At 69.5% G+C, this 57377-nt stretch carries 51 protein-coding genes and 2 pseudogenes; 27 read left to right on the forward strand and 26 right to left on the reverse strand.

The features are described from left to right. Positions 1-105 precede the first annotated feature (105 nt). The 5 genes from ACIBF5_RS13520 to ACIBF5_RS13540 form a co-directional block, all read right to left on the reverse strand. Complete coding sequence (locus ACIBF5_RS13520) at positions 106-1863, reverse strand: ABC transporter substrate-binding protein (RefSeq protein WP_396811303.1); 1758 nt, start codon at positions 1861-1863, stop codon at positions 106-108. 74 nt (positions 1864-1937) lie between these two features. Further along, positions 1938-2933, reverse strand: a complete 996-nt coding sequence (locus ACIBF5_RS13525) for an ABC transporter permease (RefSeq protein ID WP_396811305.1) — start codon at positions 2931-2933, stop codon at positions 1938-1940. Between the two features lie 12 nt (positions 2934-2945). After that, positions 2946-3959: an ABC transporter permease gene (locus tag ACIBF5_RS13530; protein WP_396811307.1), complete on the reverse strand. Its 1014-nt coding sequence runs from the start codon at positions 3957-3959 to the stop codon at positions 2946-2948. Then, positions 3956-4936 (reverse strand): ABC transporter ATP-binding protein, encoded by a 981-nt coding sequence (locus ACIBF5_RS13535; protein ID WP_396811310.1) that lies wholly within the window; start codon positions 4934-4936, stop codon positions 3956-3958. Before ACIBF5_RS13535 ends, ACIBF5_RS13530 begins: the two co-directional genes overlap by 4 nt. Continuing rightward, on the reverse strand, positions 4933-5997 hold the full coding sequence (locus tag ACIBF5_RS13540) for an ABC transporter ATP-binding protein (protein ID WP_396811313.1): 1065 nt from the start codon (positions 5995-5997) through the stop codon (positions 4933-4935). Before ACIBF5_RS13540 ends, ACIBF5_RS13535 begins: the two co-directional genes overlap by 4 nt. Positions 5998-6435: 438 nt before the next feature. Here ACIBF5_RS13540 and ACIBF5_RS13545 point away from each other — a divergent pair, with 438 nt between their 5' ends. The 6 genes and pseudogenes from ACIBF5_RS13545 to ACIBF5_RS13570 all read left to right on the forward strand — a co-directional run. Further along, positions 6436-7872, forward strand: a complete 1437-nt coding sequence (locus ACIBF5_RS13545; protein ID WP_396811315.1) for a TldD/PmbA family protein — start codon at positions 6436-6438, stop codon at positions 7870-7872. A 49-nt stretch (positions 7873-7921) separates the two neighbouring features. Further along, positions 7922-9310, forward strand: coding sequence for a TldD/PmbA family protein (locus tag ACIBF5_RS13550; protein ID WP_396811317.1), 1389 nt, complete (start codon positions 7922-7924; stop codon positions 9308-9310). A gap of 286 nt (positions 9311-9596) precedes the next feature. After that, the gene (locus ACIBF5_RS13555; RefSeq protein ID WP_396811319.1) at positions 9597-10403 is read left to right on the forward strand and encodes a hypothetical protein; all 807 of its coding nucleotides are present in this window, start codon (positions 9597-9599) and stop codon (positions 10401-10403) included. A gap of 9 nt (positions 10404-10412) precedes the next feature. Beyond that, positions 10413-12368 (forward strand): fumarate reductase/succinate dehydrogenase flavoprotein subunit, encoded by a 1956-nt coding sequence (locus tag ACIBF5_RS13560; RefSeq protein WP_396811321.1) that lies wholly within the window; start codon positions 10413-10415, stop codon positions 12366-12368. Next, positions 12368-13120 (forward strand): annotated as a pseudogene (locus ACIBF5_RS13565) (succinate dehydrogenase/fumarate reductase iron-sulfur subunit); the annotation flags it as partial. The gene ACIBF5_RS13560 and the pseudogene ACIBF5_RS13565, both read left to right, overlap by 1 nt. A 48-nt stretch (positions 13121-13168) precedes the next feature. Further along, positions 13169-13411 (forward strand): annotated as a pseudogene (locus ACIBF5_RS13570) (succinate dehydrogenase/fumarate reductase iron-sulfur subunit); the annotation flags it as partial. Positions 13412-13630: 219 nt separating this feature from the next. On the opposite strand, the gene ACIBF5_RS13575 reads toward ACIBF5_RS13570, so the two are convergent. Then, positions 13631-14017 (reverse strand): (deoxy)nucleoside triphosphate pyrophosphohydrolase, encoded by a 387-nt coding sequence (locus tag ACIBF5_RS13575; protein ID WP_396811322.1) that lies wholly within the window; start codon positions 14015-14017, stop codon positions 13631-13633. 253 nt (positions 14018-14270) lie between these two features. On the opposite strand from ACIBF5_RS13575, the gene ACIBF5_RS13580 reads away from it, so the two are divergent. Continuing rightward, the gene (locus ACIBF5_RS13580; RefSeq protein ID WP_396811324.1) at positions 14271-14585 is read left to right on the forward strand and encodes a 4a-hydroxytetrahydrobiopterin dehydratase; all 315 of its coding nucleotides are present in this window, start codon (positions 14271-14273) and stop codon (positions 14583-14585) included. A gap of 15 nt (positions 14586-14600) precedes the next feature. Here ACIBF5_RS13580 and ACIBF5_RS13585 read toward each other — a convergent pair whose 3' ends face one another. Beyond that, entirely contained in the window at positions 14601-15794 is a 1194-nt protein-coding gene (locus ACIBF5_RS13585) for an aromatic acid exporter family protein (RefSeq protein WP_396811326.1), read from the reverse strand. A gap of 106 nt (positions 15795-15900) precedes the next feature. Between ACIBF5_RS13585 and ACIBF5_RS13590 the strand changes: the two genes are divergently transcribed. Further along, on the forward strand, positions 15901-16266 hold the full coding sequence (locus tag ACIBF5_RS13590; protein WP_396811328.1) for a PH domain-containing protein: 366 nt from the start codon (positions 15901-15903) through the stop codon (positions 16264-16266). Positions 16267-16287: 21 nt separating this feature from the next. On the opposite strand, the gene ychF is transcribed toward ACIBF5_RS13590, so the two are convergent. Further along, positions 16288-17373, reverse strand: a complete 1086-nt coding sequence (gene ychF / locus ACIBF5_RS13595; protein ID WP_396811330.1) for a redox-regulated ATPase YchF — start codon at positions 17371-17373, stop codon at positions 16288-16290. A gap of 188 nt (positions 17374-17561) precedes the next feature. On the opposite strand from ychF, the gene ACIBF5_RS13600 reads away from it, so the two are divergent. From ACIBF5_RS13600 to ACIBF5_RS13630, 7 genes are all read left to right on the forward strand, one after another. Next, complete coding sequence (locus ACIBF5_RS13600; RefSeq protein ID WP_396811332.1) at positions 17562-19073, forward strand: AlkA N-terminal domain-containing protein; 1512 nt, start codon at positions 17562-17564, stop codon at positions 19071-19073. Beyond that, on the forward strand, positions 19070-19615 hold the full coding sequence (locus ACIBF5_RS13605) for a methylated-DNA--[protein]-cysteine S-methyltransferase (protein WP_396811334.1): 546 nt from the start codon (positions 19070-19072) through the stop codon (positions 19613-19615). Before ACIBF5_RS13600 ends, ACIBF5_RS13605 begins: the two co-directional genes overlap by 4 nt. Before the next feature lie 73 nt (positions 19616-19688). Further along, complete coding sequence (locus ACIBF5_RS13610; protein WP_396811336.1) at positions 19689-21584, forward strand: ABC transporter ATP-binding protein; 1896 nt, start codon at positions 19689-19691, stop codon at positions 21582-21584. Continuing rightward, on the forward strand, positions 21581-23461 hold the full coding sequence (locus ACIBF5_RS13615; protein ID WP_396811337.1) for an ABC transporter ATP-binding protein: 1881 nt from the start codon (positions 21581-21583) through the stop codon (positions 23459-23461). Before ACIBF5_RS13610 ends, ACIBF5_RS13615 begins: the two co-directional genes overlap by 4 nt. Positions 23462-23633: 172 nt before the next feature. Continuing rightward, on the forward strand, positions 23634-26225 hold the full coding sequence (valS, locus tag ACIBF5_RS13620; RefSeq protein ID WP_396811339.1) for a valine--tRNA ligase: 2592 nt from the start codon (positions 23634-23636) through the stop codon (positions 26223-26225). Positions 26226-26518: 293 nt separating this feature from the next. Further along, complete coding sequence (locus ACIBF5_RS13625; protein WP_396811341.1) at positions 26519-27385, forward strand: helix-turn-helix domain-containing protein; 867 nt, start codon at positions 26519-26521, stop codon at positions 27383-27385. Then, entirely contained in the window at positions 27376-27597 is a 222-nt protein-coding gene (locus ACIBF5_RS13630) for a DUF397 domain-containing protein (protein WP_396811343.1), read from the forward strand. The genes ACIBF5_RS13625 and ACIBF5_RS13630 overlap by 10 nt, the downstream gene beginning before the upstream one ends. Before the next feature lie 103 nt (positions 27598-27700). Here ACIBF5_RS13630 and ACIBF5_RS13635 read toward each other — a convergent pair whose 3' ends face one another. Then, entirely contained in the window at positions 27701-28351 is a 651-nt protein-coding gene (locus ACIBF5_RS13635; RefSeq protein WP_396811344.1) for a hypothetical protein, read from the reverse strand. 93 nt (positions 28352-28444) lie between these two features. Continuing rightward, complete coding sequence (locus ACIBF5_RS13640; protein ID WP_396811346.1) at positions 28445-29323, reverse strand: hypothetical protein; 879 nt, start codon at positions 29321-29323, stop codon at positions 28445-28447. A gap of 79 nt (positions 29324-29402) precedes the next feature. Between ACIBF5_RS13640 and ACIBF5_RS13645 the strand changes: the two genes are divergently transcribed. Further along, positions 29403-30578 (forward strand): DNA recombination protein RmuC, encoded by a 1176-nt coding sequence (locus tag ACIBF5_RS13645; protein WP_396811679.1) that lies wholly within the window; start codon positions 29403-29405, stop codon positions 30576-30578. A gap of 155 nt (positions 30579-30733) precedes the next feature. Further along, entirely contained in the window at positions 30734-33991 is a 3258-nt protein-coding gene (locus ACIBF5_RS13650) for a S8 family serine peptidase (protein WP_396811348.1), read from the forward strand. A gap of 77 nt (positions 33992-34068) precedes the next feature. Here the strand turns inward: ACIBF5_RS13650 and ACIBF5_RS13655 are convergent, their stop codons facing one another. Both ACIBF5_RS13655 and ACIBF5_RS13660 read right to left on the reverse strand, forming a co-directional pair. Continuing rightward, on the reverse strand, positions 34069-34506 hold the full coding sequence (locus tag ACIBF5_RS13655) for a hypothetical protein (RefSeq protein ID WP_396811350.1): 438 nt from the start codon (positions 34504-34506) through the stop codon (positions 34069-34071). A 125-nt stretch (positions 34507-34631) separates the two neighbouring features. Next, positions 34632-35669: a 4-hydroxy-3-methylbut-2-enyl diphosphate reductase gene (locus tag ACIBF5_RS13660; protein ID WP_396811680.1), complete on the reverse strand. Its 1038-nt coding sequence runs from the start codon at positions 35667-35669 to the stop codon at positions 34632-34634. Between the two features lie 160 nt (positions 35670-35829). Here ACIBF5_RS13660 and xseA point away from each other — a divergent pair, with 160 nt between their 5' ends. Beyond that, positions 35830-37050 carry an exodeoxyribonuclease VII large subunit gene (xseA, locus tag ACIBF5_RS13665; RefSeq protein ID WP_396811352.1) on the forward strand — a complete coding sequence of 407 codons (1221 nt, stop codon included), beginning with the start codon at positions 35830-35832 and terminating at the stop codon, positions 37048-37050. A gap of 25 nt (positions 37051-37075) precedes the next feature. Then, on the forward strand, positions 37076-37315 hold the full coding sequence (locus ACIBF5_RS13670; RefSeq protein WP_396811353.1) for an exodeoxyribonuclease VII small subunit: 240 nt from the start codon (positions 37076-37078) through the stop codon (positions 37313-37315). Positions 37316-37471: 156 nt separating this feature from the next. Here the strand turns inward: ACIBF5_RS13670 and ACIBF5_RS13675 are convergent, their stop codons facing one another. Both ACIBF5_RS13675 and ACIBF5_RS13680 read right to left on the reverse strand, forming a co-directional pair. Continuing rightward, positions 37472-38269 (reverse strand): hypothetical protein, encoded by a 798-nt coding sequence (locus ACIBF5_RS13675; RefSeq protein ID WP_396811355.1) that lies wholly within the window; start codon positions 38267-38269, stop codon positions 37472-37474. Between the two features lie 164 nt (positions 38270-38433). Next, positions 38434-39111: a DUF4245 domain-containing protein gene (locus ACIBF5_RS13680; protein WP_396811357.1), complete on the reverse strand. Its 678-nt coding sequence runs from the start codon at positions 39109-39111 to the stop codon at positions 38434-38436. Between the two features lie 158 nt (positions 39112-39269). Here ACIBF5_RS13680 and glpX point away from each other — a divergent pair, with 158 nt between their 5' ends. Together glpX and ACIBF5_RS13690 are read left to right on the forward strand one after the other, a co-directional pair. Then, entirely contained in the window at positions 39270-40301 is a 1032-nt protein-coding gene (glpX, locus tag ACIBF5_RS13685; protein ID WP_396811358.1) for a class II fructose-bisphosphatase, read from the forward strand. Next, positions 40298-41263: a DMT family transporter gene (locus tag ACIBF5_RS13690; RefSeq protein ID WP_396811360.1), complete on the forward strand. Its 966-nt coding sequence runs from the start codon at positions 40298-40300 to the stop codon at positions 41261-41263. Before glpX ends, ACIBF5_RS13690 begins: the two co-directional genes overlap by 4 nt. A 97-nt stretch (positions 41264-41360) precedes the next feature. On the opposite strand, the gene ACIBF5_RS13695 is transcribed toward ACIBF5_RS13690, so the two are convergent. The 6 genes from ACIBF5_RS13695 to ACIBF5_RS13720 all read right to left on the reverse strand — a co-directional run bounded on the left by ACIBF5_RS13695 (position 41361) and on the right by ACIBF5_RS13720 (position 46852). Continuing rightward, positions 41361-42329, reverse strand: a complete 969-nt coding sequence (locus tag ACIBF5_RS13695; protein WP_396811361.1) for an NAD(P)/FAD-dependent oxidoreductase — start codon at positions 42327-42329, stop codon at positions 41361-41363. Between the two features lie 153 nt (positions 42330-42482). Next, positions 42483-43133 (reverse strand): rhomboid family intramembrane serine protease, encoded by a 651-nt coding sequence (locus ACIBF5_RS13700; RefSeq protein ID WP_396811363.1) that lies wholly within the window; start codon positions 43131-43133, stop codon positions 42483-42485. A 145-nt stretch (positions 43134-43278) separates the two neighbouring features. Beyond that, positions 43279-43953: a lytic transglycosylase domain-containing protein gene (locus ACIBF5_RS13705; protein ID WP_396811366.1), complete on the reverse strand. Its 675-nt coding sequence runs from the start codon at positions 43951-43953 to the stop codon at positions 43279-43281. Between the two features lie 291 nt (positions 43954-44244). Then, the gene (locus tag ACIBF5_RS13710) at positions 44245-45657 is read right to left on the reverse strand and encodes a PhoH family protein (protein WP_396811368.1); all 1413 of its coding nucleotides are present in this window, start codon (positions 45655-45657) and stop codon (positions 44245-44247) included. Positions 45658-46137: 480 nt separating this feature from the next. After that, a complete protein-coding gene (locus ACIBF5_RS13715) occupies positions 46138-46476 on the reverse strand; it encodes a hypothetical protein (protein WP_396811370.1) in 339 nt (112 codons plus the stop codon). A 31-nt stretch (positions 46477-46507) separates the two neighbouring features. Next, positions 46508-46852, reverse strand: coding sequence for a hypothetical protein (locus ACIBF5_RS13720; RefSeq protein WP_121157141.1), 345 nt, complete (start codon positions 46850-46852; stop codon positions 46508-46510). Positions 46853-47116: 264 nt separating this feature from the next. On the opposite strand from ACIBF5_RS13720, the gene ACIBF5_RS13725 reads away from it, so the two are divergent. From ACIBF5_RS13725 to otsB, 3 genes are all read left to right on the forward strand, one after another. Further along, on the forward strand, positions 47117-47557 hold the full coding sequence (locus ACIBF5_RS13725) for a helix-turn-helix domain-containing protein (protein WP_396811372.1): 441 nt from the start codon (positions 47117-47119) through the stop codon (positions 47555-47557). Positions 47558-47718: 161 nt separating this feature from the next. Next, positions 47719-48084 carry a hypothetical protein gene (locus tag ACIBF5_RS13730; protein WP_396811374.1) on the forward strand — a complete coding sequence of 122 codons (366 nt, stop codon included), beginning with the start codon at positions 47719-47721 and terminating at the stop codon, positions 48082-48084. Positions 48085-48137: 53 nt separating this feature from the next. Then, the gene (gene otsB, locus ACIBF5_RS13735) at positions 48138-48962 is read left to right on the forward strand and encodes a trehalose-phosphatase (RefSeq protein ID WP_396811375.1); all 825 of its coding nucleotides are present in this window, start codon (positions 48138-48140) and stop codon (positions 48960-48962) included. Positions 48963-49004: 42 nt separating this feature from the next. Here otsB and ACIBF5_RS13740 read toward each other — a convergent pair whose 3' ends face one another. The 5 genes from ACIBF5_RS13740 to ACIBF5_RS13760 all read right to left on the reverse strand — a co-directional run bounded on the left by ACIBF5_RS13740 (position 49005) and on the right by ACIBF5_RS13760 (position 54375). Continuing rightward, positions 49005-50144, reverse strand: coding sequence for a peptidoglycan recognition family protein (locus ACIBF5_RS13740; protein WP_396811378.1), 1140 nt, complete (start codon positions 50142-50144; stop codon positions 49005-49007). A 186-nt stretch (positions 50145-50330) separates the two neighbouring features. Beyond that, positions 50331-51101 carry an isoprenyl transferase gene (locus ACIBF5_RS13745; RefSeq protein WP_121157146.1) on the reverse strand — a complete coding sequence of 257 codons (771 nt, stop codon included), beginning with the start codon at positions 51099-51101 and terminating at the stop codon, positions 50331-50333. A 45-nt stretch (positions 51102-51146) separates the two neighbouring features. After that, positions 51147-52277, reverse strand: a complete 1131-nt coding sequence (locus ACIBF5_RS13750) for an NAD(P)/FAD-dependent oxidoreductase (RefSeq protein ID WP_396811380.1) — start codon at positions 52275-52277, stop codon at positions 51147-51149. Continuing rightward, on the reverse strand, positions 52274-52402 hold the full coding sequence (locus ACIBF5_RS13755; protein ID WP_396811382.1) for a hypothetical protein: 129 nt from the start codon (positions 52400-52402) through the stop codon (positions 52274-52276). The genes ACIBF5_RS13750 and ACIBF5_RS13755 overlap by 4 nt, the downstream gene beginning before the upstream one ends. A 131-nt stretch (positions 52403-52533) precedes the next feature. After that, positions 52534-54375, reverse strand: a complete 1842-nt coding sequence (locus tag ACIBF5_RS13760; protein WP_396811385.1) for a phosphoenolpyruvate carboxykinase (GTP) — start codon at positions 54373-54375, stop codon at positions 52534-52536. A gap of 517 nt (positions 54376-54892) precedes the next feature. Here ACIBF5_RS13760 and ACIBF5_RS13765 point away from each other — a divergent pair. The 3 genes from ACIBF5_RS13765 to ACIBF5_RS13775 all read left to right on the forward strand — a co-directional run bounded on the left by ACIBF5_RS13765 (position 54893) and on the right by ACIBF5_RS13775 (position 56784). After that, the gene (locus tag ACIBF5_RS13765; RefSeq protein ID WP_396811388.1) at positions 54893-55432 is read left to right on the forward strand and encodes a GtrA family protein; all 540 of its coding nucleotides are present in this window, start codon (positions 54893-54895) and stop codon (positions 55430-55432) included. Positions 55433-55502: 70 nt separating this feature from the next. Beyond that, the gene (locus ACIBF5_RS13770) at positions 55503-56183 is read left to right on the forward strand and encodes a GtrA family protein (RefSeq protein WP_396811389.1); all 681 of its coding nucleotides are present in this window, start codon (positions 55503-55505) and stop codon (positions 56181-56183) included. A gap of 19 nt (positions 56184-56202) precedes the next feature. Next, on the forward strand, positions 56203-56784 hold the full coding sequence (locus tag ACIBF5_RS13775; RefSeq protein WP_396811391.1) for a MaoC/PaaZ C-terminal domain-containing protein: 582 nt from the start codon (positions 56203-56205) through the stop codon (positions 56782-56784). Here ACIBF5_RS13775 and ACIBF5_RS13780 read toward each other — a convergent pair. Continuing rightward, positions 56781-57350 (reverse strand): PH domain-containing protein, encoded by a 570-nt coding sequence (locus tag ACIBF5_RS13780; RefSeq protein WP_396811393.1) that lies wholly within the window; start codon positions 57348-57350, stop codon positions 56781-56783. The genes ACIBF5_RS13775 and ACIBF5_RS13780 overlap by 4 nt on opposite strands. Positions 57351-57377 lie beyond the last annotated feature (27 nt).

The following is a 57377-nucleotide window of genomic DNA, read 5'->3' on the forward strand; positions in this document are numbered from 1 at the left end:
GGGCGGCCGGGCTCGAACCCCCACCCCCCCACCCGCCCGGTGTCCGTCTGCTCGGGGGGCCCCCTATCTCCCCTATTTTTTAAACCCGCGCGCCCCTCCTTACATCTACTTCGCGTACGCGTTGTAGAGCACGTGGGTGCCGATCGACTCGGAGAGGAAGACGCCGCCCACCTTCGAACCAATCACGCCGGTGAAGTGCGACTGGAACAGCGGCACCACCGGCACGTACTTCTCGTTGATCAACTGATCGATCTCGGCCCACCTCGGTCCGGCCTCACCGGCCGGCAGCGCGCTCACCGCGTCGATCTTCTGGTTGACCTCGTCGGAGTTGAAGTACGAGATGTTCGAGTTGCCCTTCGGCCCGAGGCTGCGCCCGTCCCAGAGGACCGGGATGGTGGAGGCCGCATTGGGCCAGTCGGCACCCCAGTTGGAGATGTGGATGTCGTACTCGTTGCCGCGGGTGCGGGCGGTCGGGTTGTGCTGCGGGGTCTCCACCGTCTTCACCACCACCTCGAAGCCGGCCTTCTCCAGGCTCTCCTTCACCACCGGGGCGGTGACCTGGCCGAACGCGCTGCTGCGGGCCATGAAGACGAGCTTGACCTTCTTCCCGCCGAGCAGTTCCCGGGCCTTCTCCGGATTGCCGTTCGGGCCGCCGTCCCACGGGTTGGGGTAACTCTTCCAGCCGATGGTGCTCTCCGCGAGCAGGGTGTTGGCGACCCGGCCACCGGCGTCACCGCCCTGGGTCAACACGATGCCCTGTTTGTCGATCGCGTACGCGATGGCCTTGCGGACGTTGATGTCGGTGATCCGCTCGTTGTTGATGGTCAGGTAGTACACGAACGGCGTCGGCGCGGAGATGGTCCGCTCCTTCAGCGCCGGGTTGCCGAGCACCTGGTTGACCAGGGCCTGGGGAGTGCCGTCGGTGCTGATCGCATAGGCGTCGTCACCCGCGTCGGCGATGATCCGTTCGGTCTGCGCGGTGTCGTCCGGTCCGAGCTCCCAGACGAAGCTGTCCGGGTAGTCGTGGCGTAGCGGGTCGGTCTCCGCCTTCCAGTGCGGGTTGCGCTCCAGCACCAGCCGGGTGTCCTTCAGGTACTCCTTGATCTTGTACGGTCCGGAGGAGAAGATCCTGCGGTCGTACTCGGTCCGGGTGTCCTTTGCCTGGGGCACCGGCGCCGAGGTCGGCAGCGAGAGCGCGTACGGCAGGTCGCAGTGGGGCTTGGCGAACGTGAAGACCAGGGTGTACGCGTCCGGTGTGCTCAGGCCGGGCACGGTGGTACTGCCCGAGGTGTACGGACCCTTGTACGTCGCGTTGTAGGCCGGGTCGTCGGCCAGCCACTCCTGGATGTAGGTCGGACCGCCGTCGATCGACTCCTCGAACGACCGGGCGATGCCGTACGCGACGTCGGCCGCCGTGACGTCGGTGCCGTCCTCGTACCTGACCCCCTGCTTGATCTTGTACTCCCAGATCTTGCAGTCGCCGTTGACGTCCTTGCCGGGCGTCTCGGCCAGGTCACCGATGAGGGTGAGCTTGCCCGTGCCGTCCTCCCTGAACTGGGTGAGGGTACGGACCAGCAGTTGTTCGGCGGCCATCGCCGGCACGGTGTAGGTGCGCTGCGGGTCGAGGTGTTCGAAGTCGGCCTGCATGATGGTGCGGATGGTGCCGCCACGGCTGGCTCCGGGAATCGCCGGTGCCGGCCCCTGGGACTCCTTCGGGTCGGTGGCGATCGCGCTGGTCTGCTGCCGGACGGCACCGTCGTCGCGGTCGGGGTCGACCTCCCCGGTGTTCTTCGAGCACGCCGCCAGTGCCGAGGCCAGCACCAGCGCGACCCCGGTCGCGGCGATCACACGTCTTGGTCGCATCAGTTGGTCCTCCCGATCGACTCGGGTGGAGGACCTGCGCCTCCACCACTGATTGACGGAACTTTCCGCACGACTCAGCCCAGCCGTACTCTCGGATCGATCACCGCGTAGAGCGCGTCGACCACCACGTTCGCGACCACGATGAAGACCGCGGCGAGCAGCACCGTCGCCATGACCACCGGCATGTCGAGGTTGATCGCCGCGTTCAGCGACGCCTTGCCCAGTCCGGTGAACCCGAAGATGGTCTCGGTGATCACCGTTCCGCCGAGGTAGGTGCCGAGGTCCAGCCCGGCGATGGTGACGATCGGGGTGATCGCCGCCCGGAGCGCGTGCCGGCCGTACACCTTGGACCGGGGCAACCCCTTCGCGCGTGCGGTGCGGACGAAGTCCTCGGTCAGGGTCTCCAGCATCTGGGCCCGGGAGAGCCGGGCGTACGACGCCGAGTTGAGGAAGCCCAGCGCCAGCCAGGGCAGGATCATCGCGCTCGCCCAGGCGACCGGGTTCTCGGTGATCGGCACGTAGCGCGGGTAGCTGAGCCAGCCGGTCTCGTACACGAAGACGATCAGCAGCAACGGCCCGAGAAGCAGGATCGGCATGGAGGCGCCGACCAGCGAGAACCCCACCGCCAACCGGTCGAAGACGGTGCCCCGGCGCAGTGCCGAGATCATCCCGACTGAGACCCCGATCAGCAGCCAGACCACCGCCGCCCCGGCGACCAGGCTCAGCGTCACCGGCAGCGTCCGTCCGACGATCCGCGACACCGGTTCGTCGTTGCGGAAGGAGAAGCCGAGGCAGGGTCGCGGACAGTCCCGGGCAGCCTCGCCCTCGCCGACCGTACGGCCGACGAAGATCCCCTTCATGAAGGTGCCGTACTGCCGGACCACCGGTACGTCCAGCCCCATCCGGCGTTCGATCATCTCCAGCCGTTCCGGGCTGCACACCTTGCCGTTGCCGCACATCAGCTCGGCCGGGTTGTTCGGTACGGCGAAGAAGAGCCCGAAGGTCAGCACGCTGACGGTGACGAGCGTACCCACGGCCAGCAGCAACTTCTTGACCAGGAAACGGAGCATCGACGCGACCTCCTACCGGTTCGACTTCGGGTCGAGCGCGTCCCGCAACGCGTCGCCGAAGAGGTTGAACGAGAGCACGAGCAGGAAGAGCGTGGTGCCACCGACGACGGTGAAGCTCGGCACCTCCCGGATGAAGTCGACGCTTTCGCTGATGAGGCGACCCAGGTCAGGAGTGGGTTCGAGGATGCCGATACCGAGGAAGGAGAGCGCCGCCTCGGCAGTGATCAACGCCGGTACGTTGAGCGAGAAGGTGACCAGGATCGGTGCCCAGAGGTTCGGCAACAGTTGTCGGAACAGGATGTGTCCCAGCCCCGCACCGGCCGCCCGGGCGGCGTCGACGAACTCGCGTTCCCGCAACGACAGCACCTGTCCCCGGACCAGCCGGGCGGTGTAGGTCCAGTTGAACAGGACGAAGATGACGATCAGCAGGACCGGCCGGAACCAGGGCGCTTCGGCGTCGCGTACGCCGTAGAACTGGTTGACCGCCACCGGGATGAACGCGAAGCAGAAGATGAAGAACGGGAACGCCATGGTCAGGTCGATGAACCAGGTCAGTGCGGCGTCGACCCGGCCGCCGAGGTAGCCGGCGAGCACGCCGATCATCATGCCGAGCCCGATGGTGAGTAGCGCCGCGGTGAACGCCACCAGCAGGGACGTACGCAGCCCGTACACGAGTTGGATGAACACGTCCCGACCGACGTTGGGCTGGATGCCGAGCCAGTGCTCGGCGTCGACGCCGGCGTATCCGAGCGGGAAGCCGTTGCGGTCCAGCCGCTCCGGGAAGCGTTGCTGCGGTCCCTTGCCGTAGAGCCACTCGATCAGCGGCGCGGCGGCGGCTACCAGGACGAAGAAGACCAGTACGGCGCCGCTGGCCATGCCGACCCGGTCGCGTCGCAGCCGGAGCCAGGCGAGCTTCCCCGGTGAGCGGCCGACGATCCCGGTGCCGACGGGCGGCACCGCCCCGGGGGTCAGCCCGCCGGCCGCGTCGACCACCGCCGCCGACGCGGCGACCTGTTGCTCACTCATCCCAGTTCCCCCTTCTCCGGGAAGTGACAGGCGGTCGCCTGGCGGCCACCGTCGCGAGGTACGAGCGCGGGTTCGGTCGTGGCGCACAGCTCCCGGGCCTTCCAGCAGCGGGTCCGGAAGCGGCAGCCCGACGGCGGGTGCAACGGCGTCGGTACGTCACCGCGCAGCCGGATCCGGCCGGTCGGGCCGAGCCGGCCGATGTCCGGGATGGCGGAGAGCAGCGCCCGGGTGTAGGGGTGCTGCGGCCGGTGGTAGATGTCCTCCCGGTCACCCAGCTCGACGATCTTGCCGAGGTACATCACCGCGACCCGCTGGCAGAAGTGTCGGACCACGGCGAGGTCGTGGGCGATGAAGACGAACCCGAGCCCCAGTTCCCGTTGCAGGTCCCGGAGCAGGTTGATCACCTGTGCCTGGATCGAGACGTCCAACGCGGAGACCGGCTCGTCGGCGACGATCAGCTTCGGCCGCAGCGCCAACGCCCGGGCGATCCCGATGCGCTGCCGCTGTCCACCGGAGAACTCGTGCGGGTAACGGTTGTAGTGCTCCGGGCTGAGGCCGACCAGTTCCAGCAGCTCACCCACCCGCTGCTTGACCCCACCCGGCGGCCGGATCCCGTTGACCCGCAACGGCATCGCCACGATCCGGCCGACGGTGTGGCGCGGATTCAGCGACGCGTACGGGTCCTGGAAGATGATCTGGAGATCCGGTCGGATCGGGCGAAGTGCCGCCCGTCGGGCGTGGGTGATGTCCTGCCCCTCGAAGCTGATCCGGCCGCCGCTCGGCTCCAGCAGCCGGACCAGCAGCCGCCCGGTCGTCGTCTTGCCACAGCCGGACTCACCGACCAGGCCGAGCGTCTCGCCGGCGCGTACCTCGAAGTCGAGGCCGTCGACCGCGTGGACCCGCGTCGGGGAGCGCCACCCGCCGCGTACCGGGAAGTGCTTGGTGAGGCCCTCGACCCGCAGCAACGGTTCGCTCATCGGTCCGCTCCGGTCGCCGCGATCTCCTCGGCGTACAGCCGTTTCCGCTCCGGCTCGGGCAGGTGGCAGGCGACCAGGTGACCGCGTTCGGCCACCTGGCGAAGTTCGGGAACCTCGGTGCGGGAGCGGTCACCGCTGCGGCCCGCGTACCGGCAGCGAGGGTGGAAGGCGCAGCCGGGCGGCAGGTTGATCAGGCTGGGTGGGTTGCCCTCGATCGGCACCAGATCGGCGTCCGCGGGTCCGCGCAGCGACGGGACGCTGGCCAGCAGACCCCAGGTGTACGGGTGCTGCGGCCGGCGGAGCACCTGCTCGACGCCGCCGTGCTCGACCGACCGCCCGCCGTACATCACCAGTACCTCGTCGGCCACCTGGCTGACCACGCCGAGGTCATGGGTGATCAGGATGATCGCCGAGTGGAACTCGCGTTGCAGATCCGCGAGCAGGTCGAGGATCTGCGCCTGCACGGTGACGTCGAGCGCGGTGGTCGGCTCGTCGGCGATCAGCAGGTCCGGATCGTTGACCAACGCCATGGCGATCATCGCCCGCTGACGCATCCCCCCGGAGAACTCGTGCGGGTGCTGGTCGACCCGCTTCGCCGGCTGGGGAATGCCGACCCGGTCGAGCAGGTCGATCGCCCGTTGCCGGGCCGCCCGCCGACCGGCTCTCGGATGGTGGACCCGGTACGCCTCGGCGATCTGCCGCCCCACCGAGTAGTACGGGTGCAGCGCGGAGAGCGGGTCCTGGAAGATCATCGCCACGTCCCGCCCGCGCAGCCGCCGGACCTCCTCCTCCGGCCGCCCGACGACCTCCTCCCCGCCCACCCGGATACTGCCGCTGACCGTGCTTCGTCGAGGATCGTGCAGGCCGAGTACGGCCAGGCTGGTCACGCTCTTACCGGAGCCCGACTCGCCGACGATGCCGAGCGTGCGACCACGGTCGACGGTGAAGGAGACGCCGTCCACGGCGCGGACCGTGCCATCCGGGGTGTCGAAGCCAACCCTGAGATCCCGAACCTGGAGATAGGGACCGTCGTCCACGCGCTGTCGGGGTAGTCCGGGCATGACGCGCGACCGCCTCTCTCCACTCCCGCCGGTCCCGGACCCATGTTCGTCACAGCAAGTGAACCTGCTGCGAACCACCGGAAAAAACCCGTGAAGGGTGGTAGAGGGCGAAACTAAGCTACGGGCAGGGGCCTGTCAGCGGGCAATCAGTAACGAATCCGCATCGCGGGCACTCTCCGCACACTCTCCTCATTGAAGCGCGATTGAACCGATAACATAACTGGCGGAGGCGTTGACAACCGTCGCCCGAACCGCCCTCCGGACGACCCGATATCGGGATCGCGGGCCACCGGACGCGCACACTCCGCCCCGCCCGGTGTGGACGGTCCGACCACCCCACAATCACCACTCTGCGTGATCCCACGACCGGCACTGTCACGGACATCCGGTGCTACCGGTACCCCGCCACTGACCGGGATCTCGCATAGGGTCATGGTCATGACCCACTTCGACGTGGCCACGGCCGCGGTGCAGGCGGCGCTCGACGCGGGCGCCCGCTATGCCGACGCGCGGGTGATGCACCGGCGCTACGAGTCGATGTCCGCACGCAACGGCGAGATCGAGGAACTCTCGCAGGACGAGGACGCGGGCATCGGCGTACGGGCACTCGTCGGCTCCAGTTGGGGCTTCTTCGCCGTACCCGAACTCTCCGACGCCGCCGCCCGCGCGGCCGGCACCCGCGCCGCGCGGATCGCCACGGCCAGTGCCCGCGTGCCCGGCCCCGCCGTCGACCTGGTGCCGACCGGCGGGCAGAGCGGCTCCTGGTCCTCGCCCTGCACGGTCGACCCACTCGGCGTCGCCCTCTCTGACAAGGGTGACCTGCTGGTCCACGCGACCAAGCTGTCGCACCAGGCCGGGGCGGACCTGGCCGAGGGGCTCTACCAGATCTGGGACACCAGCAAGTGGTTCGTCTCCAGCGAGGGGCACCGGATCGACCAGCACGTACGCGAGTGCGGCGCGGGGATCTCCGCCACCGTGATCGGCGACGGGGAGACCCAGCGTCGCTCCTACCCCAGCTACCGCGGCCAGTACGGCACCAGCGGCTGGGAACTGGTCAACTCGCTCGACCTCGGCGCGCACGCGGTCCGGATCGCCGAGGAGGCCCGTGAGCTGCTGACCGCGCCGCTCTGCCCGAGCGGGGAGACCACCCTGATCCTCGGTGGTGAGCAGCTCGCGTTGCAGATCCACGAGTCGGTCGGGCACGCCATCGAACTCGACCGAATCCTCGGCTGGGAGGCCGCCTTCGCCGGCACCTCGTGGCTCGACCTCAACCAACTCGGCCGACTCCGCTACGGCTCCGAGCTGATGAACATCACCATCGACCCGACCATCCCGGGCGCGCTGGGCAGCTTCGGTTTCGACGACGAGGGCACCCCCGCGGCGAAACGCGACGCGGTCCGCGAGGGCCGGTGGGTCGGTGTCCTGGCCGGTCGCGACTCCGCCGCCGTCGCCGGTCTCGACTACGCCGGCAGCGTGCGCTCCGACGGCTGGTCGCGGCTGCCGATGGTACGGATGACGAACGTCGGCCTGGAGCCCGGACCGCACACCCTGGACGAGATCATCGACGCCACCGACGACGGTGTCCTGATGGACATCAACCGCTCCTGGTCGATCGACGACAAGCGGCTCAACTTCCAGTTCGGCTGCGAGATCGGCTGGGAGATCAAGAACGGTCGCCGGGGCCGGATGCTCCGCAACCCCACCTACACCGGGATCGGCCCGCAGTTCTGGCGCTCAATGGACATGCTCTCCGGCGAGACCGTCGCCTGGGGGACCCCGAACTGCGGCAAGGGTCAGCCCGGCCAGGTCGGACACACCGGCCACCCGGCCGCCCCGGCCCGGTTCACCAACGTACGGGTGGGGGTGCGCGGATGACCCGCTCCACCACCGTGGCGGCACGCGACGAGCGAAGGGAAACACCTCAATGAGCCGGGAGCTCGATCTCGCCGGTCGGGTGGTGGAACTGGTCCGGGAGATCGCCGGGCCGGACGCCGAGGCGGAAGCCAGTGCCACCCACACCGCCCACTCGCTGACCCGCTTCGCCAACTCGGCGATCCACCAGAACGTCGCCGAGGACACCACCGGCCTGCGGTTACGGCTGCACGTGGACGGTCGTACAGCCGCCGGCTCCAGCACCGTCGTCACGGACGACGGGCTGCGCGGGCTGGTCGAGCGTACGGTCGCCGCCGCCCGGCTCTGCCCACCCGACCCGGCCTGGCCCGGACTGAGCCCCTCGACGACACCCGACGGCACCGGCAACTACGACGAGGCGACCGCGCAGGCCACTCCGGACGAGCGGGCAGACCGGGTACGCGCCTTCGTCGACGCGGCCGGCGGGCTGGAGACGGCCGGCTACTGCCGTACGGTGAACTGGGCCGGCGCCTTCGCGAACAGTGCCGGACAGTCCGTCACCGGCCGCTCGGCCGAGGCGGCCATGGACGGCATCGCCCGAGCCGGCGGGGTCGACGGAGTCGCCCGTCGCAACACCGGACGCCTCTCCGATCTGGACGGTACGGTCCTCGGCGCGCGGGCGGCGGTCAAGGCACGAGCCGGCGCGGCCCCGGTCGAGCTGGCACCGGGACGCTACGAGGTGGTGCTGGAGCCGACCGCGGTGGTCGACATCCTGCAGAACTTCGCGCTCTTCGGCTTCAACGGCAAGGCGTACAACGAGCGACGGTCCTTCGCCGAACTCGGCAGCATGCAGTTCGACCCGACGATCAGCCTGGTCGACGACACGCTCGGCACGCTCGGCCTGCCGTACGACGCCGAGGGCACCCCGAAGCGCCGGGTCGCGCTGGTCGAGAACGGGGTGACCCGTACGGTCACCCACGACCGGCGGACCGCGGCCGAGGCCGGGGTCTCCTCGACCGGGCACGCGCTGCACGGTGGCGCGTCCTGGGGTGCGGTCGCGACCAACCTGTGCCTGCTTCCCGCCGGTGACACCGGTGACGGCTCGGGTCCGAGCGAGGTTTCCGGGCCGATCGTCGACTCGGACACCGCCGCGTTGGTCGCCGGGGTCGAACGTGGACTCCTGGTCACCGACTTCTGGTACACCCGGGTACTGGACCCGAAGTCGCTGGTCATCACCGGTCTGACCCGCAACGGCGTCTGGCTGATCGAGAACGGCGAGGTGACCACGGCGGTGCAGAACTTCCGCTTCACCCAGTCGTACCCGCAGGCGCTCGCGCCCGGCGCGGTGCTCGCTCTGGGCCGGCACGCGTCGCTGCTGCCGGACAGTTGGGACGCCTCCTGGTGGTCGGCGCCGGCCCTGCGGCTGGCGTCGTGGAACTTCACCGGCGGCGCCTCGGGCTGATCTTTCCGGCCGCTCCAGGCTGACGATCATGAGTGAAGTTCTGCACAACCATGCCCGGAATGACGGCTGGGACTTTCGTTACCGGTAGGACACACGCGAGACTCCCTTGCGCATCGTGCGCCCGGCGTGCGGCGTAACGTGTACGCCGAACTGCGCCGGAAGGCATAGGTCCTGGTGTACAGCGTGCGGGTGGCGCGACTTCGAATCACATCGCTGCCCCCGCGCGCTCACCGGAACACCATCCGTGCCCGTCAGCCAGACAGGGCCCTGTCAGGGAGACATAGGAATGACGACGACGGCAACGAGGCCGGGGGGTGCGCGTCCGCGCGCCGCCATCGCGGCGAGGACGTTGCGTACCGACCGTTGGTGGTTCGCGCCGCTGATCACGGCCATCGGACTCGGTGCCTGGGTCACCTACGCCACGGTCCGGGTGTTCATGCACGACCTTTACTGGGTCGCCGACTATCACTATCTGACCCCGTTCTACTCGCCCTGCGTGACCCAGACCTGTCTCCCGGAGGCCGCGCACTTCGGCCGGGTGCTGCCGGGCTGGTGGATCATTCCGGACGCCGCGCTGACCCTGCCGTTCCTGCTGCTCTTCCGGTTGACCTGCTACTACTACCGCAAGGCCTACTACCGGGCCTTCTGGCTCTCCCCGCCGGCCTGCGCGGTCCCGGACGGACACGAGACCTACAGTGGCGAGACGCGATTCCCGCTGATCTTCCAGAACGCACACCGGTACGCGTTCTACGCCGCGGCGGTCATTTCCCTGATCAACACCTGGGACGCGGTGCTCGCCTTCCACAGTCCCGAAGGTTTCGGTTTCGGACTGGGCAACGTGATCCTCTGGATCAACGTCATCGCGCTCTGGGCGTACACGCTGTCGTGCCACTCCTGCCGGCACATCGCCGGCGGTCGGCTCAAGCACTTCTCCAAGCACCCGGTGCGCTACCGCTTCTGGACCTTCGTGTCCAAGCTCAACACCCGGCACATGCAGCTCGCCTGGATCACGCTGGGCACACTGGCGTTCACCGACTTCTACATCATGGCGCTGTCCGCCGAATGGTTCGGCGACCTGCGGTTCATCAACTGAGGGCCTGACATGACTACGCGAATCGAACGGCACCACTACGACGTCGTCGTGATCGGGGCCGGCGGCGCCGGCCTGCGGGCGGCGATCGAGGCCCGGCTGGCGGGCAAGCGCACCGCGATCATCTCGAAGTCGCTCTTCGGCAAGGCCCACACGGTGATGGCCGAGGGTGGCGCGGCGGCGGCCATGGGGAACGTGAACAGCCGGGACAACTGGCAGGTGCACTTCCGCGACACCATGCGCGGCGGCAAGTTCCTGAACAACTTCCGGATGGCCGAGCTGCACGCGAAGGAGTCGCCGCAGCGGATCTGGGAGTTGGAGACGTACGGTGCGCTCTTCGACCGCACCAAGGACGGCAAGATCTCGCAGCGCAACTTCGGCGGCCACGAGTACCCCCGGCTGGCGCACGTCGGTGACCGGACCGGGCTGGAGCTGATCCGTACCCTCCAGCAGAAGATCGTCTCGCTCCAGCAGGAGGACAAGCGGGAGCACGGCGACTACGAGGCCCGGATCAAGGTCTTCGCCGAAACCACCATCAGCGAGCTGTTGCTCGACTCCTCCGGCCCGGACGGGCCTCGGATCGCCGGCGCGTTCGGCTACTACCGGGAGTCCGGCGAGTTCGTCCTCTTCGAGGCGCCGGCCGTGGTGCTGGCGACCGGCGGGGTGGGCAAGTCGTACAAGGTCACCTCGAACTCCTGGGAGTACACCGGGGACGGGCACGCGCTCGCCCTGCGGGCCGGCGCGACTCTGATCAACATGGAGTTCCTCCAGTTCCACCCGACCGGCATGGTCTGGCCGCCGTCGGTGAAGGGCATCCTGGTCACCGAGTCGGTCCGGGGTGACGGTGGCGTACTGAAGAACTCCGACGGCAAGCGCTTCATGTTCGACTACGTCCCCGACGTCTTCCGCAAGCAGTACGCGGAGACCGAGGAGGAGGCGGACCGCTGGTACAGCGACCCGGACAACAACCGGCGCCCGCCGGAGCTGCTTCCTCGCGACGAGGTGGCCCGCGCCATCAACAGTGAGGTGAAGGCGGGTCGTGGCACCCCGGCCGGCGGCGTCTACCTGGACATCGCGAGCCGACTGCCGGCCGAGGAGGTCAAGCGCCGACTGCCGTCGATGTACCACCAGTTCAAGGAGCTGGCCGACGTCGACATCACCAAGCAGCCGATGGAGGTCGGGCCGACCTGTCACTACGTGATGGGCGGGGTTGAGGTCGAACCGGACACCGCCGCGGCTCACGGGCACATCCAGGGGCTCTTCGCCGCGGGTGAGGTCTCCGGCGGCATGCACGGTTCCAACCGACTCGGTGGCAACTCCCTCTCCGACCTGCTGGTCTTCGGCCGGCGGGCGGGCGGGCACGCGGCGGCGTACGCCGACGGCCTGGCCCACCGGCCGAAGGTGGCGGCGACCGACGTGGCGGCGTCGGTGGACCGCGCGCTGGCCCCGCTGGAACGCCCGGACGGCGAGAACCCGTACAAGCTCCAGCAGGACCTCCAGGCGGTGATGGGCGACCTGGTCGGCATCATCCGGCGCAAGGGTGAGCTGGAGGACGCACTGGTCCGCCTGGCCGACCTGCGGGAGCGGGTGGCGAGGGTGGGGGCGACCGGTGGCCGGCGCTACAACCCGGGCTGGCACCTCGCGCTCGACCTGCGCAACATGCTGATCGTCTCGGAGTGCACCGCGAAGGCGGCCCTGGAGCGGGAAGAGTCGCGCGGCGGACACACCCGGGAGGACTTCCCGAAGATGGCGCCGGACTGGCGCATGGTCAACCTGGTCTGCTCGCTCGACGGCGACAAGGTACGGCTGGAGCACAAGCCCCTGCCGAAGATGCGGGCCGAGCTGATTCAGCTCTTCGACCGGACCGAGCTGGCCAAGTACCTGACCGAAGACGAGCTGGCCGACTTCGACGCGCTCAGCGAGGGTGTCGAAACCGGCGGCGTGCACGCGCAGGAGGCGGGCAAGTAATGGGTACGAAGCGCCACTTCAAGGTCTGGCGGGGCGACGACCAGGGCGGTGACCTGCAGGACTACCAGATCGAGGTCAACGAGGGCGAGGTGGTCCTCGACGTGATCCACCGGCTGCAGGCCACCGAGGCACCCGACCTCGCCTGCCGCTGGAACTGCAAGGCCGGCAAGTGCGGCTCCTGCTCGATGGAGATCAACGGCATGCCCCGGCTGGGTTGCATGACGCGGATGTCGACCTTCGAGGAGGCCGAGACGGTCACGGTCACCCCGCTGCGGACGTTCCCGGTCATCCGGGACCTGGTCACCGACGTCTCGTTCAACTACGAGAAGGCCCGGGAGACCCCGGCGTTCGCGCCGCCGGCCGACGTCGCACCCGGTGACTACCGGATGAAGCAGGTCGACGTCGAGCGGTCGCAGGAGTTCCGCAAGTGCATCGAGTGCTTCCTGTGCCAGAACACCTGTCACGTGGTACGTGACCACGAGGAGAACAAGGTCGCGTTCTCCGGCCCGCGGTACTTCATCCGCGCCGCCGAGTTGGACATGCACCCCCTCGACAGCAAAACCGACCGCAAGGAGTACGCACAGGCGTCGCAGGGCCTCGGCTACTGCAACATCACCAAGTGCTGCACCGAGGTTTGCCCCGAGCACATCAAGATCACTGACAACGCGATCATCCCGATGAAGGAACGCGTCGTCGACCGCAGGTACGATCCTCTTGTGTGGCTTGGTAGCAAGATCTTCCGACGGGGTCAGAACGACGGCGACGAGAACGGTGCCCGCACCGATCCGTCCGGCGTCCATGAGGCGCACTCCCACGGTGGTGCGTCAGGTGACGTGGCCGCCGAGGAGCAGGCGCAACGCGGGGTGAACTGGCACCGTCAGGTGCCGCACCCCACCAGTCCGGTGGTGGACGAGCGGGGCAAGATGCCGCTCAGCGAGTTCACCTTCGACCGGCCGGCCGCGCCGTCGCCGTTCGGCGACGACGTGTCCTTTCCGCTTCCGGCTGACCACCTGAACTACGCCCACCCGGACCAGAAAGACTGATCCCGGGGCGTATTCAGCCCGTAGGTGTACTGAAGGCTCGGCGGCAGTGGCCGCCGAGCCTTCGGTGGTATTCCGGGCACAACTCCCATTCGGGCACGATCACCGTTCTAGGCCATTTTCCGGGCCGAGAGCGTCGTCTGCCCCTGTTGTCGCGCCTGACGCCGCATTTCCCCCAGGGCCTCAAAGTGCCTCAGAGGCGTCAGAGTGCGTCAGAGTGCGTCAGAGCAAAGGCCGCAGGGCGGCCACGATCGGCTCGTCTGCGGGCAGCCAGGCCACCGAACCGAGTTCGTCCGCCGTGAGCCAGCGCAGCTCCGCGTGCTCCAGCCGTTGTGGCTGGTCACCACCGACGAGGCAGGCCTGGTAGACCCGAAGCACCGCCCGGCCGTGGGCGAGCGGTACGTCCACCCCGACGCGCTCGCCGACCTCGATCCGGACGGCCAACTCCTCCATACATTCCCGGATGAGCGCGTCGATTTCAGTTTCGCCGGATTCGACTTTGCCGCCCGGAAACTCCCACTTGCCGGCCACCTCCGGCGGCTTGGCCCTGGCGCAACCCAGCACCCGTCCGTCTTCGATGATGGCCGCACCAACAATTACCCTGCTCATTCGCTTTGCGTAATCAGTTGACTCACTGCTGTAACCGGCACTCTCGTCCCCACTCGCCCGTTCGGTCTGCACGGGCATCAACGGTGCCAGATCAATCGGCGGTTCGGGTGCCGTAGCCCGACCGTAGGGCAAAAGAACACGGAACTGTGGACGTGGACACACCAGCCGGCCAACGACAGACTAGGGGGCACCGACTAGGACACGGGATAGCGACGATTTGGCCACAAGCCGGCAACGACGCTCGGGAGGTATCGTGAAGCGTGCTCTATGGCGCAGTCGATCCCAGCGTGACTATCTGACCGACGCGCTCACCCTCTTGCCCGGCTGGATACGGGAGGGGCGACAGCTCAAGCGCACCCTCATCCTCGACGATACCCAGCATGCCGCGCTGACCGAACGCGTCAAGATCGTCGCAGACGCGGTACGCGTACGTCCAGAGCTCCGGCGTCTCGACGGGCACACCCAAATCAAGATCGGCGCGCCGGACGAGGACACGATCACCGAGAACGTGGTCACCCTCGCCGCCCGGATCGAAGACGTCTACCGCTCCGTCACCAGCGCCGACTGACCGCCCGTACCGCCCTCAGGTCGGCGTGGCGGTGGTGCGCGCCGCCTCACGGACAAGCTTGTTGGCGTCCTCCCGATCCACCCCGGTTGCCTGCAACAGGTCGGTGGCAGCGGACCTGACCTGCGCCACCACCGCCGCACCGGAAAGGGCGACCCCATGGTCGTAGCCCTGACTGGCGTCATGCACCGCCCGCAGCACCCGCCTGCGCGCCTCGTCCGGCACCCGGCCGTGCCGAAACTCGTCATGCAACAGCCGGACCGCGTCAGCGAGGCGGTCGACCGCGACCGGCAGGCAGTCCGGAAGGGGTTCCCCGTCCGCGACCAGGCTGACCGCCCGACGGGCCAGGCCGCGACTGCTCCAGACCGCATTGTCCATGTGCTCGGCCCCCTGGGTGAACAATGCCAGCGTCTGACGGCGGTGCCAGCGGGCGGGCGCGAACTGCACCACCTCCTTCGCCCCCTCCACCGCCGCCTTGAGGTTCACCAGGTCCGACTCGATGGCCCCGAAACCGTCCACCGCCCGCCCGATGGCGGCAGGGTCACGGGCCCTCATCGCCTGCGCGGTCAGGCTCAACTGTCGAGCGAGTTCCTCGATCGGGTAGCTCGCGGCGCGTTGCACGATCCGGCGTGGATTGAACGGCAGGAGCAGCAGGACCACCACCAGGCCGACCCCGCCACCGATGAGGGCGTCCACGAACCTCGGATACTCCAGCTCACCCACCGTGGGCGACAGGGCCGCGATCAGCACCGCCGTACCGCCCGCCTGAGCCAACAGCACGCCCCGGCCGCTGATCAGGATCGCCCCGATCACCGCGAGCGTGACGATCACCCCCAACTGCCACGGCCCCCGGCCGGCGATCAGCATCAACCCGTCGCCGACACCGATGCCCACCGCAACCCCCGCGATCAGGGCGACGGTACGGTGCAGCCGCTGCCCGGTCGACGAGGCGATGGTGCCCACGGCGGCAGCGGGAGCGAACACCGGTTGCGGCGTGTTCAGGACCTCGTGCGCGATCCCCCAGGAGAGCGCCGCCGCCACCCCGGCCTGGACGGCGATCATCAGGTTGATCTCGATCTGCCGGACCCGGTCACGCACCTTGGTCCGGCTCGCGTCGGCCCACCTGGCGAGGATCTCGTCGACCCGTCTCGTGGCGGGGTCGGCCGGCAACCCGGGCGGGCGCCGACGACCGGGGTGCCGGAACGAGAACATTTCCGGGGTTACCCCCTGTCCGCCACCCGAACCGTGTCCCCGGCGGAGATCCTGGCGCCATCCTCCCCCGGTGCCGTGGTGGCGCGCCGCTCCTACCCTCGGCCACATGGCCAACAACGTCACGTACGACCGTCGGGAGCAGTTCCAGCAGATCCAGAGCGGCCTACTCGACGGCGAGCGGGTGATCGCGGTCTACGACGCGATCGGCACCGGCACCGGCTTCATCGGTCTGACGGACCGGCGGGTGATCATCCAGGACAAGTCCTTCGTGGGTAAGAAGTTCGCGATCACCAGCATCCCGTACTCGAAGATCACCAGCGTGAGCGTGGTGAGCAACAAGTCCTGGGGCGGGTCGTTCTTCTCCACCGGCGCGATCGCCATCCATGTCGGCACTCACACGTACGAGGTCGAGTTCCGGGGCGACCAGAAGAGTCACCACGTACACAACGTGATCCTGCACTACATCTCGTAGCGCCCCGGCACCCGATTCGACTCAGACGTTGAAACGGAACTCGACCACGTCGCCGTCCTGCATGACGTAGTCCTTGCCCTCCAGCCGGACCCGGCCGGCCGCCTTCGCCGCCGCCATCGAACCGGCGGCAACCAGATCCTCGTACGAGACGATCTCGGCCTTGATGAAGCCGCGCTGGAAGTCCGTGTGGATCACCCCGGCCGCCTCGGGTGCGGTCGCCCCGACCGGGACGGTCCAGGCCCGCGCCTCCTTCGGCCCCGCCGTCAGGTACGTCTGCAACCCGAGGGTACGGAAGCCGACCCGGATCAGCTGGTCCAGCCCCGGCTCCGGCTGGCCGATCGACTCCAGCAGCTCACGGGCCTCCTCCGGCGGTAGGTCGATCAGCTCCGACTCGACCTTGGCGTCCATGAACACCGCCTCGGCGGGTGCCACCAGCTGGCGCAGCTCGTCCAGGAAGTCGGCGTTGCCCAGTTCGGCCTCGTCGACGTTGAAGACGTACAGGAACGGCTTGGTGGTGAGCAGGTGCAGCTCACGCAACTCGGCGACCTCGATCCCGGCGCGGGTGCCGCCCGCGTACAGGGTGACGCCGGTGTTGAGCAGCTCGATCGCCTTCTTGGCGGCCTCGACCACGGCCGCCCGGTCCTTACGGAGCTTGGCTTCCTTCTCCAGCCGGGGCAGCGCCTTCTCCAGCGTCTGCAGGTCGGCCAGGATCAGCTCAGTGTTGATCGTCTCGATGTCGTCGGCCGGCGAGACCTTGCCGTCGACGTGCACCACGTTCGGGTCGGAGAAGGCCCGGACCACCTGGCAGATCGCCGCCGCGTCACGGATGTTGGCGAGGAACGCGTTTCCGCGTCCCTGACCCTTGGATGCCCCCCGGACCAGTCCGGCGATGTCGACGAAGGTCACCGGCGCAGGAATGATCTTCTGTGACCCATGGATCTCGGCGAGCTTGTCCAGCCGCTCGTCCGGCAGCCCGACCACGCCCGTGTTGGGTTCGATGGTGGCGAACGGGTAGTTCGCGGCCAGCACGTCGTTCTTGGTGAGTGCGTTGAAGAGCGTGCTCTTGCCGACGTTGGGCAGGCCGACGATGCCTAGCGAGATAGCCACGACAAACCAGCATACGCAAGCCCGTCGTACCCCCACCCAGCGCGCCCACCGCCTCCCCGCCGGCCCCGCCGCCGAGAACGGTTAGCAAGGGGCCCTTCCTATACAGAAAGCGATAACAAGGGGCCCTTCCTTACGGTGAGGTCCGAATTCCGCCAGTGGGGGAGGCGGGAGAGAGGGAGTATCGGTGGGTGGAGTTGGACTTCGAGCGGTGCTACCGGGCGGTCGACAGCCGTGACCAGCGGTTCGACGGCTGGTTCTACACCGGCGTGCGGACCACCGGGATCTACTGCCGGCCGTCCTGCCCGGCGGTAACCCCAAAACGGGAAAATGTCACGTTCTACCCGTCCGCCGCAGCCGCCCAGCGGGGCGGACTGCGGGCCTGCCGGCGATGCCGGCCGGACGCGGCACCGGGCTCGCCCGAGTGGGACGTCCGGGCGGACGTGGTCGGGCGGGCGATGCGACTGATCGCGGACGGGGTGGTCGACCGGGACGGGGTGCCGGGTCTGGCCGCCCGCCTCGGCTACACCGAACGGCACCTGCACCGGATGCTGACCGCCCAGGTCGGCGCCGGGCCGCTCGCGTTGGCCCGGGCCCAGCGCGCACAGACCGCCCGGATCCTGATCGAGACGACCACACTGGGGCTGGCGGAGATCGCGTTCGCCGCCGGGTTCGGCAGCGTACGGCAGTTCAACGACACCATCCGCGAGGTGTACGCGGCGGTGCCCTCGGTACTGCGGGCGAAGGCCCACCACCAACAGGCCGGGACCGGGGCGGGCACGGTGTCGCTACGGCTCGCGTACCGGGCCCCGCTGCACGTGGACGCCCTGCTCGACTTCCTCTCCCTGCGCGCCCTGCCCTCGGTCGAACGGGTCGGCGACGGGTCGTACACCCGGGCGCTGCGGCTGCCGCACGGGCCGGCGGAGGTGACCCTGACCCCGCGCCTCGGGTACGTCGCGGCGACGCTGCGCCTGAGCGACGTACGCGACCTGGCGCCAGCGGTGGCCCGCTGCCGCCGACTGCTCGACCTGGACGCCGACCCGGAGGCGGTGGACGGCACGCTCGCCGCCGACCCGACGCTCACCGCCACGATCGGCAAGGAACCCGGGGTACGGGTGCCGCGCGCGGTCGACGGCTTCGAGATGGCCGTCCGGGCGATCGTCGGCCAACAGGTCTCGGTGGCCGGGGCCCGGACCGTACTGGGCCGCCTGGTCGCCGCCGTCCCCGGCCCGGCGGCAGCGCTCGACCGACCCGCGGCGGTGCTCGACCAACCGGCGACGATCATCGACGAGCCGTCGGCCAGCGCTCCCGGCGCCGAGTCGCCGCTGCGGGCGTTCCCGTCGCCGGCGGAGCTGCTGGCCCTGCCGGACGGGGCGTACGGCATGCCGGCCGCCCGCCGCGAGACGATCCGTACGGTGGCGCGGGCGGTCGCCGACGGCACGCTGAACCTCGATCCGGGGGCTGACCGGGAGCGGCTCACCGCCCAACTGACCGGGCTGCCCGGGATCGGCCCGTGGACCGCCGCGTACGTGCTGCTGCGCGCGGTCGGCGACCCGGACGTCTTCCTTCCCACCGATCTGGGCGTACGCCACGGCGCGACGGCGCTCGGGCTGCCCGACAGCCCGACAACCCTCGCCGATTACGCCACCCGGTGGCGCCCCTGGCGTTCCTACGCCACGATCCGACTCTGGAGAGCATCATGAACGACCTGTTCAGCGGCACCACCGGCGGCACGACGGAACTGAGCAGTGCCCAGGTGGACACCCCGGCCGGCCCGTTGACGATCCTGGTCAACCGGGACGGGGCGGTCCGCGCCGCCGGCTGGACCAGCGAGGTGGAGACGTTGCTGGCGGTCGTACACCCGAGTTTGCGGGCCCCGGTCCGGCCCCGCGCCGACCTCGGGGCGGTGACCCGCGCGGTCCGGTCCTACCTCGACGGTGAGCTGACCGCGATCGACGCAGTGGCGGTGGAGCAGCACAGCGGCGGCGAGTTCATGACCCACGCCTGGCAGACGTTGCGGCAGGTCAAGCCGGGTGAGCCGGTGACGTACACCGGTTTTGCGGAGCTGTCGGGGCGGCCCAGGGCGGTGCGCGCCGCGGCGGCGGCCTGTGCCCGCAACGCCGCCGCGCTCTTTGTCCCCTGCCACCGGGTGCTGCGCACGGACGGCAGCCTGGGCGGGTTCCGGTGGGGGCTGGACGTGAAGCGGTGGCTACTCGGTCACGAGCGGCCATTGACTGGAAGCTGACTGTTACTGGATCGGCGTTTACCGATACGGTGCAGGGGTGCTTCCGGACCACGCCGACCCGAACCCAGGGGTCGTGACGACTCCGGAGGCTCCCCCACGCCCACCGTTCGGACACAACCTGTGGCGGCTACGCCGCTACGTCCGCCCGTACGCCGGTCAGCTCGGCTGGCTACTGGTCGTCGCCGTCGCCGCCACCGGGGCGAGTCTGGCGGTGCCCCTGGTCATCCGGCAGGTGGTGGACGGTCCGATCGCGGACCGCGAACCCGGTGGCCTGTACCGGCTCGGCATCCTGGCGCTGCTGCTCGGGCTCGCCGAGGCGGTGCTGATCTTCGTCCGACGCTGGGTGCAGTCGTCGACCGCGCTCGCCATCGAATCGTCCATCCGCGACGACATCTACGCCCACCTGCAACGGCTGCACGTGGGTTTCCACGACCGGTGGCAGTCGGGACAGCTCCTTTCCCGGGCCACCACCGACCTGTCGGTGATCCGCCGGTTCCTCTCCTTCGGGCTGCTCTTCCTGATCGTCAACACCGTGACCTACCTCGCCGTGGTGGGGCTCCTGATCCACCTCTACTGGCCCCTCGGACTACTGGTCGCGGCGAGCGCGGTGCCGCTGTTCACAGTCAGCCGGCGGTTCACCCGCTCCTACCTCGCCGCGTCCCGCCGAATGCAGGACGAACAGGGCGACCTCGCCACCCTGATCGAGGAGTCCACCCAGGGGCTGCGCACCATCAAGTCGTTCGGCCGGCGCCCCGAGATGGCACAGCGGTTCGCCGTACGGGCCCGGCAACTGCACGACACCGCCACCGGCAAGGGCCGGCTGATCGCCCGTACGTCAGCCGAGTTCGACCTGGTCCCGAACCTGACCCTGGCGGTGGTCCTGGTCGCCGGGGCACCGGCGGTGGCGTACGGCAGGCTGACCATCGGTGAACTGGTCGCCTTCGTCACGCTGCAACTGATGCTGATCTGGCCGATCGAATCGCTCGGTTGGATCATCGCCAACGGCCAGGAGGCGGTGACCGCGGCCGACCGGATCCAGGAGGTGCTCGACACCGCGCCGACCATCGTGGACCGGCCGCACGCGGTCCCGCTGCGCCGGGGCGCGGTCCACGGCGACCTCCGGTTCGAGCGCGTCGCCTTCGGTTACCCCGGACTCGCCCGACCGGTGCTCCACGAGGTCACCCTCGCGGTGCGGCCGGGCGAGACGATGGCGATCGTCGGCGCCACCGGATCCGGTAAGACCACCCTGCTGTCACTGGTGCCCCGGCTCTACGACGTCAACGCCGGCCACATCACCCTCGACGGGCGGGACATCCGCGATCTCCAGCTCGCCGGGCTGCGCCGGGTGGTCGGTGTGGCGTTCGAGGAGCCGACACTCTTCTCCATGTCGGTGCGGGAGAACCTCACCCTGGGCCGGCCGGACGCGGACGACGACGCGATCCGCGACGCGCTCGCGGTGGCCCAGGCCGACTTTGTGTACGGCCTGCCGTGGGGACTGGAGACCCGGGTCGGCGAACAGGGCCTCTCCCTCTCCGGTGGGCAGCGGCAACGGTTGGCGCTGGCCCGCGCGGTGCTCGGCCAACCAGGTGTGCTGGTGCTCGACGACCCCCTCTCCGCGCTCGACGTACACACCGAGGCGCTGGTGGAGGCGGCACTGGCCCGGGTGCTGCGGGACACCACCGCGCTGCTGGTGGTGCACCGACCTTCCACGGTGGCGCTCGCCGACCGGGTGGCGCTGCTCGCCGACGGCCGGATCACCGCCGTGGGCACCCACTCCGAACTGCTCGCCACCGTCCCCGAATACCGCGCGGTTCTCTCCGCCGCGGAGGCGGCCGACGCCGCCGTCGGGGGCGGGAAACCGGACGCTGCCGCCGGGGGCGGGAAACCGGACGCCGCCGTCGGGGCTGGGAAACCGGACGCTGCCGGCCTCCCCGGAGAGCCGGACTCGTCCGGCCTGATCCGCTCATGACCGCCCGACCCGCGCCCACCTCCGGTACGGACCCGGCCGACGCCCTCACCGGATGGCGGGGCATCGCCACCGACCCGGACGCCGAACGGACCACCGCCGAACGGGGCAGTGCCCGCGCGCTGGCCCTGCTCCGGAGCCGCAGCCGAGCCCTGCTCGGCGGGTTGCTCCGGCCGCACCGTCGACTGATCGGGGTGGCGGTGGTGCTGCTCCTGGTGCAGAACGTGGCCGGGATGGCCGGCCCGTACCTGGTGATGCTCGGCATCGACCGGGCAATCGACCCCCTCCGCGAGGGTGACCCCCGCCCCCTGGTGGCGGTGGCGGTGGCGTTCGGCGCCGCGACCGCCGCCGAGTACGCGGGCAAGCGCGGTTTCCTCACCCTCTCCTCCCGGATCGGCCAGGCCGTCCTGATCGACCTACGCCAGCGGGTGTACGAGCACTTTCTGCGACTTTCGGTCGGCTTCCACGAGCGGTACACCTCGGGTCGGGTGATCGCCCGGCTGACCAGCGATATGGATTCCATCGCCGAACTGGTCGACGGCGGCATCGACGACCTGGTGCTGGCCGCGCTCTCCATCGTCTCCGTCGCCGGCATCCTGCTCTGGCTCGATCCGCCGCTCGCCGCGGTGACCCTGCTCGCGTTCCCGTTCCTGCTGGTGCTCTCCCGCTGGTTCGCCCGCGCCTCCGGGCTCGCCTACCGGCGCACCCGGGAGACGGTGGCGCTGGTGATCGTGCACTTCGTCGAGTCGCTGGGCGGGATCCGGGCGGTGCAGGCGTTCCGCCGCGAGCCCCGCAACCAGCACATCTTCGCCTCGGTGAACGACGAGTACCGGCGGGCGAACCTGCGCGCCTTCCGGCTGATCGCCACCTACTCTCCGAGCATCAAACTGATCGGCAACGTGGCCGTGGCGGTGGTGCTCACGTACGGCGGCTGGCGGGTCCTGCACGGCGCCACCGAGATCGGCGTACTCGCCGCGTTCCTGCTCTACCTGCGGCGCTTCTTCGAACCGATGCAGGAGCTGAGCCAGTTCTACAACTCGCTCCAGTCGGCCACGGCCGCGTTGGAGAAGCTTTCCGGTGTGCTCGACGAGCGACCCGGCGTACCCGAACCGGCGACCCCCACCGGGCTGCCCGCCGGTGGCGGCCGGGGGGCGGTCGAGTTTCACCGGGTCACCTTCAGTTACCGGGAGGAGACACCGGTCCTGACCGAGTTGGACCTGCGGATCCCGGCCGGGCAGATCGTCGCGCTGGTCGGCGCCACCGGTGCGGGCAAGTCGACGGTGGCCAAGCTGGTCGCCCGCTTCTACGACCCGACCAGCGGCACGGTCAGCCTGGACGGGGTCGACCTGCGGCGGGTGCCCGACGCCGAGTTGCGCCAGGCGGTGGTCATGGTGACCCAGGAGAATTACCTGTTCAGCGGCTCGGTCGCGGACAACATCCGGTTCGGTCGGCCAGGTGCCGGACGACCGGAGATCGAGGCGGCGGCGCGGGCGATCGGCGCGCACGACTTCATCGCCGCGCTCCCCGACGGGTACGACACCGACGTGCACCGACGCGGTGGACGGCTCTCCGCCGGGCAACGTCAACTTGTCGCGTTCGCGCGTGCCTTCCTCGCCGACCCGACCGTGCTGATCCTGGACGAGGCGACCTCGTCCCTGGACGTACCGAGTGAGCGGCTGGTGCAGCGGGCGCTGCGGACGATCCTGCGCGACCGGACCGCGCTGGTGATCGCGCACCGGCTCTCCACGGTGGAGATCGCCGACCGGGTGCTGGTCGTCGCCGACGGCCGGATCGTCGAGGACGGCCCGCCCGCCCAACTGGTCGTCGACGGCGGTAGGTACGCCGCCCTGCACCAGCAGTGGCGCGATTCGCTCATCTGAGCGGTGGGACGCCTTCGGCTGAGCGGTGGGACGCCTTCGGCGGCGGGACTTCGGTGATGGGGCTTCGGTGATGGGGCTTCGGTGATGGGGCGACTGCGGTGGCGGGGCCACGCATCCCGAATGTCGGTATTGCCGGTCACGGACGGTATCGAGGGCTCGGTAACATCGGGTCATGACGGATACGGCGAGGAACCCGCGCGCCGGTGTCCCCGAGCGTCCCACCCTGGACGGACTTGAGGAGACCTGGTCGCGCCGCTGGCAGGAGGAGGGCACGTACGCGTTCGACCGGTCCAAGGATCGGGCGAGCGTATACGCGATCGACACCCCGCCGCCGACCGTATCCGGTGAGCTGCACATGGGGCACGTCTTCTCGTACACCCACACCGACACCGTGGCCCGGTTCCAGCGGATGCGCGGCCGGACCGTCTTCTACCCGATGGGCTGGGACGACAACGGCCTGCCCACCGAGCGCCGGGTGCAGAACGTGTACGGCGTGCGCTGTGAGCCGTCCCTGCCGTACGACCCGGACTGGCAGCCGCCGGCCGCCCCGGTCAGCGACGACGCACGGAAGAACCCGATCCCGATCTCCCGGCGCAACTTCGTCGAGTTGTGCACCCTGCTGACGGGTGAGGACGAGCTGGTCTTCGAGGCGCTCTGGCGGCGGCTCGGGCTCTCGGTGGACTGGTCGCTGACGTACACGACGATCGGGACGCACGCCCAGGCGACGTCGCAGCGGGCGTTCCTACGGAACCTGGCGCGGGGCGAGGCGTACCAGGCCGAGGCTCCGACGCTCTGGGACGTCGGGTTCGCCACCGCGGTCGCCCAGGCGGAACTGGAGGACCGGGAGCGACCGGGGGCGTACCACCGGCTCCGGTTCACGGTCGCCACCCCCGGCGTCGCCGGGGACGCCGACGTGGTCGACGGTTTCGTGGAGATCGAGACGACCCGACCGGAGCTGCTGCCGGCGTGTGTGGCGCTGGTCTGCCACCCGGACGACGACCGCTACGCCCATCTCGTCGGCGGCACCGCGCGGACACCGGTCTTCGGTGTCGAGGTGCCGGTGCACGCGCATCCGCTGGCCGAGCCGACCAAGGGCAGCGGCCTCGTCATGGTCTGCACCTTCGGCGACCTGAGCGACGTGACCTGGTGGCGGGACCTGCACCTGGAGACCCGGGTGGTGATCGGCCGGACCGGTCGGCTGCTGCCCGAACCGCCCGCCGGCGTGGACCCGGTGGCGTACGCGCCGCTCGCCGGCAGGACGGTGAACGCGGCCCGCCGCGAACTGGTGGCGATGCTCGCCGCCGGGGGCGACCTGATCGGTGAGCCGAAACCGATCACGCACCCGGTGAAGTTCTACGAGCGGGGCGACAGCCCACTGGAGATCATCTCCAGTCGGCAGTGGTACCTGCGCAACGGCGGCCGGGATCCCGAGCTTCGGGAAAAGCTGCTGGCCCGGGGCACGGACCTCAACTGGGTGCCGGCGCACATGCGGCACCGGTACGAGCACTGGGTGGGCGGCCTGACCGGCGACTGGCTGGTGAGCCGGCAACGCTTCTTCGGGGTGCCGATCCCGGTCTGGTACCGGCTCGACAACGCTGGCGAGCCGGACTACGACCACCCTCTCACGCCGGACGAGTCCGCGCTTCCCATTGACCCATCCAGCGACGTGCCGTCCGGGTTCGACGAGACCCAGCGCGGCCAACCGGGCGGGTTCGCCGCCGACCCGGATGTCATGGACACCTGGGCGACCTCGTCACTCAGCCCGCAGATCGTCGGCGGCTGGGAGACCGATCCGGACCTGTTCTCCCGGGTCTTCCCGATGGACCTGCGCCCCCAGGGGCAGGAGATCATCCGTACCTGGCTCTTCTCCTCGGTGGTCCGCGCGCACCTGGAACACGGCGTGCTGCCGTGGCGGGACGCGGTCCTCTCCGGTTGGATCCTCGATCCGGACCGGAAGAAGATGTCGAAGTCCAAGGGGAACGTGGTCACCCCGATGTCGCTGCTGGAGTCGAGCGGCGCGGACGCCGTGCGCTACTGGGCGGCGAACGGGCGACCCGGCACCGACCTGGCCTTCGACCCGGCGCAGATCAAGGTCGGCCGGCGGCTCGCCACCAAGCTGCTCAACGCCTCCAAGTTCGCGCTCGGGCTGGGCGCCGCGGGTGCGCTGCGGGCCGAGGTCACCGAGCCGCTGGACCGGGCCATGCTCGCCGGGCTGAGCACGGTGGTCGGCACCGCCACCGCCGCTTTCGACGGATACGACCACACCGCCGCCCTCCAGGCCACCGAGTCGTTCTTCTGGACCTTCTGCGACGACTACATCGAGTTGGTGAAGGAACGGGCCTACGGTTCCGGTCCGGGTGCCGACTCGGCCCGGGCGGCGCTCGCCACGGCACTCTCGGCCCAGTTGCGGCTCTTCGCCCCGTTCCTGCCGTACGTGACCGAGGAGGTCTGGTCCTGGTGGCGGTACGGCTCGGTGCACCAGGCGCCCTGGCCGACCACGCACGAGCTGAGTCAGGCGGCCCGGGACGGGGACCCGGAGTTGCTCCGGCTCGCCGGGGCGGCGCTGACCCAGGTGCGCCGGGCCAAGTCGGACCGGAAGCTCTCCATGCGTACCGACGTGCCGCTCGCGGAGGCGCTCGGACCGGCGGAGGTGCTGGAGAAACTGGCGCTGGTCGCTGACGACCTGCGATCCGCCGGCCGGATCGCCAAGCTCGACTTCCTCCCCGACCGCGCCCCCGAACTGGTCATCGCCTCCGCCTTCTGAGTGTAAGGAAGGGCCCCTTGTTATCGCTTTTTGTATAACAAGGGGCCCTTCCTAACGCCCGCAGGCGGGCGCCGCACACCCGCGAGCGGGCGCCCACAAATTGGGGGTCGCGCCATTGATGACATCCGTGATAAACCTTTCGACAAGCTGTTTACGAGTGTCCGCCACTCTTTGAGGCCCGCGTCGGGATAGAGCCCGATGCAACCACCTGATGCTTCCCTCCACGGCCGAGATTCGCCGGGCCGTGGACTTGGAGCAAGTGTTCCCGTGGAGTCTCTTTGGGAAGGTGGACCATGCCCCGCACCACTCGTCAACCGGGACCGCCGACGCTGCGCAGCCAGTGGCTCGGCGAGCAACTTCGTGAGCTTCGCCTGCAAGAGGGCATGACCCTGGAGCACGCGGCCGGCTATCTGGGCATCGACCGTTCGGGCCTGGCCCGGTTCGAGCGGGCCGAGTGGCCGTTCAAGCGTGACCACGTGCTCGGCCTGCTCGACTGTTATCAGGTGTATGACCCGGAGGTGCGGGCACGGCTGCTCCGTCAGCAGGAGGAGGCGTGGCGGATCGACATCTTCGACACCGAGCTGACCGGCTCCATCTACGACGAGACCGCCGTCAGCCTCACCTGGTTGGAGCGCCGCGCCGAACTGATCGGCACCTATACGCCCATGGTCATTCCCGGTCTGCTACAGACTCCGGCCTACATCAAGGCGATAGTCCGGCAGTTCAGGGCACCCGCCAACGCCGTCGAACCCTGGGTCGAGAGGCGGATGGCCCGACAGCAGGTGCTCAGCGGGCCGACGCCGCCCCGCTATTCGGCGATCGTGGAGGAGGTGGTTCTGCGCCACCAGGTCGGTGGCCGATCGACGATGCGGGATCAGCTCGCTCATCTGATCGAGGTCGGTCGCCGTCCGAACATCGAGGTCCGGGTGCTGCCGCCCACGGTGACACGTCCGGACGGAAGCTGGGGCCAGTTCATCGCGATCCGACTGCCCGAGCCGTACGGCTCGGTGGGCTACCAGGAAAACCTCGGCGGGCGGTTCTACTTTGAGTCGTCGGCCGGCAAACGATTCATCGAGGCATACGACCGACTACGGGCCGTCGCGCTGCCCGCGACCGAGTCGGCCGAGCTGATCACGACGATCATGAAGGAGTGGGCATGAGCGGGATCGAGGCCGCCTGGCACATCAGCTCGAAGAGCGACAACGCGGGCAACAACTGTGTCGAGGCGGGGCCGCTCGCGGACGGGTCGGGGCGGATCGCCGTACGGCACAGCAAGGAGCCAAACGGACAGGTGATCCTCTACACCCGCGCCGAGTGGGACGCCTTCATCGGCGGCGCGAAGGACGGCGAGTTCGACTTCGACCCGAGTTGACGTCGGGGTCGGCCACGTCACCGCACCGCGGAAGCTTCCGGGAACCGCCGGTCAGCACGCCGCTGACCGGCGGTTCCGGCCAGCACTACAGCGACACCACGGGTCAGTACGGCCAGTCGCCGCGCAGGAACCGCAGCCCGAGCAGGAAGGTGATCACGGCGGGTCCGAGGAGCAGGGTGATCGCCTGCAAGCGGTACGCGATCCGGTGCCGGGTCAGCTCCACCGCGTTCAGGAAAACGATCACTCCGGCCAGCATCATGAACCCGCCCCACCAGTCGGTCTGGCCGAATTCGATCCGTCCGTTGCGCAACAGCAGGAAGGTGATCCCGAGCGCTGCCCCGCCGAGCGCGAGCATCGCCACCGTGCGGTGCGCGGCGCGGGCGAGCGGGTGTGCCGGGTGCCAGCCGTACGTGCCGGCGACCGCCAGCGACGGCAAGATGATCATGAACGGCCATCCCCGGCCCATCACGCCGAGCATCAGCAACGCGCCGACCGCGAAGACCAGCCCGCCGACACAGGCCACCAGATATCCGGCGAAGGCCCGGCCGCCACCCCGGGCCAGCAACGGTCCTCCGGTCGCGCCGATCAGGGCGCCGGGGACCAGGATGAATCCGGCCCACCAGTGAAACCGGTCGATTGACTGCGCGGTCACGGTGACCACGGCCACCGCCAGCGCGGCTGCCGCAAGGCTGCCAAGCCAACTGGTGGCCGATCCGGGCCGGGATGGCGTCACGGTGTGGGTGTCTGCGCTCACCCTGCCGACTCTGCCTGGTCCGGGGCGCTCCGACCATCCCGCCAGCCCTACCATCGCCGGGCGGGCTAGCCCGAACCACCCGGGAGGGTGGGGCTAGAAGTCGCCGCCACCGAAGTCGCCGCCGCCCCAGTCGCCGCCACCGAAGTCGCCGCCACCGCCCCAGTCGCTGGAGTCGGCACCACCGAAGCCGGAGTCCGCCGAGTAGTCGGCGGCGCTGTAGTCGCCACCACCGTCGTAACCGACATCGGTGTAATCGGCGTCGCCCGCACCGCCGTCGCCGGCCGCACCACCGTCACCGTCCGCGCCGACGTCACCGGAGTCGGTCCCGTCGGCGAAGCCCTCCTGGTAACCGGCGTCGTAGCCGTACCCCGGGTCGGCGAAGGCGGGCGAGAAGAGCGCGTCCGCGATCAACATGCCGCCGACCACGCCGGCGCCGGCCGCCAGGCCGGTCTTCCACCAGGGGGTCGAATACCAACCGGAGGGAACCGGTCGGCCCTGGTAGCGACCGCCCGGGTAGTAGTAGGGCGTACCGGCGCCCGGCTGCGGCCCGGCCCGGAACACCTGTCCCTGGACGTTGACCTCGCGCTCCCGGGTGAGCGACCCGGCGCCCCGGGAGGCGGCCAGCGGCGGCAGCTCGGGGCCGGGGTCGATGCCGAGCGCGACCCGGGCGGCGCGGACGTACGCCAATCCCTCCAGCGCGGTCTCCCGAGCCAGTTCGTACTGCTTGGCAGAGCGGGCCTGCTCCAGTTGACCACCGGCCGCGTTGTAGCGCTCCCCGGCGTCACTGAGCGCCTGCCGGACCGCCGGCTCGTCGCCCCGCAGACCCAGCACCTGACCGCCCAGCCGCTCGTACCACCGCACCGCGTCAGCCCGTGCGTCGGCCAGCTCACGCGCCTGCCGGGCGGTGGTCTCCCGCCGCCACCAGGTGACGCCACCGACCAGCAGAACCAGCAGAACCAAGACCCATACCATGCGTACGACGGTAGCTCCGCCAGCCAACCGGTCCGCCTTACCGGCGATCCAGGTCACACCGGTGTCGTACGCGTTTGGCATGCTCAGCGGCGTGGGAGTCTCGACGGTGCTCGTGGTGCTCGTCTGTCTCGGCGCCGGTGGTGCGCTCGGCTGGCTCGCCGCCCGCGCCCGCTCGGCCGCCGAGATCGCCCGGCTGGACGCGACCCTGCGGGCCACCCGGGACGGCGAGGGACGGCTGGAGCAGTCGATGCGGGCGCTCTCCTACGAGGCGACCGCGCAGTCCCAGGAGGCGGTGGCCCGGGCGGTGGCTCCGCTACACGAGACCCTGCGCCGGTACGAGCAACGGGTGGCGGAGTTGGAGCGCGACCGGGTGGACGCGTACGCCGAACTGCGCGAGCAGGTGCGGTCGATGGGCGCGGTCTCCGGCGAGCTGCGTACGGAGACGAAACAGCTCGTCGCGGCGCTGCGCGCACCGCAGGTCCGGGGCCGGTGGGGTGAGCACCAGTTGCGCCGGATCGTCGAGGCCGCCGGGCTGCTGGAGCACTGCGACTTCGCCGAGCAGGTCACCGCCGCCACGGACCAGCAGGTGGTCCGCCCCGACCTGGTGGTCCGGCTGCACGGCGGCCGGTCGGTGGTGGTGGACGCGAAGGCGCCGTTCGAGGCGTACCTGACCGCGATGGAGGCACGGGACGAGCGCGGGCGGGACGCGCACCTGGACAACCACGCCCGGCACCTGCGCGCCCACGTGGATGCCCTGTCGGCCAAGGCGTACTGGTCGGCGTTCGCGCAGACACCGGAGTTCGTGGTGCTCTTCGTCCCGGCCGACCCGTTCCTGGATGTCGCGCTGCAGCGGGACCCGACTCTGATGGAGCACGCCTTCACCCGCAACATCGTGCTCGCCACCCCGGCCACCCTGGTCGCCCTGCTCCGTACGGTGGCGTATGCCTGGCGTCAGGAGGCTCTCGCCCGCAACGCGGTGGCCGTGCACACGCTGGCCCGGGAACTCTACGGACGTCTGTCCACTCTGGGTGAACACGTGGCGAAGCTCGGCAGTTCGCTGGGTGGGGCGGTGACCGCTTACAACCGCGCCGTGGGCTCCCTGGAGTCTCGGGTGCTGGTGAGCGCACGCAAGCTGGCAGACCTTGGCGTCTCTGGTGAGGAGCTGGCCGCACCGGCTCAGGTCGAGCTGACCACCCGACAACTCCAGGCTCCGGAGCTGACCGATACCGACCAGTCTGGATCTTACACAGAGTAGCCGAATACTAGCATAGAAATATATGAATTCCATTCGGTCAATATCACGGGCTGGTCACAACGGACTCCGGGGTAGTGACAGGGATCGACCAGACGCGAAAGATGCGCTCACACGTGCCCTGTTTCTCAGGGCCCTGTTCTCTGGAGGAAGAGAACGTGAGCAAACCCCGTACCTGGAGTCGGCGCACCTCCGCCGGCCTCCTCGCGTCAGTCGTGGCGGCGGGCGCCATGACACTGACGGGTGGTGTCACGACCGCCAGCGCCAACCCGTCGACCGAAGCCGACGTTCTCAAGGGGACCCCCACGGACACGTTGGGTTCCCACGATCACGAGCTGCTCGCCGCAGCCAAGGCCAACCGTGAACAGTCCGTCACGGTGATCGTGGCGACGGAGGAAGGCAAGGCCAAGGAGGTCGCGGCGGAGCTGAAGAAGCTCGGCGGCGTCATCGGCAAGCAGGTGGACGCGGTCGGCTACGTCCGCGCCCGCGTGCCCACCAGCGCCGTGCTGGAGGCCGCCAAGCTGCCCGGCGTCGCCGCGATGGACCTGGACGAGGTGATTCAGCAGCCGAAGCCGGAGCCGGTGAAGGCAGGCGCCACGGCTGCGGTCACCGCGAGCGGGCCGGGGGCGGACACGCCCGCCGTCAACCCGTACATGCCGACCAGCGAGACCGGCGCGGTCGCCTTCAAGCAGGCGCACCCCGAGTGGGACGGGCGGGGGGTGACGATCGGCATCATGGACTCCGGCGTCGACCTGGACAACCCGGCACTCCAGACCACCACCACCGGCGAACGCAAGATCGTCGACTGGTTCACCGCCACCGACCCGCTGTTCGACAGTGACGGCACCTGGCGGGCCATGCTCACCGACGTCACCGGCCCGGCCTTCAACTACGGCGGCACGAGCTGGACCGCCCCGGCGGGCACCTACAAGATCAACCGGTTCTCGGAGTCGATCACCGCGGGCAGCGCCCCCGACGGCGACGTCAACCGCGACGGCGACAGAACCGACGCCTTCGGCGTCCTCTACGACCCGGTGAGCCACGACATCCGGGTCGACGCCAACCAGAACCGCAACTTCAATGACGACCCGGTGATGCGACCGTACGGAGAGCGCTACGACATCGGGCACTTCGGCACCGACAACCCGGCCACCGCCGTACGGGACCAGATCCCGTTCGTGGTCGAGTACCGCGAAGACGTCGACACGACCCCCGCCGGCCTGCCCGGCGTCGCCGACTTCGTCAACATCGGCATCATCGAGGACCAGCACGGCTCACACGTCGCCGGCATCACCGCCGCCAACGACATGCTGGGCAACGCCAACTTCGACGGCGCCGCCCCCGGCGCCAAGCTGGTCTCCGCCCGCGCCTGCACCTGGGGTGGTGGCTGCACCGCCGCCGCGCTCACCGACGGCATGGTCGAACTGGTGGTCAACCGTGGCGTCGACGTGGTCAACATGTCGATCGGTGGCCTGCCGACGCTGAACGACGGCAACAACGCCCGCGCGCGGCTCTACAACGACCTGATCCGCGACTACGGCGTCCAGCTGTTCATCTCGGCCGGCAACGACGGCCCCGGCGTGAACACGCTCGGCGACCCGTCCACCGCGACCGATGTCGTCAGCGTCGCCGCCGGCATCAGCCAGGAGACCTGGCTCGCCAACTACGGCTCGGTCACCCGTACGCCGTACCAGTTGTTCAACTTCTCCTCGCGCGGCCCGCGTGAGGACGGCGCGTTCAAGCCGAGCATCACCGCTCCGGGTTCGGCTCTGTCGACCACGCCGATGTGGCAGCCGGGCGCACCCGTCGCCGAGGCCGGCTACTCGCTTCCGCCGGGCATTCAGATGATCAACGGCACCTCGATGTCCTCGCCGCAGGCCACCGGGGCCGCCGCGCTGCTGCTCTCGGCGGCCAAGGCCACCGGCACGGACGCCTCCCCGACGAAGCTCCGCCGGGCGATCTACTCCTCCGCCACCTGGATCGACGGGGTCAGCCCGCAGGGCCAGGGCAACGGCCGGTTCAACGTGCCGGGCGCCTGGGACCTGCTCGACGCCGGCTTCGAGGTGCGCGGCTACGAGGTTTCCGCACCGGTCTGCACCCCGCTCTCCGACGGCCTCGTGACGCCGGACAAGGGCGCCGGGATCTACAACCGGTGCGCGGTGACCGAGGGCGGTCAGCGGCCGGACGTGGCCAAGAAGTACACCGTCAAGGTCACCCGTACCACCGGTGCCAAGAAGGACATCAAGCACACGGTGCGCTGGGTCGGCAACGACAACATCTTCCGTAACGCGCCGAAGAACCTGATCCTGCCGCTGAACAAGACCGTGACCTTCACCGTCGAGGTGCGGGCCGGATACGGCGCACACAGCGCCATCATGCAGGTCGACGACCCGGCCACCGCGGCGGTCGACTTCGAGTTCCTGAACACGGTCGTCATCTCCAACGTGCCGACCAAGCCGAACTTCGACTATGCCGCCAGTGGCACGGTGGACCGCAACCTTTCCAAGTCCTTCTTCGTCACCGTTCCCGAGGGAGCGCCGGCGTTGCAGGTCAACCTGACCGGGGTCGCCCCCGGCTCACAGACCCGGTTCATCGCGAACAACCCGTACGGCGTTCCGGTCGAGAGCACCTCCAGCCTGAACTGCTACTCGAACTTCTCCGACGTGGCGGTCTGCAAGCCGGACGAGCGCTCGTACCACAACCCGATCCCGGGTGTCTGGGAGATCCAGGTGGAGTCCCGCCGGACGTCACCGCTGCTGGAGAACCCGTTCACGCTCCAGGCCCGGGTCCAGGGCGTCGCGGTGAACCCGTCCGGGGTGGAACTGCCCAGCGTCACCGCCGGTCAGCCGACCCCGGTCACCTGGTCGCTGAGCAACACCTACGGCCCGGTGACGGTGACCGGCCAGGGCGGTTCGCTCGGTAGCTCCGCGTCGGAGCGTCGGACCATCGCCCACCACGACGTGCAGACCTTCGACGTGACGGTTCCGGCGGGTGCGACCCGGTTCGACATCGTGATCGGCAACACCGCCGATGCCGGTGCCGACCTGGACCTCTTCGTCTTCCGCAACGGGGCGGAGGTCGGCCGTTCCGCTGACGGGGACTCCGAGGAAGCGGTTTCGCTGGTCAACCCGGCCGCGGGCGTCTACACGGTCGAGATCGACGGGTACGACGTACCCGCCGGCACCACCGCGTACGACTACCGGGACGTGTTCTACTCGGCGGCGCTCGGCAACATCTCCACCCCGGGCGCCTGGGTGACCCTGCCGAAGAACGGCTCCACCGGCAGCACCACCGGTGCGGTCACGGTGCTGAGCGCACCGCCCGCCGGCCGGCAGCTCTTCGGTGAGCTCCAGGTCGTGACCAACGAGGGCGCGATCGTCGGCCGCAGCGTCGTGACGATCGGCTCGGTCAACTAACCACCGGTACGGCAAAGCGTGGAGCCCGTCCCCGATCGGGGGCGGGCTCCACGTTTCGATCGGGTGATGTCGACCGCTCAGGCCGGTTTGACGCTCTCCACCACCAAGGGTGTGCCCTGCTGGCAGGTGGTCATCAGACCGGGCTGGAGCCGCCCGGTCACGGTCACCCGGGCACCGGCGCGCACCTGCTCGCGTGGCCCGTTGACGAGTAGGTAGTTGTCGATCAGAAAGCAGCCGGACTCGACCCCCTGCGTGATCACTCCGGTGATGGTCAGCGTGCCGGTCGGGGCCGCCGATCCGCTCGGCGACCACCCCGGGCTGGGGCGACGCGGGCTGGCCGGGGCGGTGGAGTTGGCCGGCGGCAGCGGCGGTTCGGCGTTCGGGTCACTGGGCTTGACGGTAGACAACGACGGTCCTCCTGAGGGGTTGACCGAGGGTGGGGTCGCGGACTCACCGCAGGCGCCGAGAACCACGCAGAGCGCCACCGCGGGGAGCCCGATCCGAATCGACTTCATACGTCCTCCGACGGCGGCACCGCCCCGTACGTTCCACCGCACTGCTACGGGGCCACGTGTCCCGTCCCGTCCCGGGCGGGACGGGATCCGCGTGCCGTGCTCGCCGGGCGGCACCGGGTGCCCGCTCAGCCGTTGCCGGCGCTGGCGGCGAGCGCGGCAGCCTGCACGGAACGGGCCGCGGCGGCGGCCTTCATGTCGCGCTTCAACTCCTGCGGCAGCGAGAAGGTGAGCCGCTCGTCGGCGGTGGTCACCTCGGCCACATCGGTGAAACCCCGCTCGGCGAGGTGGTCCAGGACCTGCATGACCAGTTCGTCCGGAACGCTGGCACCCGAGGTCAACCCGACGGTGGTGGCACCGGCCAGCCACTCGTCGGAGATCTCCGAGGCATAGTCGACCAGGTAGCCGGCCCGGGCACCCGCATCGACGGCGACCTCGACCAGTCGGATCGAGTTCGACGAGTTGCGCGAGCCGACCACGATCACCACATCGCAGTCGGCGGCGATCTGCTTGACCACGTGCTGACGGTTCGAGGTGGCGTAGCAGATGTCGTCGCTCGGCGGTGACTGGAGCAGCGGCAGCCGCTGCTTGAGTCGGGCCACCGTCTCCATCGTCTCGTCCACCGAGAGCGTCGTCTGGGAGAGCCAGACCACCTTCGACGGGTCTCGTACGGTCACCTGGTCGACGCTGTCCGGCCCATCGACGAGCTGGATGTGCGCGGGGGCCTCGCCGGCCGTACCGATGACCTCCTCGTGGCCCTCGTGGCCGATGAGCAGGATGTCGTAGTCGTCGGCCGCGAACCGCCGCGCCTCGTGGTGCACCTTCGTGACCAACGGGCAGGTCGCGTCGATCGCACGCAGCGACCGCTGCCTGGCCTGCTCGTACACCTCGGGTGCGACCCCGTGCGCGGAGAAGATCACGGTGGCCCCCTCGGGGACCTCCTCGTTCTCCTCTACGAAGATCGCTCCCTGCTGCTCCAGGGTCGAGACGACATGCTTGTTGTGCACGATCTGCTTGCGCACGTAGATCGGCGCGCCGTAGAGCTTGAGCGCCTCCTCGACGGTCTGCACCGCCCGGTCGACGCCGGCACAGTAACCACGCGGCTTGGCCAGCAGCACACGCTTGCGGGTCTCGGGAGTCGCCTCAGCCTCGATCACACGGGTCAGTCTACGTGCCGATCCGGGCCGGGGCAGCGGGCCGGCGCAGTGGGTGACGCAGCGGGCCGGCGCAGTGGGTGGCGCAGCGGGCCGGCGCGGCATCCGTCGGTCACGTACGGGTGGGGCGGGGCGGACCGGCGCCCCGCGCGGCCCACCGTAGGCTGGCCGGATGACCGAGGCCGCCGCCGGGCGCAGCACCCCCGAAGAGCCGTGGCCGGTCCGGGTGGTCAGCCAGAAGGTGAGTGCCTGGATCGCCAAGCTTGGCTGGGTCTGGGTCGACGGCCAGGTCGCCCAGATCAGCCGCCGGCCGGGCGCGGCCACGGTCTTCCTCACCCTGCGCGACCCGTCGGCCGACCTCAGCCTCACCGTGACCGCCAGCCGGGACGTGCTCGACGCGGGCGCACCCGAACTCGCCGAGGGCGCCCGGGTGGTGCTACACGCGAAGCCCGAGTTCTACGCCGGGCGCGGCACCCTCAGCCTGCGGGCCGACGAGATCCGCCAGGTGGGGCTCGGTGAACTGCTGGCCCGGCTGGAGAAGCTGAAGAAGCTGCTCGCCGCCGAGGGGCTCTTCGACCGGTCCCGTAAGCGACGGCCGCCGTTCCTGCCGAACCGGGTCGGGCTGATCACCGGCCGCGCCTCGGCGGCGGAACGGGACGTGCTGCTCAACGCCCAACGCCGCTGGCCGGCGGTGGAGTTCCGGACCATCAACGTGGCCGTCCAGGGGCCGACGGCGGTGCCGCAGATCATCGACGCGCTGCGCGTACTCGACGCGGACGAGAGCGTGGACGTGATCGTGTTGGCCCGGGGCGGCGGCGGGGTGGAGGATCTGCTCCCCTTCTCCGACGAGGCGCTCTGCCGGGCCGTCTTCGGCTGCCGTACGCCGGTGGTCAGCGCGATCGGGCACGAGAGTGACGCGCCGCTGGTGGACTACGTCGCCGACCTGCGCGCCTCCACGCCCACTGACGCGGCGAAACGGATCGTGCCGGATCTGGCCGAGGAGCAGCGGCTGATCGGCCAGGCCCGGCACCGGCTCGACCGGGCCGTACGCGGACTGGTCGACCGGGAGTCGCACCGGCTCGACGGGCTGCGGTCCCGACCTGTGCTCGCCCGCCCGGAGGCCATGCTCGACCAGCGGACGGCCGAGACCGGAGCGCTGCGGGACCGGGCCGGGCGCTGCCTCGACCACCGGCTGACCACTGCCGGCGGAGAGTTGCGACAGACGGTGGCCCGGCTCCGTGCGCTCTCCCCCGCCGCCACCCTCGAACGCGGGTACGCCATCGTGCAGCGCTCCGACGAGCAGGTGGTACGCGCGGCGGGCGAGGTGGGCGCCGGCGACCAACTCCGGATCCGTCTCGCCGACGGTGCGCTGACCGCGACCGTGGACGCCTGACCCGTACGTACCGAGATGGGACACGATGACTGACGAGCAGAAGCGCACCACCGCACCGGACGAGCGGCTCAGCTACGAGCAGGCGCGGGCCGAGCTGGCCTCGGTGGTCGAGCGGTTGGAGACCGGCGGGACGTCGCTGGAGGAGTCTCTGGCGCTCTGGGAGCGTGGCGAACGGCTGGCCGAGATCTGCCAGCGCTGGTTGGACGGCGCCCGGGACCGGATCGACGCGGCCCGGCGGGCGCGGGAGGGCGGGACACCCGCCTGATCTTCCGGTGCCAGCGGCGCGCGGTCCCGGCCGGGAAGAACGCCCAGGGTACGACATGGGAGGTCGTCCGCGACGACGTGACGGGGACGGCGCCGGCCACCCCGTCACGTCGATCGGTCCGGAACCGATCAGCGTGTGCCTGAACGGTTCGTCGTCCTACTTCAGCAGTTCGTACAGTTCGGCCGGCGCCTCGACGACCTGGTTGGCCGGCGGCGCCTTCGGAGCCGGGGCGGCACCGTAGTCGGAGTAGGTGACCTGGAGCTCCTGGGCGGCGGTCGCACCGGCCGCAGGCACCTTGACGGTCAACTGGGTGAGCCGGCCCTGGGAGTCGACCTTCGCCTCGAACGGCAGCTTGGCCGCGGTGGGGCCGAGATCCTTCACGATCGAGCCGCCGACCAGGCTGGCATCGGTCGCCTTGGTCAGGTCGATGGTGCCGCTGAAGACATCGTCCGCGGTCTCGCGTACGTCAACGACGGCCTGGGTGAGCGCGGCGGCTCCGGCGGGGTCGACATCCTCGAAGTCGAAGTCCAGCAGCGCGAGGCCCTCGATCTTGCTCTTGTCGATGTGGTGGTACTTGCCGGTGGCGAGCAGTCCGAGTCCGGGAACCGCTTCCAGTCCGTCGCCTTCGAGCTTGGCCCAGCCGTCGGTCCCGATGTAGATCATGTCCATCGCCAGCGAGCCGCCAGCGGCACCGAAGGTCATCTTCATCCGGGCGCTCTGGCTCGGCAGGTGGACCACACCTTCGCCGCGGGTGCTGTCGCTGGAGATGGCGAAGCTGAAGTTGCCCTTGGCGATCTCCAGGGTGGAGGCGAGCAGGGCTGCCTTCGCGTCGGTGGAGGCGGTGGGGCCCTGCGACGCGGCGGGCTTGGCGCCCCCTGGCTCGCACGCGGCGATTCCGGGGACGAGCAAAGCTGCGCTGACGAGAACGGTGACGCTGGAGCGCCGAATTCTCACGTGGAATCCCCTTCAGGATGTCTCCGGCGTCAATGCGCCGCTGACCGAAGGCCGTAGCCTAACGCTTGGACATCCCTGACAGATAACCCTTAAGTATTACATAAAACTCGCGAAGATCTGCCATAAGTTGAGGTGAGGCGACCGGTCAGTCGAGGTACGAACGGCTAGCCGAGCGCCCCGGCGAGATCCCGCAGCTCGCTCTCCCGGGCCGAACCGACCACGATCACCGTCCGCCCCGGCTCCATCAGCACCAGGGCCCTCTCGCTCGCCCGCGCGGTGTAGCGCTGCCAGCTCCGCCCGTCGACCTCGGTCGCCCCCTGCGGTTGCCCCTTGGGGGTCAGCTCGGCCGGCAGCAGCCGCTCGGCCGGCAGGTTGCTCTGCACCACCTGCACGGCGCCGCCGTTCGGGCTCAGGTACCCCAGACGCAGGGTGACGGCCCCTTCCGGGCGCTGGAGATTGGCGGTCACGCTCTGCCAACCGTCCGCCAGACCGACCGGCTCGCTCACCGGAAAGGCGTTGATCGACCGAGCCTGGGCCACGGTCGGCGCCGGATCGATCTCGGTCGGCTGGTCACCGCCAAGGAATACCCGGTAGAAGCCGACCAGCAGTGCAATCGGGATCAGGAGCACCAGCAGGGAGATGGCCATGTCCTTCGGCGACCGCTCAGAGCGGGAGGCGGCGGCGACCACCTCCGCCGTCGCGGCAGCGCCGGAATCGGCCGGGTCACGGTCACCCGGAGTGAGGTCAGTTGCCCCGAGGGCGCCCGGCCCAGGGTGACTCTGGGTACGGTCGTTTCGGGTGCCGTTGTTCGAATCGCGGTCAACAGGCGCAGCGGAGTCCACGTACCCAGTTTGACAGCAGGTCCGGCTGCTGCGACCTGGACCACCCGTGACCGAACCTGATCTACGTTCGCAAGCGTGTCAGGATCTAATGACATGGCCGGTGGCAGGCTTGGCCTTCTGCCGGTTCACCCCGCACCGTCGCGAGGAGGAGCCCAGCCATGACCATCACCAGGACCCGCATCCCCCAGGATCTTGACCGCAACCTCGCTCTCGACCTGGTCCGGGTGACCGAGGCCGCGGCCATGGCCGCCGGCCGCTGGGTCGGCCGAGGCGACAAGGAGGGCGGGGACGGCGCGGCCGTCGACGCCATGCGCAAACTGATCAACTCGATTCCGATGCGCGGGGTCGTGGTGATCGGCGAGGGCGAGAAGGACAACGCGCCCATGCTCTTCAACGGCGAGGTCGTCGGCGACGGGACCGGCCCCGAGGTCGACGTGGCGGTCGACCCGGTGGACGGCACCACCCTGATGAGCAAGGGCATGCCGAACGCGCTCGCCGTACTCGCGGTCGCCGAACGCGGCGCGATGTTCGACCCCAGCGCGGTCTTCTACATGGAGAAGATCGCGGTCGGCCCGGCGTACGCGGACGCGATCGACATCAACGCCGGGGTGGCCGACAACCTGCGCCGGATCGCCGAGGTGAAGGACACCGACATCTCCGATGTCACCGTCTGCGTCCTCGACCGACCCCGCCACGAAGGGCTGATCAAGGACATTCGCCGGACCGGCGCCGGCATCCGGTTCATCTCCGACGGCGACATCGCCGGTGCGATCGCGGCGGCCCGGGGCGAGTCCGGGGTCGACGTGCTGATGGGCATCGGCGGCACCCCCGAGGGCATCATCGCCGCCTGCGCGCTGAAGTGCATGGGCGGCGCGATGCAGGCGAAGCTCTGGCCCCAGGACGCCGACGAACGGGCGAAGGCGCTGGCCGCCGGACACGACCTCGACCGGGTGCTGCACACCGACGACCTGGTCACCGGGGACAACTGCTTCTTCGTCGCCACCGGTGTCACCTCGGGCGACCTGCTGCGCGGGGTGAACTACCGCTCCGGCGGCGCGTACACACAGTCGATCGTCATGCGGTCCAAGAGCGGCACGATCCGCGTGATCGACTCCTACCACCGGCTGGAGAAGCTCAACCTCTACTCGGCCGTCGACTACGACGGTCGTCCCCTGGCCGAGCAGGAATGAGCCTGATCGACACGCGTACCACCGCGAAGATCACCCCGACCGCACGCCGAGCCGGAGCCGTCGGCCTCGCCGTCGTCTCCGGCAGCGCGGTCGCGGTGCAGTCCCGGATCAACGGCGAACTCGGCGTACGGCTGCACGACGGCATCGCCGCGGCGGTGATCTCGTTCAGCGTCGGGCTGGTCGCGCTCGTCGCGCTCGCCTTCGGCAGCCCCACCGGACGGCGCCACCTCGGGGTGTTCCGCTCCGCCCTGCGAGACGGATCGCTGCGCCCCTGGCAGTGTCTTGGCGGCGCCTGCGGCGCGTTCATGGTGGCCAACCAGGGACTGACCGTCGGCCGGCTCGGCGTGGCGATCTTCACTGTCGCCGTGGTCGCCGGCCAGTCGGCGAGCAGCCTGGTGGTCGACCGGGCCGGTATCGGTCCGGGCGGCCGGCAACGCGTCACCGCCACCCGGCTCGCCGGCGCGGCGCTCACCGTACCGGCGGTCTTCCTCGCCGTCGGCGACCGTCCGAACGACCCGGCCGGACTCGCCCTGGCCCTGCTGCCGCTCCTGGCTGGCCTGGGCCTGGCCTGGCAACAGGCGGTCAACGGACGGGTACGGGCAGCCTCCGGCAGCGTGGTGACCGCCACCCTGGTCAACTTCGCGGTCGGTACGGTGGCGCTGCTCGTCGCGTTCGCCGTGAGCGCGTCGGTACGCGGTTGGCCGACCGGCAGCCTCCCCACCGAGCCCTGGCTCTATCTCGGCGGCCCGATCGGCATCCTGTTCATCGCGATCGCCGCCGCTCTGGTCCGCTTCACCGGCGTACTCCTGCTCGGTCTGGCGACGATCGCCGGCCAGGTGGTCGGCGCCGTGGTGATCGACGTGGCCGCTCCCGGCGACGCCAGCGGGCCGGGACCGTTCACCCTGCTCGGCGCGGTCCTCACCCTGGCCGCCGTCCTTGTCGCCGCCCGCCAGAAGAGGTAAGGAAGGGCCCCTTCTTATCGTTTTCGGTAGAGGAAGGGCCCCTTCCTAACCAGGCGGCGGAGCACGGCGGCGGGACGGGGCGGGGCGGGCGGCGATGTCAGCCGGCGTCGGAGGAGTGTCCGGGGAAGAGGTGGGCGGCGGGGTCGATGACCACCGCAGCGTTGTTCACGGCGGTCGCCGCCTCGCCGAAGCCGGTCGCGATGAGGCGGACCTTGCCCTTGTACTCGGTGATGTCACCGGCGGCGAAGACCCGGGGCAGGTTGGTGGCCATCGTGCTGTCGACCAGGATGTGCCGCCTGTCGAGGTCCAGTCCCCATTCGGCGAGCGGTCCGAGGTCGGCGGTGAAGCCGAGTGCGGCGACGACGGTGTCGACCGGAACCGTCTCGGCACTCCCACCCTTGACCACGATCTCCGCGCCGGTGACCACACCATCACCGTGGATCTTGGTCACCTCGGCGTTGACGACGATGCGTACGGGCAGCTTGCGGACCCGCTCCACGGTCGCTGCGTGGGCCCGGAACTTCTCCCGTCGGTGCACCAGAGTGATCGAGGCCGCCAGTGGTGCCAGCGCCTGCGCCCAGTCGAAGGCCGAGTCCCCGCCGCCGATGATCAGCACATCCTGACCGGCCAGGTCGGCCAGGTGCGGTACGAAGAAGACGATGCCGTTGCCGACGAAACTGTCCGCCGCCGGGAGCGGGCGGGGGGTGAAACTGCCGAGGCCGCCCGTGATCAGCACCGAGCCGCAGGCCAGTTCGGTACCCCCGCTGAGGGTCAACACCGGCTTCCCGGACTGGTACGAGAGCTTCTCGGCCCGGACGCCGAGCAGATATTCGGGGTTGAACGTGGCGGCCTGGACCACCAGGTTCGCCACCAGGTCCCGGCCCTTGATCGACGGGAACCCGGCCACGTCGTAGATGACCTTCTCCGGATACATCGCGGTGACCTGGCCACCGGGCTCGGGAAGCGCATCGACGACGGCCACCGAGAGGCCCCGAAACCCGGCGTAGTAGGCGGCGAAGAGACCGGTCGGGCCGGCTCCGATTATGGCGACATCGACCTCACGCATGTGCCCACCGTCGCCTTCCGCCCACGGATCAACATCTGCTGATTCCGACCGTAGGCGGACGGACGATGGAGAGGCAAGACACGTCCCATGCCGGATTTGCCGGTCGACGCCGCCGGGCTGTGTCGGGACCGGGCTGTGTCGGGGACCGGGCCGTCAGGGCAGGGTGAGGGTCGAGGCGGAGGAGTACGCGTCGCGTTGCGGCCGGCGCCGGAACAGGATCGCCGCCACCAGCCCTCCGATCAGCCCGAACAGGTGCCCCTGCCAGGAGATCGGCTCGTCGGTGGGGAGCACTCCGAACAACTGCCCCCCGTAGAGCAGACCGACCAGCAGCACCACCGCGAAGTTCCACCAACTCCGCTCGACGATGCCGCGCATGAGCAGCAGGCCCAGGTAGCCGAAGATGATCCCGCTGGCTCCCACCACGACCGAGTTCGCCGAGCCGGTGAACCAGACCCCCAGCCCGCTCACGAACATGATCACCAGGGTGGAGTAGAGGAAGCGACGGGCCCCGGCCGCCAGCACGAACGTGCCGAGCAGGATCAACGGCACGCTGTTGCTGTAGAGGTGGTTGAAGCCGTGGTGGAGGAAGGGCGCGAAGAAGATCCCGTCCAGTCCGTCGATCCGGTGCGGGATGATCCCGGCCGTGCCGTCCAGCCCCGCGTCCAGCCAGTAGTCGAACCCCTCGATGGCGAAGAGCACCGGCACGACCGCGCACATGGCCACGAACGCGCGGCCGAGGGCGGAGTAGAAGGCGTCACTACCGAACCGGTACGGGTCGCCACCGCTACGGGAATCGAATGTCACCCTTCAAGTAGCTATCAGCTATCGCGGGTAACCGCCACCCGACTCGTCACACCGGTCGCCGCCACGCCGGCCCGCGCGCCGGACAAAAAGACCGAGGGGGTACGGACCCTCGTCCGCCCCCCTCGGTTCCGTTGCCGGTCGAGCCTCAGTAGTAGCCGTTGTTCTGGAAGTAGGTCCACGCCCCACAGGGCGACTTGTACCGCCCCTTGATGTAGCTCAGGCCCCACTTGATCTGGGTGGCGGCACTGTTCTGCCAGTCCGCGCCGTACGCGCTCATCTTGCTGCCGGGCTTGGCCTGCGGGATGCCGTACGCACCAGAGGGATTGCTCGCCTTGGGGTTCCAGCCGCTCTCCTTGGTCCAGAGCTTCTCCAGGCAGGGCATCTCGGCAATCGGGAAGCCGGCTTCGAGCATGAGCGCACAACCGACCGCGCGGTTGCCGCTGTACTCGTTGCAGGATGCCGGGATCGGACCGTCGTACGGCTTGGCCGGCGCGTTGGCCGCCCGCTGCTCGCGCTTCTTCCGATCCGCCGCCGCGTCGGCCTTGCGGGCCCGCTCAGCGGCAGCCTTGGCGGTCTCGGCGGCCTTACGGGTGGCTTCCTGCTCGGCGGCGACCTGTGCCGCCATCGCCTGCTTGTGCGCGGCGTTGCGCTCACGCAGCAATTGGAACTCGGCACGCTCGGCGTCGGCGACGATCTGGGCGTTGATTCCGCTCTGTTGGGTTTCCCGGTCTTCACCCAGGAAATAGCCACCGGCGACACCCACCAGCAGCATTGAGACCGCGAGCGTCCGGACGCCGTAGCGGCTCCACAGCCGACTCACGAAGTGTTCCCTTCGTCGGGGACAAGGACCGGCGCGAACCGGCCCCGTGCGGGGGCCGGGCTTTCCGCGCCGCGAGCACCCGGTCCGACTGGACCGCCGCTACGGACGACTCGTGATCGTCCGTACCATTTGCCCTTGGAAACCGATCTTCGACGATGTCCGTGGGGCAGGAGTTGCTCGAAGCACACCATCGCGCACAGTGAGTCGGCTGGGAAACCAACGACGACGATTGTGACTTGTGCCACTCAAAATATCGACACAAACCGGGTCGAATATCCCAGTTAGTCGCTACTACAGCGGGATGTCCTCCAGAAGATCGGTGACTACTTCCGCGATCGGCGACCGCTCCGAACGGGTCAGGGTCACGTGCGCGAAGAGCGGGTGACCCTTGAGAGCCTCGATCACCGCCGTGACGCCGTCATGCCGGCCGACCCGGAGGTTGTCACGCTGGGCGACGTCGTGGGTGAGCACCACCCGCGATCCCTGCCCCACCCGGGACAACACCGTGAGCAGCACCCCGCGCTCCAACGACTGCGCCTCGTCCACGATGACGAAGGCGTCGTGCAGGCTCCGGCCACGGATGTGGGTGAGCGGCAGCACCTCCAGCATTCCGCGCGCCAGCACCTCGTCCATGACGTTCTCGTGCACCACCGCGCCGAGGGTGTCGAAGACCGCCTGCGCCCACGGCGACATCTTCTCCGACTCGGACCCGGGCAGGTAACCCAACTCCTGGCCGCCGACCGCGTAGAGCGGTCGGAACACGATCACCTTCTTGTGCCGACGACGCTCCATCACCGCCTCCAGCCCCGCACAGAGCGCCAGAGCGGACTTTCCGGTGCCGGCCCGACCCCCCAACGAGACGATCCCGATCGACTCGTCCAACAGGAGATCCAGGGCGATCCGCTGCTCCGCCGAGCGGCCCCGCAGCCCGAATGCCTCCCGATCGCCACGAACCAGCCGTACGGACTTGTCCGGCCCGACCCGGCCGAGCGCCGAGCCCCGGGGCGAGTGCAGCACCAATCCGGTGTGGCACGGCATACCGGCCGCCTCGTCGAGATCCAGCGGCTCGCCCCCGTACAGCTGCTTGATCTGTTCCTCGCCCAACTCCAACTCGGCCATGCCGGTCCAGGTCGGGTCGCTGGCCTGGCCGTGCCGGTACTCGTCCGCGGTGAGGCCGACGGAGGCGGCCTTGACCCGCAGCGGCATGTCCTTGCTGACGAGGATGACCTCGCGCCCCTCGGCGGCCAGGTTGAGGGCGACGGAGAGGATCCGGGTGTCGTTGGACTCGTTGCGGAACCCGGGCGGGAGCACCGAGTGGTCGGCGTGGTTCAGCTCGACCCGCAGCGTGCCGCCGAGATCGTTGGTGAGCACCGGCTGGTCCAGCCGACCATGCTTGATCCGCAGTTCGTCGAGCATGCGCAGGGCCTGGCGGGCGAACCAGCCGAGCTCCGGATGGTGTCGCTTGCCTTCGAGTTCGGAGATCACCACCAGCGGGAGCACCACTTCGTGCTCGGCGAACCGGTGGAAAGCGGCTGGGTCGGAGAGCAATACCGACGTGTCCAGCACGTAGGCACGGCCGGCTGGTGCGGGCTCCGGACCGGCGGACGGGGCCGCACTGGCCCTCCGTCCACCTCTGGCACGCCCGGTCGCGGAAGTCGCGCCTGGGTCCTGGTCGGCCCTGGAGTTGGTACGGCGAGTCGTCACAGGCTGCTCCGGCGGGCGTGCACCCGGTCCGCCCGCGTTCCGCCTCGTCCGGTGCCCGGAACCACGGGGTCGGATGCGGGCCCCATGGATCAGTGCGCGAAAGCTCCAGGCCGTCCGGCTGGCGTGGGATGACCCCTCGCCATGTCTAGACGCTAGCTCCCGGATGCCCACGCGGCTAGGGCATACCGCATGCATCTCGCCACCCGGGGTCGGCCTTGCCCGGGCGCCCGTTACACCTGGCTACGACGCTCCGGGTGGGTCGGTGGGTCCGTGATCACCGAGCGCATCCGGCCCGCCGGGCCGGAGGTCTGGACCGACCCCCGGCCCGGCGGCACGGAGACCGGCCGGGATGCATGCCCCCTGCGCGCACCCCGGCCGGTGGGATCACCGTCACCGGTCTGACGTGATCCCGACGGTGCGTGTCCGCCGCGGACGACGCACCGTGATCGCGGGAGACCGCTCACCCCACCGCGTCACCGGCTAAACGTTCCGGCCGGCGTACGCGTCGGTGGAATGCCGTCCGCCGTTGGTCGCGGTCCCCGCGAAAGAAGCACCCGTGTAGGTCGTGCCCTGGTCCGTCACGGACGGGTCGGGGCCGGTGGTGGAGGGGCCGGTCGGCGGGCCCGCCAGCACCGAGGCGATGGCGGCCTGGGCTTCACGCCGACGACGGTTCCAGGCCCCCCGGTCACCGTCGAAGTAGCCCTGTCGGTAACCGAACCGGTAACCGATCCGGTAGCTGAGCTGTCCGTGCAGCCGGCCGGCGGCATAGCTGGACGAGCCCAGCAGGAGTACGAGGAAGACCGCGAAGAAGGGACTCATCGGACCGCTCCGACCTGTGTGCCTGGCCCGTTCATGAGTCCTCCGACTCGGTCGGGGTGGGATCCGTGATGAGCAGCCGATCCAGATCGTCGGTGCTCACCTCTTCGACCAGCTCGACGCTGATCCGGCAGCCGTCGAGCACGACCTCGGCGACGGAGGCCCGGCGGATCTCCCCGCCGGCGTCGTACACCCGCACACTCAACTCGGGACACCCGAGATGCGTACGCCACGAGTTCCATTCGGCCCGGTCACCGACATTGAGCGAGAGATAGCGGCACCCGCGCGCCAGATAGAGGCGCCATGGGGCGCTGAGTCCGGCCGCCACCCCGTCGGCGATCAGACCGAACGCCTGGGCACGGGTCGCAAGTTCGGTCACCGAATCCCTCCTGTCACGAGGAAGTGACCCACGTGAGCACAGATGGTCTCAAGCACGTGACACACGTTAGATCGTCCCACGTACGTGACAGTATCATCTTTTCGTCTGATTACCCCCAGACCTGCGTACCACTAGTCTGACCACGTGATACCCCTCAACACGAGCAGTAAGTCGTTTACCGGAATACCCGCCCAGTTGTCACGTGCACGGCACACAGAGGCACCGCCCCCGGCAGAATCGACTGACTGGCCGTACCGTCACCGCGTGCCGGACAGTGCCCACGGGCGCAAGATCGCCTTCGCCGCCTTCGTACGCAAGGCCCTCGACGACGCCCGCGCCAACCGCGCCTGGACCGGCACGGAGGTTTCCCGGCGGACCGGCGTCTCCCGCCAGACCATCAACCGGTGGGTACGCGGCGAGTGGGCCAGCGACCCCGAGGCGGAGCGGGTCGTCGCGTTCTGTGAGGGGCTCGGCCTCAATCCGACCACCGCCTTCGGGGTGCTCGGCTGGGACCGCGCCACCTCGACACGGCCCGCGCCACCCACTCCGCCGATGGATCCGGACGTCGAGGCGCTGCTCCGACGACTGGTGGATCCCAACGTCTCCGAGGCGGAGAAATTTCACATCAGGGAGACAATCAGATATCTGGCCTACCGGCCCACATTGCCAGTAGATGTCCGAAAAGGGGGCAAACGAGCAGGCTAGTTCCTCAAATGGCGCAAGAATCGCCGTGCTTCTCATGCGTACCGCACCAGCACCTGAATACGCGCGCTAACGTGCCTTTTCGTACTGCTTGGGCTCGTCGTCGGCGGGGGGACGGGACAAAGCCGAACCCAGCCCTGCGGGACAGAAGGAGGGGTCTAGCCATGACCCTGAAATGGATGGCAGTCATGGTCGCGGCCGTGTCAGTGACACTGTGCGTGACCGCCAATGTCGTGCTCGGCACGGTCAATGGTGCAGAGCTTCCGGTCGTGGTGAACATGATCGCCCTCACCGCCACCGGCGTCGCGACCGTACTTGCCGTGGTCGCGGAGTTGCACGAGCGTCTCAACGAGCGCGTCACCGCGCTCACCGAATTCCTCATCGCCCGCCTGAACGAACTCGACAGCCACACCGGCGACCGCAACACCGGATTCGTCGAGGGTTACCTGCTCAGCCACCCCGACCCGTCGGTCGTGCCGATCGGGCCCCGGATACACAGCCGCCGAGCCATGCTCGGGGGCGACGACTGAAGGTTCAGACAGACGCCATCTAGAACGGTAACGACCGGGGTACGCTGACGCCCGTGCGGCCGATCAACACGGGTAATCAGCGCCCGACCCGTCCACTGACAGCGGAACAAGCCTGGCAGGCCACCACTGACCGGGCCGGGCAGTGTGTGTTGTTCTTCGACTTCGACGGCACACTGGCACCGGTCCACGACGACCCGACCGCCGTACAGCCGGCGCCGAAGGTGCTCGCGGCCCTCGACGCGCTGGCCAGCGTGGTCCAGCGGGTCGCCATCGTGTCGGCCCGACCGGTCGAGTTCCTCCGCGACCACTTCGCCGGGCTGACCGACGTCGACCTCTACGGGCTCTACGGGCTGGAACACAGCCACGGCTCCGGCGAGACCGTCACCGAAGAGGCCGCGCTGCCCTGGGTGCCGACCATGGCCGAACTCGCCCAGCAGGCCCGCGACGAACTGCCGGCCGGCGCCCTGGTCGAGTACAAGCGCCTCTCCGTCGCCCTGCACTACCGCACCGCTCCCCAGCTTGCCCAGGCCGTCGAAACCTGGGGCCGGGAACAGGCCGAACGCCGCGGCCTCCGGGTACAGATCGGACGGATGGTCATCGAGATCAAGCCACCCGTCGACCGGGACAAGGGCATGGTGATCGGCGAAGCCGTCCAGGGCGCCGGCTGCGCCTGGTACTTCGGCGACGACGTCTCCGACATCAAGGCCTTCGCCGCCCTACGCGCGCGGGAAGAGACCCACCCCGAGTTCTTCGGCGTCTGCGTCGCCGTCGCCAACCCCGAGACCGGCGCCGAGGTCTCCACCGCCGCCGACCTCACCATCGACTCCCCCGAGGCCCTCGGCGACTTCCTCACCGAGGCCGTGCACCGATTCGGCTGACCCGCTGCACGGCGCTCGGCGAGTCGGGCCGCGCTCGTCCGCTCAGCGGTAGAGCGCGGCAACCTCCCTGCGCACTCGGCCGAGGTAGGGGTAGAACGCGTCACCGGGGCACTCGGTGGGGTCCGCGCCGATGCTGGCCCAGTCCCGGTGACCCGAGATCACGTTCACCTCACCGCTGACCCCGCTCAGCGGATTGACATAGGTGGTTCGGGCGGTCGGGTTCAGCCGCCCCAGAGCGCTCAACGCCGCCAGGACGAGCACCAGCGACCGGTGCGCCGCCGCGGTGGGCTGCCCGGCGGAGAACCGGCCCAGCAGGCAGACACCGACGTTGCCCGCGTTGAAACCGCCGACGTGCGCCGCGTTGACCATGAGCGGTCGACGATCGGCGCCGAGTGCCGACCCGTACACCGGGATGGCGTCGGACCCGGAGTACCGGCCCTCGTAGACCCGTCCCTGCTCATCGATCAAGAGGTGGTAACCGATGTCCCCCCACCCCTGCAGGACGGACTGGTCGTAGTAGACAGCGCGTACGGTGGCAGCCGGGTCGGGGTCACCATTGTGCTCGGTCACCCCGCTGTGGTGCACGGTGAGAGTCTGTACGGGGATGAACTGACCGGGCCACACCTCGCTGCCGTCGGCGGCGAAACGCAGTGACTCGTCGGCATCCCAGGTTCCCCGGGAGAGATAGAACGGCAGCATCTCCCCCGAGGCGAGCGGAAGGGCGTTGCGCACCGGGGCGGCGACCGTCCGGAGCGGGCCGTCCACGGTGTTCAGTTCCACCGTGGAGACGGTCGAACCATCCTTCGCCTGCACCTCGTAGCCGATGGCGCCAGCCGCCACCACCACGCTGGAACGGTAACCGGTGGTCGGGGAACCGTCCCGCCCACCGACACACCCGCCCAGTTCCCGCCACTGCCCCCAGCCGGCGGCGGTACGCAGTCGGACCGCGGCCGACTCGCCGGTGTACGCCACCGACAGATGGGTCAGTGGCAGCTTCGGCGCCGTCACGACCGTACGACTGGCCAACCGACCCCGGTTCGCGGCGAGTGTGGTCGGCACCGTACGCGGGGTTGCCGAGGCGGCGTTGGCCGAGGCGGCGCCCGCCCCCGCCGCCACGATCCCGGTCGCGATCGCCGCCGCTGTACTCGCGGAACCGCGCAGCACCGCACGTCGAGAAATCACTTCATGCCCTCCCGAAAAGGCCATTTGACCGGTTCGACGGACGAACCAGGCCGATGTGGCGTCCTGGAGTCCAGTCAACCCGAGACGGCCCAGGAGCACTAGGGAGTGCAGTTTCCTGCAACGCCGGGATGATTCGGGCAGTCGACCCCCCGCCGAGCGGGGCGAACCCCTGGCGGCCGGGACGGTCTAGACCCCGTAGCGGCGTTGGCGGCTGGCGTACGAGCGGAGTGCGCGGAGGAAGTCGACGTGGCGGAAGTCGGGCCAGTTGGCGTCGCAGAAGTAGAACTCGGAGTGGGCCGACTGCCAGAGCAGGAAACCGGAGAGGCGCTGCTCGCCGCTGGTGCGGATGACCAGGTCGGGGTCGGGTTGACCACGGGTGTAGAGGTGCTCGGAGATGTGTTCGACGTCGAGCACCTCGGCGAGTTCCTCGATGGTGCCGCCAGCGGCAGCGTGCTCGTAGAGGAGCGACCGTACGGCATCGGCGATCTCACGTCGGCCGCCGTACCCGACCGCGATGTTGACCTGGGCGCCCCCGGCGCGTTCCTGGGTACGTTCCTCGGCCGCCTTGAGCGCGGTGGCGGTCTGTGCCGGTAACAGATCGAGTGCGCCGACCATCCGCAGTCGCCAGGGGTTGCCCTCCTCGGCGAGTTCGATCACCAGGTCCTCGATGATCTGGAGCAGTGGGTCGAGTTCACTCGCGGGCCGGCGCAGATTGTCGGTGGCCAGGAGATAGAGGGTGACGTGTCCGATGTTGGCCTGGTCGCACCATTCAAGAACGTGTTTGATCTTGGCTGCACCGACGCGGTGACCGTCGTTCGGGTCGACATAGCCCATCTCGCGGGCCCATCTCCGGTTGCCGTCGCACATCACGCCGACATGGCGTGGCACGGGCTTACCGGCGAGCTTCGCCGCCAACCGCCGTTCGTACGCTGAGTACACCAGGTCCCGCAGAGTCATCCCCTGCAGACTAGCGACCTAAGTCGCAGGGCGAGCCGGGGGCGCCTATCCGTGGACGGCGAGTCCACGTCCGATCCGGCGTAACGTGCGCAGGTCCAGCAGCCCGTCACCGAGCCCCAACTCGACCATCACCCCGAAGACCCGCTGGTCCTGTCCGGCGGCGCGGACGGCGGCGTCGACGATCCGGCGGTGCCGGGCCAGTCGAGCCACCGCCGAACTGTGGCGTAGATGACGGCCGAGCCGGCGGCGCAGGGTGTCGGCGTACCGCTGCGCGGCGTGGTGCGGGGAGCGGGCCGCCGCGGCGCCGGCCAGGGCGCCGGAGAGCACGGCGTAGAAGATGCCCTCACCGGTGAACGGGTTGATCAGGGAGAGCGCGTCACCGGCGAGCAGGATCCGACCCTGACCGGGGGGCGGGCGGCGGGTGGAGAGCGGCAGGTGGTGGGCGCGCAGCTCGGCGACCGTGTCGACCGCCAGGTCGGGCAGGAGGGTGTACAGGCCGTCGAGGAGGCGGCTGCGGCTGACCGGCGCACCGCGCAGCACCTCGCCGTACCCGACGTTGGCCCGCCCGTCGCCGATCGGGAACGACCAGGCGTAGGCCGGCCATCCGGTGCCAGAGGTGACGATCCGTTGTTCGACCGGACCGGCGCCGGCCCGTGCGTAGCCCCGGATGGCGATCGCGAGGTGTCCGTCGGGGTTGTTCGGGTGGCCGAGCGCGCGGCGGACGGTCGACCCGGCGCCGTCGGCGCCCACCACCACCCGCGCCGCCACGGCGCCGTCGAGCACGACCCGGTCCTCGCGGGCGTCGATTCGGCGTACGGTCTGCCGCCGTAACCGCGCGCCGGCCGCCACCGCCGCCTCCACCAGTCGCGCGTCGAAGATCCGCCTAGGCACCGTGTACGCGGGCCGGGGCAGGGACCGGGCGACCTGTGCCCCACTCGGCGCGACCAGCCGGAGCGCCGGCACCGCCGCGAACCCCGCCGCCACGTCCGGCACGCCAAGCTCCGCGAGAACGTCGAGGGTGTGCGCGGCGATGCCGTCTCCGCACGCCTTGTCCCGGGGAAACTCGGCCCGGTCCAGCAGCAGCACGCTCGCACCGGCCCGCCGGGCGGCGAGCGCGGCGGCCGAGCCGGCTGGCCCGGCGCCGACCACGGCCACGTCGTAGCAGTCCATCCTCATCCCATCCGCTCGTCGGCGCCGGGGCGGCGGGAGGGGCGGCTGGCGCGGTGTGCCGCGACCCCGCCGGAGTACGACGCGCAGAGGCGGACGGCCGCCGGGCAGTGGTTCCCGGCGGCCGTCGTCATGCTGCTGATGATGCCCGCTCCGCGGCGGGACGGACAGCGTGGAGCGTGGAGGGCGGCGTGTCCTCCTGGCCCGCCCACCCTGGCGCGGCGGTCGGCGCCGCCCCAGGGACGCAGCGGTGGTTGCGGGTCGGTCAGCGGGGCTGCTCGGCGTCCAGCCGGGCCCGCAGCGCGTCGAGTTCGGCCCAGAGCACGCCCGGCAGCTTGTCACCGAACTTCTCGAACCACTCGTTGATCATCGGCAGTTCGTCGCGCCACTCGTCGACGTCGACCTTGAGCGCGACCCGGATGTCCTCCGGGGTGAGGTCGAGCCCCTCCACGTCGAGCGCGTCGACCGTGGGCACCATTCCGATCGGCGTCTCGACCGCCGCCGCGCTCCCCTCCAGCCGTTCGACGATCCACTTGATCACCCTGGAGTTCTCGCCGAAGCCCGGCCAGAGGAAGTTGCCGTCCTTGTCCTTACGGAACCAGTTGACGTAGTAGATCCTGGGCAGCTTGGCCTCGTCGCCGTCGACGCCCTTGCCCATCTCGATCCAGTGTCCGAAGTAGTCACCGGCGTGGTAGCCGATGAACGGCAGCATCGCCATCGGGTCCCGACGCACCACACCGACCTGGCCGGCCGCGGCAGCGGTGGTCTCCGACGAGAGCGTGGCTCCCATGTAGACGCCGTGCACCCAGTCGCGGGCCTCGGTGATCAACGGAATGGTGTCCTTACGACGGCCGCCGAAGAGGATGGCGTCGATCGGCACCCCGTTCGGGTCGTTGAACTCCTCCGCGAGGGTGGGGCACTGGGCCAGCGGGGTGCAGAACCGGGAGTTCGGGTGCGAACTCAGCGCGTCGCCCTCCGGCGTCCAGTCGTTGTCCTTCCAGTCGGTGAGGTGGGCCGGCGGGTCACCCATTCCCTCCCACCAGACGTCACCGTCGTCGGTGAGTCCGACGTTGGTGAAGATCGAGTTGCCCCGGTCCAGCGTCCGCATGGCGTTCGGGTTGGTCTTCCAGTCGGTGCCCGGCGCCACTCCGAAGAGGCCGAACTCCGGGTTCACCGCGTAGAGCCGGCCGTCCTCTCCGAAACGCATCCAGGCGATGTCGTCGCCGACGGTCTCGACCTTCCAGCCCGGGATGGTCGGCTCCAGCATGGCCAGGTTCGTCTTGCCACAGGCCGACGGGAACGCGCCCGCGATGTAGTGCACCTTCCCCTCGGGCGAGGTGACCTTCATGATCAGCATGTGCTCGGCGAGCCAGCCCTCGTCCCGGGCCATCACGCTGGCGATCCGCAACGAGTAGCACTTCTTGCCGAGCAGCGAGTTACCGCCGTAACCGGACCCGTACGACCAGATCTCCCGGGTCTCCGGGAAGTGGGAGATGTACTTGGTCTCGCTGCACGGCCAGAACGAATCCTGCTCGCCGGGGGCGAGCGGGGCGCCGAGCGAGTGCAGTGCCGGCACGAAGGATGCCTTGTTTCCCATCGCCTCCAGCACCGTCGCACCCATCCGCGTCATGATGCGCATGGACGCGACGACGTACGCACTGTCGGTGATTTCCACGCCGTACATGGGTTCTTCCGCCTCCAACGGGCCCATGCAGAACGGGATGACGTACATCGTGCGACCGCGCATCGAACCGCGGTAGAGCTCCTTCATCGTCCGCTTCATCTCGTCCGGCGCCATCCAGTTGTTGGTGGGCCCGGCGTCAGCCTCGTCGACCGAACAGATGTAGGTGCGGTCTTCCACCCGGGCCACATCGGAGGGATCCGTACGAGCCCAGAAAGAGTTGGGTTTGCTTTCCGGATTCAGCCGGACAAGCGTGCCCGCCTGCACCAGTTCGTCGGTGAGCCGTTGCCACTCCGCCTCGGAGCCGTCCACCCACACCACACGTTCGGGCTGGGTTAGCTCGGCGACTTCTTTGACCCAGGCGAGCAGCTTCGAGTGGGAGGTCGGAGCTTGATCGAGCCCCCGGATGGTTGCCGGAGCAGACATGACAGTTCTCCTTGTGGTCGACGCTGACCGATATGAGGGGTGGAGCAACGGCCGGCAGGCTGGAGATGCGCCGCCGGTGTGAAAGCCTGGGATTTCCACCAGCGTAAACCGAACGGCGGTTGGGGGCAGCGAGACCAGTTGTGAAGAACTGCACAAGATACGGGGGTTTTGCGGTAAGGCGAGCAATTTCCCGCTTCCGCGCGCAGTTTCACGCAAGTCTTTGCGTACGCACCACGGGAGGGGCGGTGAGGGTGTGCCGGGACGCGTCGTACCGCGACGTTTTGCGGAAGGCGCCACATCGGCGTACGGACGAATGGCGCCGTCCCGACCGACTCCCGGCCGCGGCGCGGAACCGGGACCCGCCAAGGGGATGGGAACGCACCCTCCGTCGTCGTAAGGTGACAGTGGACGCACTGCCGGACAGCAGCCCCGAGCGGTACGACGCGCGACGCGGCGCGCCGCGGCCGACTCGCGGTAGCGGCGCGTGCCTGGATGCCGCACCCGGTAGGCTCGACGTGTGTCTGCGACCGTTACCGGCGACCAGCCCTCTCCCTCGGGCACCCGGCAGGGCCTTTTCCGCACCATTCTCAACCGGTTCCGCCACCTGATCCGCGAGTTGGGCAAGTTCGGACTGGTCGGTGGGGTCGCCTTCGGCGTCGACTTCGCGGTGTTCAACGTCGCCCGGCAGGTCTGGGAGATGGAGACGCTGAGCGCGAAGACGGTCTCCACCGTCGTCGCGGCGACGATCGCGTTCGTCGGCAACCGGTTCTGGACCTGGCGGCACCGTGAGCGGACCGGTATGGCCCGCGAGTACCTGCTCTATTTCTTCTTCAACACCGTCGGCCTGGCCATCGCCCTGGCCTGTCTCTGGATCAGCCACTACGGCCTGGGTAGCGTCTGGCCGGGGGTGTTCAAGTCGTGGCTCGCCGACAACATCTCCGCGAATCTGATTGGCGCCGCTTTGGGTACTCTGTTCCGATTCTGGTCATATCGGCGATTCGTCTTTGTCGGCCCAGCCGCACAGGACGCACCGCCTGTGATCACGAAGAGTGACTAGACGGCGTGACCTGCGGCCCACCTCCCTACCGCCGGTGCCCCTCGGCGTTGCCCTGCCCTAAGGTGACCAAATGCGTCTTGTCCAGCAGCTCCCCGACCGTTGGCAGAAGTTCGCACGCGAGGCCGTGACGTTCGGCCTCATCGGTGGCGTGAACACCGTCATCAACTACGCGGTGTTCAACGCGCTCGCGCTGACGATTTTCCAAAACGGGCAGCTCAAGGCAACGGTCATCGCGACCATCGTCGGGACGATCAGCTCGTACCTGATGAACCGGTACTGGACCTACCGGGACCGGCCCAAGTCGGCCATGCGGCGCGAATACGTCCTGTTCTTCCTGTTCAACGCGACCGGGCTCGCCATCGAACTGGGTGTGCTCGCCGCCGCCAAGTACGGCCTGAACATCCACGGGCTGCTCGCCCTCAACGTGGCGAAGACCGTCGGAGTGGGACTCGCGACCATCTTCCGCTTCTGGTCGTACCGCACCTTCGTCTTCCAGCCCGCCCCGAACAAGCCCGGCACCCACGATCACGGCACCGACGGGATCGTGGAACTCGACCCGGTCGCCGAGCTCGCCGAGGCCGTGACGGAACTGGAGGAGGCCGGGCACCGTACGCCGCTGGGCACCTCGAACCCGGACGGCCCCCCGACTGTCGGATCGAACGGTTTCTCGACGGTCGAAGAGGATCTGAGCGCCGAATTCGCCGCCGACCTGGAGCTACGCGCCGCCGCCCACCGTCCCGCCGCCCACTGACCCACCGCCACCGTTGACCATGCCGTCGCCGACCGACCGTCGGGACGGCGTGCCAGTTCCGTCGCCCCGGTCCGGCACCGGCACCGAGGCCGACCTCTTCTTCGAGGACCTGACCCCGGGACGCTCCTTCGACCTCGGCGTGACCACGGTCGACGGGCCGGAGATGCTGGCCTTCGCGCAACGGTTCGATCCGCAGTGGTACCACGTCGACCCTGAGGTCGCCGCCGCGAGCCACCACGGCGGGCTGATCGCCAGCGGCTTCTACACGGTAAGTCTGTTCATGCGCGCGTACGTCGACCACGTGCTGTCCCGCGCCGCCGCCGACGCCTCCCCCGGACTGGAGGAACTGCGCTGGCTGGCACCGGTCCGGGCCGGTGACCGGCTCGCCGTCCGGCTCGACGTGATCGGTCGCAAGCCCTCCACCGCCCGACCCGGCCTCGGCACGGTCACCCTCGGCGCGAGCATGGTCCGGCTGAACGCGGACGACCAGCCGGAACAGGAAGTGCTCCGGACCAGGTTCCGCGGCTGGTTCGTCCTACGCGCCCCAGCCGCGACCCCGTCGACCGGCACCGGGCCGGCAGATCAGTACCCGGATTCCTAAGCCTTCTCGCGCAGCGGCTTGCCCTCTTGGACGTCCGCGAGCGCCTCACGCAGTTCGCCCTCACCGAGCGAGTGCTTGTCGTGATCGGCCTCCACCAGCTCGTAGAGCTTGGTCTGTACGTGGCCGACCTGGGGAATGTCGGTCAGCACCGTCTGTCCCCGCTCACCCGCTGACTCGATGGTCAACGTGCCGCAGCCGAGCAACCGCTCGACGAAGTGCTGGTTCATGGTGTGGTCGTTGACCCGGCCGAGCGGGATGTCCCGGCGGTCGAGGTGGAAGACGCCCTTCTGGAGCACGACCCGCTCGTTGGTGAACAGGTAGTGGGTGGTGCGCCAGACGAGGAACGGCCAGAGGCTGAGCCAGAGCACCAGCAGCAGGCCAAGACCGGCGATCACGTACAGGCCGATGGTCCCACCGTCGCCCTCGGGCAGCAGCACGGCACCGGCCACCACCGCCGCGATCGCCAGGACCAGCACCAGAACCGGCCGGATCAGGGCCTTCCAGTGCGGGTGCAGGTGCAGCACGACATGCTCGTCCGAGCTGAGCACATCTTCGGGGAAAGACACGCGAACCTCCTGTGATACGTCATTGTT

Source organism: Micromonospora sp. NPDC050417 (assembly GCF_044458865.1).
Lineage (GTDB): Bacteria > Actinomycetota > Actinomycetes > Mycobacteriales > Micromonosporaceae > Micromonospora_G.

What these genes read in the sequence shown, in the direction of transcription:
- ACIBF5_RS13520 (WP_396811303.1), bottom strand. Translation starts at nt 1,863, where the DNA reads ATGCGACCAAGACGTGTGATCGCCGCGACCGGGGTCGCGCTGGTGCTG.
- ACIBF5_RS13525 (WP_396811305.1), bottom strand. Translation starts at nt 2,933, where the DNA reads ATGCTCCGTTTCCTGGTCAAGAAGTTGCTGCTGGCCGTGGGTACGCTC.
- ACIBF5_RS13530 (WP_396811307.1), bottom strand. Translation starts at nt 3,959, where the DNA reads ATGAGTGAGCAACAGGTCGCCGCGTCGGCGGCGGTGGTCGACGCGGCC.
- ACIBF5_RS13535 (WP_396811310.1), bottom strand. Translation starts at nt 4,936, where the DNA reads ATGAGCGAACCGTTGCTGCGGGTCGAGGGCCTCACCAAGCACTTCCCG.
- ACIBF5_RS13540 (WP_396811313.1), bottom strand. Translation starts at nt 5,997, where the DNA reads ATGCCCGGACTACCCCGACAGCGCGTGGACGACGGTCCCTATCTCCAG.
- ACIBF5_RS13545 (WP_396811315.1), top strand. Translation starts at nt 6,436, where the DNA reads ATGACCCACTTCGACGTGGCCACGGCCGCGGTGCAGGCGGCGCTCGAC.
- ACIBF5_RS13550 (WP_396811317.1), top strand. Translation starts at nt 7,922, where the DNA reads ATGAGCCGGGAGCTCGATCTCGCCGGTCGGGTGGTGGAACTGGTCCGG.
- ACIBF5_RS13555 (WP_396811319.1), top strand. Translation starts at nt 9,597, where the DNA reads ATGACGACGACGGCAACGAGGCCGGGGGGTGCGCGTCCGCGCGCCGCC.
- ACIBF5_RS13560 (WP_396811321.1), top strand. Translation starts at nt 10,413, where the DNA reads ATGACTACGCGAATCGAACGGCACCACTACGACGTCGTCGTGATCGGG.
- ACIBF5_RS13575 (WP_396811322.1), bottom strand. Translation starts at nt 14,017, where the DNA reads ATGAGCAGGGTAATTGTTGGTGCGGCCATCATCGAAGACGGACGGGTG.
- ACIBF5_RS13585 (WP_396811326.1), bottom strand. Translation starts at nt 15,794, where the DNA reads ATGTTCTCGTTCCGGCACCCCGGTCGTCGGCGCCCGCCCGGGTTGCCG.
- ACIBF5_RS13590 (WP_396811328.1), top strand. Translation starts at nt 15,901, where the DNA reads ATGGCCAACAACGTCACGTACGACCGTCGGGAGCAGTTCCAGCAGATC.
- ACIBF5_RS13605 (WP_396811334.1), top strand. Translation starts at nt 19,070, where the DNA reads ATGAACGACCTGTTCAGCGGCACCACCGGCGGCACGACGGAACTGAGC.
- ACIBF5_RS13615 (WP_396811337.1), top strand. Translation starts at nt 21,581, where the DNA reads ATGACCGCCCGACCCGCGCCCACCTCCGGTACGGACCCGGCCGACGCC.
- valS (WP_396811339.1), top strand. Translation starts at nt 23,634, where the DNA reads ATGACGGATACGGCGAGGAACCCGCGCGCCGGTGTCCCCGAGCGTCCC.
- ACIBF5_RS13625 (WP_396811341.1), top strand. Translation starts at nt 26,519, where the DNA reads ATGCCCCGCACCACTCGTCAACCGGGACCGCCGACGCTGCGCAGCCAG.
- ACIBF5_RS13640 (WP_396811346.1), bottom strand. Translation starts at nt 29,323, where the DNA reads ATGGTATGGGTCTTGGTTCTGCTGGTTCTGCTGGTCGGTGGCGTCACC.
- ACIBF5_RS13645 (WP_396811679.1), top strand. Translation starts at nt 29,403, where the DNA reads ATGCTCAGCGGCGTGGGAGTCTCGACGGTGCTCGTGGTGCTCGTCTGT.
- ACIBF5_RS13655 (WP_396811350.1), bottom strand. Translation starts at nt 34,506, where the DNA reads ATGAAGTCGATTCGGATCGGGCTCCCCGCGGTGGCGCTCTGCGTGGTT.
- xseA (WP_396811352.1), top strand. Translation starts at nt 35,830, where the DNA reads ATGACCGAGGCCGCCGCCGGGCGCAGCACCCCCGAAGAGCCGTGGCCG.
- ACIBF5_RS13670 (WP_396811353.1), top strand. Translation starts at nt 37,076, where the DNA reads ATGACTGACGAGCAGAAGCGCACCACCGCACCGGACGAGCGGCTCAGC.
- glpX (WP_396811358.1), top strand. Translation starts at nt 39,270, where the DNA reads ATGACCATCACCAGGACCCGCATCCCCCAGGATCTTGACCGCAACCTC.
- ACIBF5_RS13690 (WP_396811360.1), top strand. Translation starts at nt 40,298, where the DNA reads ATGAGCCTGATCGACACGCGTACCACCGCGAAGATCACCCCGACCGCA.
- ACIBF5_RS13695 (WP_396811361.1), bottom strand. Translation starts at nt 42,329, where the DNA reads ATGCGTGAGGTCGATGTCGCCATAATCGGAGCCGGCCCGACCGGTCTC.
- ACIBF5_RS13715 (WP_396811370.1), bottom strand. Translation starts at nt 46,476, where the DNA reads ATGAGTCCCTTCTTCGCGGTCTTCCTCGTACTCCTGCTGGGCTCGTCC.
- ACIBF5_RS13730 (WP_396811374.1), top strand. Translation starts at nt 47,719, where the DNA reads ATGACCCTGAAATGGATGGCAGTCATGGTCGCGGCCGTGTCAGTGACA.
- ACIBF5_RS13745 (WP_121157146.1), bottom strand. Translation starts at nt 51,101, where the DNA reads ATGACTCTGCGGGACCTGGTGTACTCAGCGTACGAACGGCGGTTGGCG.
- ACIBF5_RS13750 (WP_396811380.1), bottom strand. Translation starts at nt 52,277, where the DNA reads ATGAGGATGGACTGCTACGACGTGGCCGTGGTCGGCGCCGGGCCAGCC.
- ACIBF5_RS13755 (WP_396811382.1), bottom strand. Translation starts at nt 52,402, where the DNA reads ATGACGACGGCCGCCGGGAACCACTGCCCGGCGGCCGTCCGCCTCTGC.
- ACIBF5_RS13760 (WP_396811385.1), bottom strand. Translation starts at nt 54,375, where the DNA reads ATGTCTGCTCCGGCAACCATCCGGGGGCTCGATCAAGCTCCGACCTCC.
- ACIBF5_RS13770 (WP_396811389.1), top strand. Translation starts at nt 55,503, where the DNA reads ATGCGTCTTGTCCAGCAGCTCCCCGACCGTTGGCAGAAGTTCGCACGC.
- ACIBF5_RS13775 (WP_396811391.1), top strand. Translation starts at nt 56,203, where the DNA reads ATGCCGTCGCCGACCGACCGTCGGGACGGCGTGCCAGTTCCGTCGCCC.